The organism is Acinetobacter sp. D009, assembly GCF_038562025.1.
Lineage (GTDB): Bacteria > Pseudomonadota > Gammaproteobacteria > Pseudomonadales > Moraxellaceae > Acinetobacter > Acinetobacter pittii.
Genome location: NZ_CP151886.1, coordinates 632,985 through 690,655, shown reverse-complemented (window position 1 = coordinate 690,655; position 57,671 = coordinate 632,985). Strand labels below are relative to the sequence as shown.

Here is a 57,671-nt window from a genome sequence, read left to right as displayed (position 1 = left end):
CATTCTTGGTGTGAAAATGAAATACCTTTTATGATTTGAGCAAAACCATAAGAACTGATGACTGATAAACAGCAAATTGAAAGGATTTTTTTCATTTTTTCATGTCTCTGCTGGTCTGTTTTATTATGAAGTTAACAATAGCGTTAAATTTTGAGTTACCGTCTAGTTTAAAAGAATATGTTAGATTTATATAAGATTTAAATTGATTACTTTCTAAAAATGAAAAAACTGAATTTTTTATTATTTACTGCATTTACCTGTCTAACCTCATCTGCTTATGCAGAAGTAAAAAGCTTTACTCCCCATTTCCCCAAATTTTATAGCTCTGCTGCAACCCGCAAAGCAGACAATCAGTTCTACACTCTAGGAGAGGCAAAATTTTTAAACGGCGTTACAGTTCCGTTTTATGGTGTTACTGCACAGAACCCAATGGAGAATGGTTTACTTAAAGATTTTGAAAAATGCACGCCTAAAAGCTGCCGTTTTAATTTTCAACTCGATGCTCAACATGCCAAGCAACTCAAGCTTCTTGCATTACCTGAAACAGGTTTAGTGCTCGTTCCAAGAAACTGGCAAGATGTGCAAGCAAATGCGGGTGCTAACGGGACTGGTTTTGCTCTAATAATGAGTACAGATCAAAAACAAGCAATAGAACTTTATGATTCTTCATTTTGTGTTGGCTGTGGACTACCAAATGCAACTCTTTATTTTCCTGAGCTGTTAAAAGAAAGTCTTGAAAATGAATTCGGTGGTTATAAAGACCCTAAAAAACTAATTAACATTGTTCATCCTTCTAAGAAAGTGGCTTTTTTTAGTTATCAAATTCCACAAGTGAACAATAAAACGCATGGTATAGCTAAATATGATGATGAAGACACTTTTAACTATAAAGAGATTCAAGTCACCTTAGATAAATCTCAACAGTCTTTAGTAGGACCTATCCTTAATTTTTATAATACAACCCATTAATCCAATACTTATAAAAAACCCGCTTTCGCGGGTTTTCTTAATCACCAAATAGTTACCCGCTTCTCTGGTGGTAAATACATCTGATCATCTTCGTTTATTTTAAAAGCCTCATAAAATGGTTTTTGATTCATTAAAGCTCCATTGCCACGTACTTTATCAGGAGAGTGAGGATCTGTTTTTAAATAGATAACCGCTTGAGCTTCGCGGGTTTTCGCACGCCAAACTTGAGCCCATCCCATATAAAAACGTTGCTCCCCAGTCTGTCCATCAATTACAGGAGCTGGCTTACCGCCTAGTGCAATTTGGTAAGCCTTATAGGCAATTGCTAACCCAGAGTTATCTGCAATGTTTTCACCTAATGTTAATTCACCATTAACATGATAACCAGCAATCGGTTCGTAACGGTTATATTGTTCAATCAATGCTTGTGTTTTAGCTTTAAAACGCTGGTGATCTTCAGCATTCCACCAGTTTCTCATATTGCCCAATTCATCAAACTGACTCCCCTGATCATCAAAGCCATGACTAATTTCATGGCCAATCACAGCACCTATACCACCATAGTTCACTGCATCATCTGCGTTTATATTAAAAAAAGGTGGTTGTAATATCGCTGCTGGAAATACAATTTCATTCAATGATGGATTGTAATAAGCATTCACCGTTTGTGGTTTCATATACCATTCATCACGATCAACCGGCTTACCCAATTTATTAAGTTCATATTGGTATCTAAACTCACTTGCGCGAATTATATTTCCAACTAAATCATTTTTAGCGATGTGCAGACCAGAATAATCACGCCACTTTTTTGGATACCCGATCTTTATTGACATGTGAGAAAGCTTTTTACGAGCTTGTATTTTCGTCGCAGGACTCATCCAGTCCAATTCTGTAATGCTTTGGTCATAAGCACGAATCAGATTTTGCACCAATAATTCTATCTGTTGTTTTTTCTCAGCAGGAAAGTATTTTTCAACATAAAGTTTGCCAATACCATCTCCCAGAACCTTATCAACAAGCTGTACACCACGCTTCCAACGCGCTTCTTGTTCAGTAATATCTCGAAGTGTCTTGTTATAAAAATCAAATTTATTATTTACAAAAGCGCTATTTAGTAATGGAGAAAAATTATTTATCAAATGCAATTTAAAATAAGCTTTCCATATATCTAAGGGTGTATCTTGAATAATTGTATTTAAGCCCTGAAAGTAGTCTGGCTGATTTACCTGAATAGTATCAATTTTTCCTTTTAATTCAGTTGCTGTTAGATAACCTTGCCAATCAAATACAGGTGTTAGTTTATATAAATCTTTGATTTTGTATTTATTGTAGCGTTTTGCAAGATTACGATTTTGTACATTACTCCATTGTATTTTTGCCAACTGAGTTTCAAGTTTTAAAATTTCCTGAGCATGTTGTGCTGCTTGCGAGTCTCCAGCAAGTGTTAAAGTTTTTTCAATATACTTTAAATACTGTGCACGAGTTTCAATAAATTTTTTATCATCTTTCAAATAATAATCACGGTCAGGTAGACCCAAACCACTTTGCTCCAAACCAGCCACCATTTCAGTAGATTGTTTCATATCCTGTTCAATGCTTAGACGGATTGGGCTATTGACATCAATACGAGCAAAATGTGCCATTAAAATTGCAATTTGATTCTTATTTTTCAATTTATCAATTTGATTTATCTTATTTTTTAGAGGACTAACACCTTGCTTCTCAATACTTTTTTCATCCATAAAGCTAGCATATAGAGTAGCTACTTTTTGCTCTAAACTACCATCCACCCACTTTTGACTAGAGAGCTCTTCTACAATTCCATGTACTTGGCTGATTGATAACTCACGGAGCTGATTAAAAGCTCCCCAACTTGCTTTATCAGCTGGGATTTCAGTATTTTTTAACCAAATACCATTTACATGTGAATAAAAATCGTTCTTTTCATTAATAGAGGAATCAATATATTGTTGATCTATACCTGATATTTTTTTGATTTGAGAATTTGTTACTAATTCCGCACGTACCAAATTAGCAGAAGTCATAAGTGCAATCGTAAGAGCACTTTTAAGTAAAATAGATTTCAAAGACTTAACCTCATATTTAAATATTTAATGATCTAAAACAATAGCTTAAAGTGATTATTTTTTATTAATTAAGCGAATGGCAAAATTAAAACCAATATAGAAGCAAGTTTTATACCGCGAAAATATAATATTTTCAAAAATATATTTTTATATAAATCAAAATTATAAACGAAGAAACTTACCAAATCTTTTATTCTACTAAATACTTAATATTCTAAAGATGCCATGGCTTGAACCAAGGCATCTTTCAGAGATATGATTACTTTTTAATCTAAAATTTTCTCAAATATTCTTAAACGCTTATAAATTGAAAGCAGTTCAATAATCGTTTTCCATGAACTAATTAAATATTGGAATGATTCACGGACTTTATCAAAAACATTACCTATTTGCGTAATTAAACCCAATGTCATTTTACCTGCGGCAATAGAAGGGAATAAAACAACTAGACTATATAAAATATCTAATTGGATATACCAAATACTAACTAAATTAAAATAAGAGTAATGCAGATATAAACGGAAATAATTCAGCCTAACACTTGAGAACAATTCTCTTAATGTTTTTGGCTGTGCACGCTCCTCATGATCCTCACCATAGACAAGTTCTTTACGATAGGCAGCTTCTACTTTTTGATTATTAAACTGTAAACCAGGTAATTTAATACCAACCACCATTAATAGAACAGTACCAAAAACAGCCCATACAATTGCAGCCCAGACCAATGAATGATCAATTTCACCTACAATAGGCAGTACTCTAACTTGTTTAGAAAGTTCAAAAAGAATAGGTAAAAAGGCAATTAAAACCATTATAGCCTTAACAAAATTTACTCCGAGGTCTTCTAAAACAGAGGCGAAACGCATGGTATCTTCTTGAACACGCTGTGAAGCCCCCTCGATATGACGAAGCTTTTCCCAATGCTCTGTGTAATATTCATTCATTGCTGTACGCCAGCGGAATACATAATGACTAGCAAAAAAAGCATTAATAACAGCTAAAGTCACACCGACCATCGCAATTAAAAGAAATGTAACTGTTCCCATATAAAGTTTATTAATATCACCACCACCGTGATCTAACATACTTTGAATGAGATTATAAAAAGGCCCATACCATGCATTAACAGCTACACTAACCTGAACGCTAAACCAGATATTAAATAAAATAAACGCCGAGCCCCACACAGACCAACGTTGCCAAGGATTATTCGATATAGTCCTCCAGAAACCAGCAAAAAGCGCAGTAGAGACTAAAAACCAAACATAAAACCATAAGAAAGTGGGAGACCAAAAACGGCTCACACCTAATGGTAGTTGAGCATCATGGTAGCCCTTAGCAAAGCCGATAAAAGTTCCCCATGTGTTTCCACCTGAGTACCAGAGCACCATATTGAGCGCGATCCAAATGACCGCAGATATAAAGAAATACCTTGGTGATGGAAAAAATGATTTGAACATTGAGCGTGGATATCCCTATATTTCTTCAAATTTACAATGAAAGGAATACTAAAACCTAAACCTTAAAATTGTGAAGGGTAAAGTTTAGAGAATTGTCAGTTTTTCCTGTTCCATTGAAGGATTTGATCGTTTTTTTGTAAATTAATCCCTTTTTTGGCAATTTAATCCATTTAAATTACCTTGTATATGACTCTTGATAGAGCCATATACAGCTTTTATAACACAGTGATATCAGAGATTAAATCTCTTCTTTACGAACAATATAGCCTTCTAATTGCATTGCTTGAATGAGCAAATCTAGGTCTGAGGCACTCTTTAACTCTACATCAACGCTTACAGCGCTTTCTTTGGCACGGCTTGTTGCCGCAAAGCGTTCATGACGTAGTTCATAAATATTACCACCTTGCTCAGCAATAATGGCCGTCAAACGAGCTAAAGCACCTGGATTGTCCGGTAATTCAACACGAATACGAACCATACGGCCTGTACGGGTTAAATGGCGTTGTAATACAGAGACCATAACACGTGTATCAATATTGCCACCTGATAGCACTACGCCCAATTTATGACCTAAAAACAGATCGGGACGCGACATAATTGCAGCAATACCTGTTGCCCCTGCTCCTTCACATACTGTTTTTTCAATATTAAGTAATAGTGCAATCGCTTCTTCAATCATGTCTTCAGTGACAACGACAATGTCATCAACATATTCTTTAGCAACTTGGGTCGTAAGCTCACCTGGAGTTTTTACCGCAATACCCTCAGCAACAGTAGAGCCCATTGAAACCGCATGTTGATAATTGCAAAGTAGTTTTGCCATACTTGGGTATACAACTGACTGCACCCCAATAATTTTGATTTTTGGATTGATCGCTTTAGCAGCAATTGCAATACCAGAAATTAAACCACCACCACCAATTGGCACAACCAAAATATCCAGATCAGGCACAGCCGCAAGCATTTCAAGTGCAATGGTGCCTTGACCCGCAATAATTTCAGCATCATCAAATGGGTGGATAATCGTTAAAGATTCTTCTTGTGCAACACGATGCATTTCAGCAGCAGCTTCTGAAAAGTCCTGCCCATGCAAAATAACGCGCGCACCGTACTCACGTACTCGTTGCACCTTAACATTTGGCGTAGATTTCGGCATTACAATAGTTGCAGTCACACCTGTCCGCTGAGCATGGTAGGCTACACCTTGTGCGTGATTGCCTGCCGAAGCTGCAATAACACCATGTTGCTTTTCTTGCTCAGATAAACACAACAGTTTATTCAGAGCACCCCGCTCTTTAAATGAAGCTGTAAATTGTAAGTTTTCAAATTTCAACCACATCTCAGCCCCTAAGGTTTTAGAAATGGTCTCTGAGAAAACAAAGGGAGTTTTTACAACTAAACCTTCCAAACGCTCTGCGGCAGCATGAACATCATCTAATGTTGGAAAGCCATTTTTAACCTGTTGCTGTATCATTTATCCAGTCAGCCTCAATACACTACAAATCAATTATTTTTAAAAAACGGCAACAATATTTCATATTAACCATTAGAGTTTTCAGCATATCCAACATGTCTCTAATATACAAAAAATTTTATTCCAAAAATTGAAGATTTAGACTTCCATAAAAAAAGCCCTATGTGGGCTTTTTTTATAATTTTCAGAATATTAACGTTTATTTATTGGCTTTGAGCACTCAAGCCTTCCGTAGACATATTTTGTTCAGCTATTTTTTCATCAATAGCAAACTGAATATCAGAAAGCTTGGCATTAGCTGCATCTATACCAGATTTCATAGTAGCTTCACGGCCTTTGACATCAAAAATATGTGCTTTTTCTCTTAAATCTGGCTGAATAACAACATCTGCATATTGTAATTCTTCTGCTGCCAAACGCCCTTGCATGATATTAATATTCTGGTTAAACAGTCCCCAGACATTCGATGTTTCTGTGTAAATAGGCTGAGCTAAAATATCAACTGCAATAATGACATCAGCCCCTAAATCACGAGCTACTTCAACCGGTACAGGACTCACCAACCCACCGTCTACATATTCAGATTTACCAATTTTAGTTGGCACAAACATACTCGGAATCGAAGCAGAGGCTCTTACGGCTTGACCGGTATTGCCGTAGTTAAATACGGTCTTAGTGCCATGCTTTAGTTCAGTTGCCACCACATACATTGGGATCTTCATTTTTTCGAGTGGCATGTTATTTACTTGCTGGTTAACGTAGTTCTCTACTTTTTTACCATCAAAAAAACCTTTTAAACCGATACTAATGTCACGGACATCGCCAGCTTTCATTTTTAAAGCAGTATCACGCAGTTCAGCAGGTGTTTTACCACTCGCATAAATTGCCCCAACAATACTACCCGCACTCGTACCTACAATAAAATCCGGGCGAATACCATGTTGTTCTAAAACTTCAATCACCCCTATATGAGCATAGCCTCGTGCCCCACCGCTACCCAATACAAGCGCAACAACAGGACGTTTTTGCATTTTTTTAATTCTTGCAAAAGGTTGATCGACAGGACGAGCATAAGCTTCTGTCGTTTGCGGTTTTAGAGCAGCAGACAAGTGCGTGGTGGTCTGGCATCCCGCCAACACCATAGAGAGTCCGAGAACCCACAATTTAAGCTGTTTCATGGCCCATCTTCGTACTATGAGGTTTAAGTTCGGATTGCAATTTTAGTTGCTACTTTCGTGAAAAGCTGTAGTGAATTTATTTAATTTGTCATGTTTAAAATTTAGACTCAAGTATTTTATTTATCGCCTATATGAAAAAGGCCCCTTATGTATAAGAGGCCTTTTGAAACTTACCAGATATCTGAATCAACTTTTTTCTTCAATTCCGGATACTTGTCAATTTTAAACTCAGGCTCTTTAATGCCTCGTTTTAATTGCTCGCGGTAATCTTTTAACAAAGTACGTGCCATTGGCGTTAATAGTAAAATTGCAATCAAGTTAATGGTTGCCATGATACCCATAAACAAGTCAGCCATCGACCAAACGAGTGGAACACTACCGATTGCACCGAAATACACCATCACCAATACGAAAATACGGAAGATGAACATGACTTTCGGGTTGTTATTAATAAACTGTACATTACCTTCTGCATAAGCATAGTTACCTAGTACAGCTGAATAACAGAATAAGAATAATAGAACCGCTAGGAAATCAGATCCCCAATGTCCAACTTGAGTTTCTAAGGCACGTTGTGTTAATTCAACACCAACAAAACCTGCATCTTGGTAAACGCCAGAAACTAAGATGATGATTGCAGTACTCGTACATACAATAAACGTATCTACGAATACACCAAGCATTTGTACTAAACCTTGGTTTACAGGATGTTTTACATCAGATGCAGCAGCCGCGTTTGGCGCAGAACCCATACCTGCTTCGTTTGAGAACAAACCACGCTTAATACCTTGCATCATTGCCATTGATACAGCCGCACCAAAGAAACCACCTGCCGCAGCATTGAAGTGGAAAGCTTCGGTTACAATCAACTTTAAAATATCAGGTAAAATTGCATAGTTGCTTAATGCGATATATAGAGCAACGGCTAGATAAAGACCTGCTTTTAAAGGTACAAACATCTCTGCAAATTTAGCGATACGTTTAATACCACCAAAAATTGCCAATGCAACCATAACAACAAGCGCAAGGCCAACCCATGAAATTTCTAGATCAACACCACCTAAATGAGCAATAAGATTAGCTTTGTCCCACCCCCAAGCATGTGAAGAAGCATTCGCAATCGCATTAATTTGGACTGAGTTGAATACGAAACCGTAGGTAAAGATGAGTGCTAGAGCGAAAACCACACCAAAGGTTTTACTGCGTAAGCCTTGGGTAATATAGTAAGCTGGTCCACCGCGGAACTGTTTAGTCTTGTTATCTCTAACTTTAAAGAGCTGAGCAAGTGTAGACTCAATAAAAGCAGAGCTCATACCAAGTACAGCAGTTACCCACATCCAGAACACAGCACCAGGGCCACCAATTGCGATCGCAATTGCCACACCTGCAATGTTACCCACCCCAACACGGCTTGCCAGGCCAGTTACAAACGCCTGAAAAGGTGTAAGGCCATGCTCATCTGTGCCTTCTGTACGGCTACTTTTCATGACACGGATACTTTGCAAGAACATGCGGATCTGCACTGCCCCTGTTAAGACCGTATAAAAAATACCGACAGCCAGCAAGAAAATAACCAGAAAATCCCATAAAGGATCATTAAAAAATTGTACCCACGACATCAGTGTGGCATTGAGTTGTTCATTCATACTCGGTCCGCTTACGTTCTTGCTAATGTGCTAATAGCACAAGCCAAAATACTGCAATAAACAAAAAAGCCCCTCAAAATAGGGACTTCTTCAGTACATTTAAGGAAAAACTTTTAATGTCACTTGAATATCAATTAACGTCACAAGTTTAAGCAACATAATGCCCAGCACTAAGCCTTTGAAGGTCGCATGAGAGAAAGCACCCTTCAGATAAAATGAATTCATCGCACCACTGAACATATTCCCATTTGGGTGAACAGAATGCATCGACTCGGCTACAAACTTGGAAACTAACAAATGACCACCGCTAAATCAGCTCGTTTAATGATTCCCATCAATTAATCGAGTTATAAAAATCTGGATTTAAGCCAATAAGCATATTTACACATACTTGAGAGCGAATGTCTAAAATGGATATGAATTTCAAAGACTGTAACGAGCCATCGCCATAACGCGGCTATCTGCGCCCTTTTCCCTCTGATTGGAGAAGAGTGCATTTAGATCTGTACCAAGCTGTTGTATTTCTTGTGGCCCAGTAGTTGCGTGAGTTACGTTCATTTTCATGGTTGCAATGGTAATCGCCAATCCTTGTTTCATGAACTGCTTGTTGATGAGCGGTAAACTCATGTAAAGCTCCTTATTCCTCGTGTATTTCTCCATTTCTACATTCAAATCCTTTTTGTAAAGGGATTTTGTATGCAGCCATTTCTTTCCTAACATGAGTATGGAGAAATCATACCTGCGTAAAAAAGTCGGTATTATGCAGAAATTTAAAATTTTGTGTATGTTTTTCATTAAAAATTTATGTTATTTCCGATTATTTTTCATCCAAAATCATCTGTTTTGTACTGTTTTTAAACATATTATACCTTTTTTTCAATTGAGTGATTTTTAATCCAACTGATGCTATAAATTTATTTTTATAGTCAAAACATCATACTTTTTTGTCTATTTAGATCTAAAGTGGCATATTCACATTAGAGTTAATTAGACATTATATCCAAACTAAACACATCATCATATCTTTAAGGATATCCCTTTTCTAATATTTTTTGCTTATAAATGAAGTACTTTCAAAACATGAAATTAAACTTCAAAAAAGTATTAAGTATTTAAGAAAAGATATAGGAGTACGCATGAATCTGGAACAAGTTCGTCTCGTTGATGAAGCTATCACTTCTCGACATTCTGTCCGCGCTTTTTTAAATACTCCAATTGAGCCAGAAGTCATTAAAGATATATTACGAGTCGCAAGTCGAGCACCTTCCGGAACGAACACTCAACCATGGAAAGTCTATGTGGTCACAGGTAAAAAGCGTGATGAAATGGTTGAACGTGTCTGTGCTGCACAAATTGAAGTTTCAAAAAATCCTGAGCTTGCAGAACGATATAAAGAAACTTTTGCCTATTATCCTGAAAAATGGATATCTCCTTTTATTGACCGCCGCCGCGAAAATGGTTGGGGACTCTACGGTTTACTCGAAATCAAAAAGGGCGAAAAAGAAAAAATGGCTGAACAGCAGCTACGTAATTTTAAATTATTTGATGCACCAGTCGGCCTTTTCTTTACCGTAAATAAAATGATGGGAATCGGTTCTAAAATGGATATCGCAATGATGATCCAAAACGTGATGGTCGCTGCCAAGGCACGTGGTTTAGATACATGCCCACAAGCAGCTTGGAATCATTTTCACCCTATTGTTTTAGATATAGTGGATGCATCAGATGACGAAGAACTGGTATGTGCAATTGCATTAGGTCATGCCGATCCTAACCACATTGTAAATACCTTTATTACGCCTAGAGAACCTGTTGAAAATTTCACAGTTTTTCTAGACGAATAAGCTATAAGTGGCCATTCTCTAAAAGCTATGAGAATGGCTTGGTTTTGACCTGTTGTGTCGCTTTCAATACGACAATAAAACCACTTAATGTAAATAACACCATCATTACGCCCATATTGAGCGATGCTGACCAAATCAGGAAGTTAAGAAGCACGCCACCTAAAAGGCCACAAGCGAATTGCATACTTCCCATAATTGCACTTGCTGTTCCAGCGCGAGCACCTTGTTTGGACATTGCTAACGCCATAGCATTTGGGCCTGTTAAACCAATGCCTGAAATAGCTAAAAATAACCCTACCATAACCAGCCATAAAGGCGCTGCAGGGATTAAACCAGCAATAAATACAATGATGGCTCCAGTCACTTGCACAAGTGAACCCGATTTTAAGCGTTTAGTAATTTCAACACGTGTTGTTAAATGCTTGTTTAAAGAAGACATCAACATAATGCCAAAAGCATTTAGTCCAAATACGTAAGCAAACTCTTGCTGATTAAGTCCGTACTGATCCATAAACACTGCAGGTGCTGAACTGATATAGCAAAATAATGCAGCCCCCGTTAAACAGCCTGCAAACATAGGTAAGCGGAAACTCGCATCTTTGAAAATAGCTCCATATAAAGTCACCACTTGATAGAGCGATAGCTTAAGCCTTTTATCATTTGCCAAAGTTTCTTTAAAAAAGAAATGTACGCACAGCCAACACAGCGCACCCACAATTGAAAGCGCAATAAAAATAGCCTGCCACGGAAACCAAATTAAAATCCATGCTCCGATCATAGGAGCCAAAATTGGTGCAAGTCCCATGACAATCATCATGCTTGAGAAAGCTTGTGCCGAGCCTTGAACGTCCAATTTATCGCGTATTGCCGCACGAGCCATGACTACGCCAACACAACCACCTAAAGCTTGTAAAATACGGGCCGCAATCAAGCTCCATTCATTAGTAGCCATTACACAAAATAAGCTTGCGACTGCATAAAGCGCGAGGCCAAAGTAAAGTGGTTTCTTTCTACCGATACGATCGCTTAAAGGACCATAAACCAACTGCCCAATGGCTAAACCAAAAAAATAAGCTGGTAGTGTATTTGCCACCATTTGCGTACTTACCCCAAAATCATGGGCCATTTGTGGTAACGCAGGTAAGTACATATCAATGGATAACGGCCCTAAAGCCGTAAGTAAAGCGAGCAACATAATCCAGCCAATAGAGTATTGACGCTGGGCTGTTTGTTCAGACATAACGATATTTCATTTTTCACTCATTTGCATACAGACAAGCTTACACTGTCTATCGTATGATTTGTGCAACATTGGTGTAGAAATACACAAATCCTTTATCACTCAGGTTGATCAGCAAGGACTTCATTTGAAATCTTGGTTTAAACGCCTAAAAAGAGCGACTTATAACACAACATTTATGTATAACGTGCGAATGCTGATAGCCTTTTCAGGAACTGCTTTCGTGCCTTATTTTTTAGGCTATCAATTAGCAACTATTCCACTCACTTTAGGTGTAGTCGCAGCAGGTTTGAGTGATATTGATGATCGCTTTTCCGTGCGAATCATGAACCTAATTTATACTTATATTGGGTTCTTCGTTACCGCAGCTTCGGTACAACTACTTTTCCCCTACCCAATGGCTTTTGCTTTAGGGTTGATTGCCTCATGTATTGGCTGGATTTTATTAGGTTCGCTGGGACGTCGTTACGCCACCATTTCTTATGGCTGTTTGGTTGTTTCGGTCTATACCATGTTGGGTGTTCACCTTTTCGATCATTGGTATATTCAACCTGCTCTTTTAGTTGCAGGTGCTGCTTGGTATGGCCTCATTGCTACTATTAGCTTTTTACTATTTCCGGTTCGCCAACTTCAAGATAAACTCGCAGCGTCTTATGCATCTCTAGGTGATTTTCTATTTGCAAAATCAAATTTATTTGATGTAGATATGACTCCTGCCAGCTATCAGCAAAGTATGATTGAGCTGTCATTAGAAAATGGTAAGTTAATTACGATTTTTAATGATTTAAAAACAGCTTTATTGACTCGTTTAAAAGGTGACCGTGGGCAAAAAGATACACGCCGAAGCTTACATTATTATTTTGTCGCTCAAGACATTCATGAGCGTGCTGACTCAGCCCATATCGACTATCAAAAGTTAGCCAAAATTTTTCAGCACAGTGATATTTTATTTAGATTTCAACGAATTTTGGCGGTTCAAGGCAAAGCTTGCCAAGAGTTAAACGAATGTATTTTACAACGCAAACCTTATAACCATAACAAACGCTTCAAGCAGAGTTTTGAGAACTTAAGACTATCTTTAGAGAAACTAAGACGTGATCAGCATTATGATCTGTTATGGGTAAATGCTCTCTTCGCTTTATACCAAAATTTAAAATCTATCGACTCTCAGTTACTCAACTTAGAAACGGAACAACACATTCAGTCTGATAAAGTTAAACAAGCAGAGAACCAGCTTAAAGATGATGATTTACAAGGATGGAACGATATTGTCATCCGAATAAAGCAAAATCTAACTCCTGAATCTGTACTTTTCCGCCATGCAATTCGCGTCTCAATTGTTCTTTTTATTGGGTATGTGCTGATTCAAATGACCAATATCGAGTACGGCTATTGGATTATGCTTACAGCCCTATTTGTAAGCCAACCTAACTTCAACGCAACCAAACGGCGCTTACGCTTACGAATTGTCGGAACATTAGTCGGAATTATTGTTGGTCTTACCATTGTATTTCTCGTGCCTTCCGTCGAAGGACAACTATTAATGTTGATCTTGAGCGGGGTGCTGTTTTTTGAGTTACGCAGTAAGCAATATGCTCAAGCAACCGCATTTATTACAATTTTGGCATTAATTAACTTTAATCTAGATGGCTCGGCAATGGCTGCTGCTATTCCGCGATTTGTAGATACTTTAATTGGATGTGCTCTAGCTTGGTTTGGAGTGACATTTATTTGGCCTGACTGGAAATTCCGACGCTTACCTCGCAACATCAGACGTTCATTACAAGCTCAATGCAATTATTTAGCTGAAGTTGTTAAACAATATCATGAAGGTCGCAATCATGCGCTGAACTACCGTATTGTAAGACGTGCTGCTCATAATACAGATGCCGAGGTTGCTTCACTTATTTCAACTTTAGCAACAGAGCCAGACTTTGACCCTACCCGTAAGTCGGATATCTTTGAATTTTTATGTTTAAACCATACATTTTTAAGTTATATCGCAGCACTTGGAGCACATCGGGAAAGCATTCAAGATCAAGCTGTTCTTAAACTCTTAGACCAAGCGCTGGATGATATTCAAGGTGCTCTATTAAGAGATGAGATGCCTGATCTTACAGCACAAAATATGCTTCAGACGATACGTCAACGTTTGAGTCAAAATAATGAAGAGGATCAAAAATCACTCATCATTTTACAGCAGCTATCACTCATGCTTGGTGTATTGAACCGTTTTAGTATGCTAAAACAACGCCTAAGTCATGATCTTGATAATGATGCCAGCGAGCTTGCATCGTTATAAATTTGAGTCGGAAATTAGTATGAAATTGGCATAATATCCTTTCCTGACTTATGCCAATTAATGCTAAACTTAAAACAGTTTACAATTTGTTATTTGCACTATGACCGCGAAAACTTTATACGCTTATACGCTTCAGCCTGTTCCCTATGACGTGTCAGAAGCTGAACAACGTAATGCACAGCTTCTTATCTGGCGCAGCACTAATAAAATCAGCACAAAAATTTGGGCAATTATGGGTGTCGTTTTAGCCCTAGCTATATTAGGTCTTATTTTTATTAAGAACTACTCTACTGTTTTTTGCTGGGTTGCTATTGTTGCTGTAGTACTTTACTACCTAGGTCGTAAATACGGATTAGAGTGGTACGTTAAACGCAAAATGAATGAATTTCCGGTACAGGAAATCAAAGGTATTCGTTTAGGTGTGCAGCCTCATGGTATTGTGATGCGTCAACAAATGGGCTTACAAGAAGGCGTAGGTACTATTGGATGGAAAAATATCTACGAATGGTACAATACACCTGATTTTATTTTGGTCAATTTCAAAGTAAAAGATCCAAAAGGCCAAGAACAACAAGGTGCTTATATCCTACCTAAGCGCATGGATTCTAAAAACTTCTCGTTCAACACAATTCGCACACACTTAAAAGAATCTGTAGGCGAACCAAAAACCTTGTAATTCTAGATTTTATAAAAAGCCTCCTCATGGAGGTTTTTTATTAAGCTAAAAATAAATGATAATGAAAATTAATATTATCTCCAAAATCCATATTATCTCCCCAATCTTCGGCTATACTTCGTTACAAGATCTCCATCATATTTACATTTTCGACCATGTTTAAAAAAATTTTATTTCAAATTCATTGGTTTCTGGGTATTACTGCTGGCCTAATCTTATCCATTATGGGTGTTACAGGTGCAATTTATTCTTATGACCAACAAATTTTAAAATGGGTGAATTCTGATAGTTATGTTGTACAAGCTGAAAACACTCCAAAATTAACTCCTGCTCAGCTTTACCAGCATTTCAAGACAACCCAACCTGAAATCAAAATTAATAGCATTACGATTGCCAAGGACCCCACCTCTTCTTCTATTGTAAACATTGAAAAAGAAGGTGAACGCCGTGGCTACAATATGATGGTGAACCCTTATAACGCTGAGGTTCTTCCAGATGTTAAAGGTCGAAAGTTATTGTTACTCATACAACAAATTCATCGTAATTTAACAGCAGGTGAAGTTGGTAAACAAATTACTGGTGCCTGCGCACTCATGCTAATTTACTTCGTACTCAGTGGGTTATATTTACGTTGGCCTAAAAAGCACTCTGCTCGTCAATGGCTTGCTGTTAAACCGAAACTCAAAGGCCGGAATTTTATTTGGGATCTACATGCTGTTGTCGGCACATGGGTCATTGTTTTTTATCTTCTTTTCGCATGTACAGGACTATATTGGTCTTATGATTGGTGGCGTAGTGGCATGTTCAAAGTGATGGGAGTTGAACAGCCTAAACGACAAGATCATGGCGCTACTCCTCAAAATCAAAATCGTGGAATACAGCAAGGTAAACAATCTGACCGTAATAATGATAAAAAATCAGAGCCTCAATTAGATAATACTCAACTCATTACAGTACTTAATCAAACATGGAGTGGCTTCAATAGTCAGGTTGGACGTGATTATTCGACTCTAACATTAAGCTTACCGAAAAAAGATGATGGAAAAATTGAGTTAAGCTTTGTCGATGCTACCCCACAACACGAACGGGCACGTAACCAAGCCATCTATAATTATCAAACTGGCAACATCGAAAAGATGGAGCTTTACGAAGACAAAAAGCTTAATCAAAAGATTATGAGCAGCATGTTACCCGTACACCGCGGTAGCTTCTTTGGACCAATTTATCAATTCGTTGCGATGCTTGCTTCTCTAGCAATGCCTTTGTTCTTAGTTACTGGGTGGATGCTTTACCTTAAACGCCGTAAACAGAAAAAATTAACACAGGCGGCTCGTCAGTCTTTAGCAGGACAATACATTGATCCAAATGCAAAACCTTGGCTTATTACTTATGCAACTCAAACCGGCGTAGCTGAACAACTCGCTTGGAGTACGGCAACAAGTTTACAAGAGGCTCATCAACCCGTTCAGGTAAAACCTGTACAGCAGCTAACACAAACTGATTTAGAGCAACATCAGCAGGTTTTATTTGTGATCAGTACTTATGGTACTGGTGATGCTCCTGATCTTGCTACAAGCTTTGCTAAAAAACTTTTAAAATTGAATGTGGATCTTAATCACATCAACTATGCTGTTCTAGCGCTGGGCTCTAAAGAATATCCAGACACTTATTGTAGTTTTGGCCATGCAGTAGATGCTTGGCTTAAAGCAAATGGTGCCCATGCTCTCTTCAATACAATTGAAGTTGATAATGCAAACCCATCGGATATTCAAAATTGGAATCAATCTCTCGCTAAAGCAACCAAATTAGATTTACATGCTGTAAATCTGGAAAAAGTATTTGATAGTTGGACATTACAACAACGTGATTTACTCAACCCAAATAGCTTAGGTCAGCCTGCTTATAATATTGAACTTAAAGCAAATCATGAGGCGATATGGCAAGCGGGTGATATTGCTGAAATCCAGCCTGGTAATAGTCCTGAACTTATTCATGCTTTTTTGCAAAAGCATCATATTCTTAAAAATTCAAAAGTTGATTCATTGCAGATTTCAATCGAAAAAGCGCTTTGGAATAAAGATTTAACTGGTGAAATTGAACCATTTGCCAATCTGGATCATTTATTAGAGCAGCTCCCTACTCTACCAACGCGAGAGTATTCGATTGCGAGCATTCCGTCTCAGCAAGTCCTTCGTTTGGTTGTTCGTCAACAATATGATGCGTCTGGTAATTTAGGTTTAGGTTCGGGTTGGCTGACTCAACATACGCAAGTTAATAATGAAATTGCTTTGCGTATTCGTACCAATGAATCATTCCATCTTATTGATGACAACCGCCCTATTATTTGTATTGGTAACGGAACTGGTATTGCTGGCTTAATGAGCCTATTACACACCCGTACGCGTCATGATTACACTGAAAACTGGTTAATCTTTGGTGAACGTCAAAGAGCATGTGATTTCTTCTATGCATCAACTATTGAAGCATGGAAAACCACAGGAATGTTAAAACGCCTCGATTTAGCATTTTCCAGAGATCAAGAACAACGCATGTATGTTCAAGATGTAATCCGTCAGAATGCAGCAGAATTAGTAAGCTGGGTAGAACGCGGTGCTGTTCTGTATGTATGCGGTAGTATTGATGGTATGGCAAGTGGAGTCGATCAAGCACTTATCGAAATTCTAGGTGAAGAACAGGTAGATGATTTAAGACAACAAGGCCGTTACCGCCGTGATGTTTATTAAAGATCAATAAAAACTAAAACCGAGTAATAGCTTAAATGCTTTACTCGGTTTTTTATTGCATTCAGAATGATTTTGCATACACTGTCTGCAATTTAAATTGCAACTCTAAGCACAATGCAAGTCAGTAAGTGGATCCGTATTTTCCTAGCAATCATTGGTTCGATTTTATTTCTAGATGGATTAGTTCTAATTTGTCTCAATAAAATTAATGTAGGAACCGTTATTCCTTTAATTTTAGGTGCTTTCTTCTGCCTATATTCCTTATTTTATTATCATTTAGAACGCTTTTTCTTCTATCACTATCGCTTACACACACTTTGGCGTTTTGGATGGTTATGCTTCTGGATATGGTTAATTGGCTTAGGCTATTTTTTTAGCTTTATTAAAGAAAATAAAGATACTTCAAATAATATTCCTCCAGTAAAAGCAATTATTGTCTTAGGAAGCGGTGTTGAGAATGGTCAGCCATCCACAATTCTTGCAAAACGTTTAGATACGGCCACCCTTTTAGCACTTAAACAGCAGCAAGCACAGATTGTCTTAACAGGTGGTCTTGATTTTTCAGAAAAAGAAAGCGAAGCATTGGTTATGTCTCGTTATCTTGAACAAAAGTATCATATCGCAAGAGATCAAATGATCCTTGAAGATAAAAGCACCAGCACAGAGCTTAACTTAAAAAATAGTAAACCCTTATTAGAACAGCACCACATTACCTTAGACCAGCCAATCGCTATTGTGACAAGTGATTTTCATATTCCTCGAGCAATAGCAATTGCAAAAAAACAGGGCTATACCCAAGTTTATGGGGTAGCGGCCGAGACACCATTAGCTACTCGCTACAATGCATGGTTACGTGAATATTTCGCATATGCAAGTGGATGGATTTTAAACGAATATTAAAAAATAATTTAATCGGAAAACTGCTATTTAAAAAAATAGCAGTTTTTTTTGTGAAAATATTAGTGATCGGTACAAATACAAAGTTGATATTAGCTAGAACTAGTAATTACAGGCTAGATACTTATCTTTAAGCACTAGTAACGCAATTTAATGAGGTTAAGGAATCCCATCAAAAGCATGAAGAAACACCAATGCTAAAAAATTAAAAAACTAGCGATCAATAAAAAGAATAACTTAAAGATATAAGGACTTTAATTTTAGAATAGAAAAGTTGTATCTAAACTGAGTCACATAGTAAATAAATTTACATGTAAGTATAAGATATTTATAGATGAGTATAAATTTAGGGAATTTTAAATTTCTGATAGAAATTATGGTGGGCGCTGACGGGATCGAACCGCCGACATTCTGCTTGTAAGGCAGACGCTCTACCAACTGAGCTAAGCGCCCTTAATGAGAAAAGATAACGAATGTATCTTCATACTCTACATTCTCTAGACAAGGGAATCAAGAGAATGGCGCAGCGGACGGGGCTCGAACCCGCGACCCCCGGCGTGACAGGCCGGTATTCTAACCAACTGAACTACCGCTGCACTACAATACTTTAAAATAAAGTATGGTCACATATATGGTGGGCGCTGACGGGATCGAACCGCCGACATTCTGCTTGTAAGGCAGACGCTCTACCAACTGAGCTAAGCGCCCCAAGAAGAAAAAACTAATAAATTATTAATTTTTCGATTTAAAATTTTTACATCTTAAATCATCTTCCAAACACAACCCGAACTGAAAAGTGGCGCAGCGGACGGGGCTCGAACCCGCGACCCCCGGCGTGACAGGCCGGTATTCTAACCAACTGAACTACCGCTGCACTTTCACAATATCGCAATTGTGGGGTAAACGATGTTAAGTCTTAAGTGGCGCAGCGGACGGGGCTCGAACCCGCGACCCCCGGCGTGACAGGCCGGTATTCTAACCAACTGAACTACCGCTGCACTTGAGAGCTTAACGTAAAGGCTTGGTGGGCGCTGACGGGATCGAACCGCCGACATTCTGCTTGTAAGGCAGACGCTCTACCAACTGAGCTAAGCGCCCTTAACGTCTTCATCGTTTGTGAGGTGCATTATAGAGAATCTTTAACAGGTGTCAAACGCTTTTCGACAACTTTTCAAAAAAATGCGAATGAATGATTAAAAATAAGTCATTATTAAGTAAAAAACAATTTTTTGTATTTTATTTAAGCACTTATTTTAATATTTTGATCATTCAGCTAATTAAATAAGAATTTTTAAAATCTTATTTTAGGTTAAAGATTGCTCAGACAAATAAACCAATGCATCTTCAGCGACTAAATCAAACAGTTCAATGATTTCTTCATTACGCATTCGAATACAGCCATGTGACATGGGAACGCCCATCGGTTCTTTATCAGGAGTGCCATGAATATAGATATAACGCTGCATGGTGTCGTGGCCATCGCCTTTATTGAAGCCTTCTTCTAAGCCATCTAACCAAAGAATGCGTGACAATATCCAATCTCGCTCAGGGAATTGTGCTGCAAGTTCACTACTATAGACCTCCCCTGTTGGCTTACGTGCAATAAAAACCGCATTTTGAGGAGATTGGGCACCAATTTTTTTTGCAACCCTATGCCATCCACGTGGAGTCCTACCAGTATTCTCTTGCTCACCGATTCCGTTCTTTCCGGTAGAAATGACATAAAACTTATTATGTTTAGGCAAAGTTAATGTTTGATTTGCTAAATCGATGAGGACATCTGCATCTTCGAGCTTAAATTGAGACATTGAACTTATTCTCTTATATCAACTCAAATACTTTGAGTTTAAGTAAAAATTTATATGAAGAACTTGTCTTGCGCCAAAATTAAAAGATTATCAATCTTCTCTTATCTACGCGCAGTTTCACTGCTTGTCTTGCACCAAAATTAAAAGATTATCAATCCTCTCTTATCTACGCGCAGTTTCACTGCTTGTCTTGCGCCAAAATTAAAAGATTATCAATCTTTTAATTTTGGCTCAGGGCGTAGCCATAACCAAACTGCAACGATCAACATGGTAGTATCAGTAAAAATCTTGACCCAAAGCGGTGCTGAAGTAAATAGCATTATAAGGCCACTGATTGCCATCATTATGCTTGCAATCCATTTGGCTTTACGTGGTACTGTACCATTGGTTCGCCAATCACGTAATGTTGGGCCGTATTTGGGATGGTTTAATAACCAATCATCCATTTGTGGCCATCCCTTTGAAGCTGCCCATGCAGCCAGAATCAAAAACACTGTTGTGGGCATACCTGGTAAAATTGCTCCAATAATACCTAGCGTGATAAAAATCACGACCAAAGAGCGCCAGAACAATGTTCGCATATATAAACCTTAACCTGCTGTTAGCGTTAGTATAAAGTGTTTTTCTAATATTGTTTGTTGATCCCTTATGAAATTAGGATGAATTACTTCGAGTATTAAATATATGAATATTGCCTCAGTGAAAACTTCCTATTTCGAACCATGGCTTCAATTTCAACATCCTATCGTGCGACAGCTAGCTTTTTGTATTGCTAGTCCAAATTTACTTTGCGAATTACCAAAAAGTTTTTCTATACAACACGACTTTAAGCTGCACCCAACCGAAGTATGGGAAGAGCATTTCCAAAATTATTTACCACGGTTACAAGAGCTAGATCAGTCACCAGAGCCTTTAATCCAGTTTTTATCTCAACTTAAAAGTACACGTTTAGGTTTACGCTTTGAGAATTTACTTTGGTTCTGGCTACAAGAGGATAATTATCATCCTTACCAACTGTTAGGTCATAGCATTCAAAAGATTGATGGAGCAAAAACTTTAGGTGAGCTAGATTTTTTAATTTTAAATAAAGAAACTCAACAAATTGAACATTGGGAAGTCGCGTTAAAATACTATTTGGGCGAGGCACAATTACATTTAGAGCAATGGATTGGATTAAACCGTCAGGATACTTTGAGCAAGAAACTTTATCATTTTACGAATAAGCAATTTCAATTTTCTGAAGCATTAAATTTTAAGATTCAACAACGTTTTGCGGTTTTAAAAGGACAACTCTACCTGCCATTTCAGTTAAATTCTCAAAAGTCGCTACCAGACTGGATAAATTTAAAGCGTCGTTTGGGATATTGGGGGACTACCATTCCCCATTCTTCTTTTTATCGATTAGAAAGACACGAATGGTTGTGTCCAAATAAAGAGCAGACTTCAAATCCAGCACATTGGTGGACAGACGGTCTATATTGTAAAAATAGTGAAGAGGTTTTGTTTTATATGTTTAGACATCCTTGGTACTTAAACATTAAGCCTCACCTGCAAAAATTAAGCTAATTAACAATAAGTTTTAAGCTTCTAGAAACATTTTATAACGTTTTTACTATTAAACAGTCATGTTTCTTTTTCCGTTTGTTTTTTAATCTAAATTTACTTCATTATTAAATTTAAACGGAGAAAATGATGAAAAAAGTTTTAGCTGCGTCTGTAATGGTTGCTGTTATTTTAACAGGGTGTAATACGTTTAAAGGTTTTGGGCAAGATGTTTCTAAAGCAGGTGATGCTGTAACAAATACTGCTGAAAAAACACAAGATAAAATGTAAGTTAGAGTTGTTACTTCAAAAACCTTATCATTCCGATAAGGTTTTTTTATTTTTACGTACCTATCCCCTAGAGATTCGCCTATTATATCGGACTATATTTCACCTGATCAGCACGCAATTTTCGGTATGAACCATTCAGACACTCTCTCGCTTAGCTTAGAACTGTTACAACAACCTTCTGTTACTCCTATTGATCATACATGCCAAACCATCATGGCAGACCGTTTAGCCAAAATTGGTTTTCATATTGAACCGATGCGTTTTGGTGAAGTTGACAATCTTTGGGCGCGTCGCGGAACTGAAGAACCTGTATTTTGTTTTGCCGGTCATACTGACGTAGTTCCGACAGGCAAGTTAGAAGCATGGAATTCAGATCCGTTTGCACCTGAAATTCGCGATGGAAAATTATATGGTCGTGGTTCGGCCGATATGAAAACAGCACTTGCAGCTATGGTCGTTGCATCTGAACGTTTTGTCGCAAAACATCCTGATCACAAGGGTTCGATTGCTTTTCTAATTACTTCTGATGAAGAAGGACCTGCTATTAACGGTACGGTTAAAGTGATTGAGACTCTTGAAAAACGTAACGAAAAGATGACATGGTGTTTGGTAGGCGAACCTTCTAGTACTCATAAATTGGGTGATATTGTTAAAAATGGTCGTCGTGGTTCACTTAATGCCGTATTAAAAGTTCAAGGTAAGCAAGGTCATGTGGCTTACCCACATTTGGCGCGTAATCCGATTCATGAAGCATCACCAGCTTTAGCAGAACTGTGCCAAACTGTTTGGGATAATGGAAATGAATATTTCCCAGCAACATCATTTCAGATTTCAAATATTCATGCTGGCACTGGCGCAACAAATGTCATTCCTGGCGCACTAGAAGTTACTTTTAACTTCCGTTATTCAACAGAAGTAACAGCAGAACAACTTAAACAACGTGTGCATGAGATTTTAGATAAACACGGTTTACAGTACGAAATCGTTTGGAATCTTTCTGGTTTACCATTCCTAACACCTGTGGGTGAACTCGTTAATGCAGCGCAAACTGCTATTTTGAACGTAACGGGTACTGAAACTGAGCTTTCAACGAGTGGCGGTACTTCTGATGGCCGTTTTATTGCTCCAACAGGCGCACAGGTATTGGAATTAGGTGTTCTTAACGCAACAATTCATCAGATTAACGAACATGTTGATGTACAAGACCTTGATCCACTAACTGATATTTATGAACAAATTTTGGAAAATTTGTTAGCTAAGTAAAAATTAAAATCTAATGAATTGAAAAAGCGCCCTTTTTGGGGCGTTTTTTATATTTAAAGTATCAGTACATTCTTTAAAAATTTTAAATATTATTTATATTCAAAAACTAGAAAATTAGTTTTAATATAAAGAGCTTAAAAAGCTGCTTTTGAATTCTTATCTATCCATTGCAATATAGTTGGCCAGACTTCTTTAGCAGCATTTTGGCTAAGTACAATTCGACTATGAGAATAATTTTCTAAGTTACTATTGGAATAGCCAAATTCTCGAAATATATTATTTTCATTTTCAAAAGCTTGCAAATACTTATAACATCCTTTAGCAGGGGCAATAAATTTATCGCCAGTCCCGCAAATAGAATATATTGGAACTCTAATAGAGCTCATAAATTTTTTATAATCTATATCTTTAAATTCACTTATAAAATTTTCCTTTAAGTTCCAATTAAACCATGGACGCATCGTGTAATAGGTTTCATTTATTCGCCCCAACTTAAATTTATTAGCAGGAATCTGACCTAGACCTTTTACAACTAATTTTGCAGAAAACAATTTAATAAAATCAAAGGAATTATTTACTGCTCCAAATGCTTGGCAAGCAATAAAAGTAATACTTTGAATATTTTTTAAATATTCAGGATAATTAATTAAGAACATGGTTAAGCATAGCCCTCCACCACTGTGTGTTACACAGTGCAAGGAAGTTATATTAAAATTATGGTAAATATAATGAAATGCAGTTTTATATTCATATAATGCAACAGTTTCAAAATTAAATGGTATATCTGTTTTTGGGCTAGTACCATGCCCTCGCCACTCTAAAATAAAACAAATATAACCATGATTTGCCAAATAATCTGCAATGCCTATACAAACAGTTTTATCCGAAAATGCACCATGAGATAAGAAAATTGCTTCTTTTTTTATTAGAGAATTATTTCTTTTAGAAATTTCCCATAAAGCAAATTCACCCTGATCATCTGTTTCTAAAATATGTAGCTCTTTATGAATTGACATTTATTTTCTGCTATAGAAGATTTTATTCTAGGTTATTTTGCTATGATTAATATGACAAAGTAAGTTCCTCCTTTAACTATATTTTTAATTTATCTCCTTTTAAAATTCAGTATGAGGCTTTATTAAAAGTAAATATTAGTAATTTCTTATATTTTAGCATTTGGAATACATATAAAATATAAATTTGCGATATAAATAAAGCAAGCGCTTCAATGATTTTTAAAATAAATTTATATTCTCTAAAAGAATTTTACCTATTTTTTATAAAAAAAGAACTCAAAATGAGTTCCTTTTTTATAGATTCTATAGGTGAAGAGAATCTTGAATATATTGCAAATTAGGAACATGGTAGCGTTGATTGTCCATACGAATATATTTAAATACAGTTGGGTGCTGTAAAGACTCTTGTATATCGTCATTTTCATCTACGACTTCAGAAATACGCAGACGAACTGAAACTGGCATCGATTTACAGATGAGTGCAAAACGTTGGCTGATATCTTCGCTTTCAATGACTAAAGCTACTGCTCGAGAATCTATTTCGTTGTGAACCGAATAAACAGGGAGTTTTACATCATGCCATTCAATATGCTTGATACTGTTTTTAACATCCATAGCAGATAACACTATATTTTGCGGCAATAGCATCGGCACTTGCTGATGACACTCGATAATATATGCATCAATAAAACCAGTTGAGACAGTAATTAAATGCTGAAGCTCTTGCTGGTCCATTTCATTAATTAAGGATGTACTTATATTACTTTTCATTAGGCAAGTCTCCCTTCAAATGTCATGAATAACGCATCAATATTGTGAAGTAAGTCTTCTTCTTGGAAAGGTTTACCCATGTATTGGTTCACACCTAAAGTAAATGCTCGTTCACGGTGTTTTTCACCAGTTCGTGATGTAATCATAATCACTGGTATATCTTGATGTAGATCATGATGTCGAACGAGATTAAGTACCTCAAAGCCATCCATTCGTGGCATTTCAATATCAAGTAACATGAGATCTGGTTTAATATTTTCCAATTGCTCAATCGCATCAACCCCATCTTTAGCTGTGACTACATCATAGCCCTGACGTTCAAGTAATCGAGACGTCACCTTACGTACAGTTACCGAGTCATCTACAATCATGATAAGACGTCGTTCGTCAGACTCGCGTTGTCTATAGATAGTTTCATTAAGCGATTTATGTCGGCGAGTAGATTGAATTTGGCGAGCAATATTTTGTCCATCTAAAATTAGACAAACTTGACCATCACCTAAAATAGTTGCTCCTGCAATCGCACCAATGCTAGAGAATTGTTGTCCTATTGGCTTAACTACAATCTGTGCACGTGAGCCAATCAGTTGGTCAATTAATAATGCAACGGTTTGTCCATTACTTGCCTTAATCATTAATACTGGTAATGAATACATCATTCCACTTAAGCGCGGAATTGGTTGGTTACCAACAAACTCAGATAAATAACGTAATGGATAACGCTTATTTTCAAATTCAAAGAACTCTTGTGCACTTCCGAAATATTGTTCTAATGATGCTGGTGAAACTCGTACAATTCGATCAATCTGAGCCAGTGGGATTGCAAATTGCTGATCAGCAACTTTAACCATTAAAGCATCACTAACAGCTACTGTCGTTGGAACACGTATAGTAAAGACAGTTCCCTGCCCATATACAGAGTCGACACTCACATGGCCACCTAAGGCCTTAATATCACTTTGCACGACATCCAGCCCTACGCCACGACCTGAGATCTGAGTCACTTGATCGGCTGTACTTAAACCAGGATGGAAAATTAGCTGTAAAATATCTTGATGTTCTAATACTTGCTCTGGATTAATCAAACCAGACATTAACGCCTTTTGACGAACCTTCTCGATATCAATACCTTGCCCATCATCCTTAAATGTAACTACAACATCTGTACCTTGACGATGAATATTGAGTTCAATACGTCCCGTTTCTGGTTTTTTAGCTTGTTCACGTTGCGCACGGTCTTCTAGTCCATGGTCAATTGCGTTTCTAAGCATGTGCTCAAGTGGCGTAACCAAACGTTCTAACATTGTCCGGTCCAGCTCGCCTTCTGTATTATTAACAAAAAGCTCTGCTGGTCGATTTAACGCGGTAGAAGTCTGCCTCACAATTCTTTGCAGACGAGGCAACAATCGAGAAAATGGTACTAAGCGTGTTCGCATAAGACCTTCTTGAATTTCAGCCTGAATACGCGATTGCTGTACCAATAAACCTTCGGTGTCTCTGATCTTTTCAGATAGTGTATTTTTAAAATCTACTAAATCCGATGCAGACTCGGCAAGAGACTTTGATAACTGATTTAATGAAGAATATTGGTCCATCTCTAAAGGATCAAATTCCGTATAACGTGAGTTCTCAATACCGTGTTTTGCAATAATTTGGGTTTCTAATTCGCCTTCCATTCGACGCAACTGATCTGCAAGTCGCTGAATAGCCAATTCCATTTCCGCTAAGGTATGACCAAATTGGCTTAAATCCATTTCAATTCGCGAACGGTTAATCGAATTTTCACCAGACAGATCAATCATTTTTTCAATTAAATCTGCCGAGACTCGAATCATCTCATTATTTTGATCAAGGCGTTGTGCTTGTTCCCATTCACCCATCATTGGCGGTGGTTCTGTACCGTCACCTTGCACAAAACTCATTACAGGTTCCGTGCTGAATAGATCAGTTCTAGTTAACTTACTAGGAATTTGAATTGCTGTTTCAATGAACTGGATATTTTCCAGACTTTGTTGTAAACCATCGAAGTGTTGATAATTTTGTTTAAAAATTGCCTCTTTTAACCAGACAATTGCACTCTCTAATAAGTTGTCATAAATATTTGAGCTGAAATGATGAAGCGCAAATTGTTCAAAAGCATTCTCAAGTTGATAAGCAATCGCTTGCACGGTTTCAAGTCCCAACATACGGGAACCGCCTTTCAGGCTGTGCACTGCCCTTTGTAGTTGAAGCAAGATACTACGGTTAGTACGTTGCTCGAACCATTGTTTTAATAAGTGATCGGCCAACTCTAATAGTTCGGCCGCCTCCTCCATGAATGTCTGCTCGACAACAGTATTAATATCTTGATCTAGGATACTTTCTGTATGATCGTGATCAACATAAAGAACTTGTAATTCGGTTTGCTCAACAAGTTGATTATTAGATTCAGTAATCTGCTCAGAACCAGAAGTTAACTCACTGAAGCTTAATGCTGTATTATTTATCGCTTCTTGTTGTAATACTTCAAAATTTAATTCAGGTATAACATACGTTTCAGGTTCTGTTTTGCTCTCTTTAATATGAGAATCAAATACCTGACCTGCATTTTTAAGTGCTTGAATAGTATGAGAAGCAGCATAATCTAGGTGCTGTTCACGTACTATTTGCAGACGGTCAGCCAAGTCATCTTGAACTAGTCGAATAAAATCAATGAGAGCAGACGAAGCTACCAACTGTTTTTGAATTAAACGCTCATAAATACTTTCTAACTCATGTGCAATTAAACCAATATAAGTTGCCTGAATCATATTTGCCCCACCTTTTAAGGTATGCAAATAACGCATCAGATTATTGAGAGCGGCAAAGTTTTCTTGATCATTAACCCAAAGATTAAGATCTGTATCCATTCCCTCAAGCAACTCATCGGCTTCTTCAAGAAAAATATCTAAAAGATCTGGATCAAAATGACGGTTTACATGCTCAGATGAAATGAATTGTCGATCTAGTTGTACACTCTGCCCTATGGTGACCTGATCAGTGAATACATTTTCTATCAGAGGATCATTCGCTGTTTGTTCAACTTCAGCATTAAACAATGGTTCAAAAACGTCTTGATGAGTTTCTAATGATTCGGAATTAAGATTTGGAATATATTGAGTATATAGTTTTAGCTCGTCCAAGACATTTTGGTGTTGCTCAATAATACTTACTCTTTGTCCTGCGGCTAATGCATCAAATAACTGAATTAATTGTTGGTGCGCTTTTTGATAAATTTCAAAAACATAATCTGATTGCAATAAGTCAGGTCGATCAAGCAATATGTCGTAGCTTTCTTTCAACTGGTTAGTATATTCATATAAACCAATCATTGCCTGCGATTGAGTATGTTGCAGCAAAACATCTGCTTGTTCACTTAAACGTTCAAGATAATGAGGAAACTCTGTACGTATACCCTTCTCAAAATCTAACTCCGCATCAAGTAATTCAGCAACATCTAGCTGTAACAGCTGAGACACTAAACCATGTGGAGGCATGAGTGGGCTCGAATGCTCACCATGCTGCTCCATGTAAGCATCCCAAACCTGATTAAATTTTTGTAGATCAGATTCCAATTGCTCAGTAGAGCAATGTGAAGCCAATAGATCTAAACTATTTCGAATAAACTGACGATAATCACGGAGTAATGAAATTTCTTCAGAATGAGAAGAAAGCTCTTCTTGTAATAGTATTTTAAATAAATGCTCAACTTTGGTACTGGCTTCAAAGATTGGTTCTACATGAGCCATGGCAGAGCTGCCACGTAATGTATGTAACGCACGTATTAAAGCATTATAACTTTCATGCTGATGTATTTCTTTTTCCAAAAACTGATCAATTGTCGCTAAGTGCTCTTCTGCTTCTTCCATAAATAAAATTAAGGTTTCAGCAAGAGTCTGTTCAGTTTCTATAGCAACTTCTGGAGTCGAAATAGTTAAAACTTCTGTTGATTCTGGTTCTAAGTCATTTGTTTCTAAACCAGTTTGAGTTTCAGCAGTAAGAATATCTGATAATAATAAAAGTTTGTCTAACGCGGGTTCTATACTTTGCTGTTGTTGTAATTGTTGTCCCAATAAAATGAGGGGCCTAAAGTCTAAGGTATGATCTTTTTTAGATTTGAAGTCATCTACTAACTTAAAGAAATAGAACTTAAATACCAACTGAACATATTGTTGGATGTCAGGAGTTAATCCGAGACTCTGATTGATTACCCGATTAAGCGTATCTTCTACAGTCCAAGCAAGCTCAGCAGAAGATTTGGCACCAATCATTCGCCCAGAACCTTTCAATGTATGAAAATGACGGCGGATTTCAGTAAGCGTAGCAATATTTTTAGATTGCATCCATTCGTGAATCAAAGATTGTAATTCAACAAAAATTTCTTCAATTTCTTCGACAAATATTTCAAGAAATTCATCGTCTTGTTGAGGGTAGCTATCTTCCGGTAGCATCATTGCTTCAGTTAAAGTTTTTAATATTTCTTTCATAGCAAAGGCTTCTTTTGCTTGTCTCCAAAATGGAGAAAAACGACAGAGTCAACACCAGAAAAATAGCTGTTTCCCCAATATTTATCTGGTGTTGTTAATACTTTTTAGAAGAATAGCGGTACAGAAACAGCTATTCTCATCCCCAATTTAATCAGGTAATTTAAAGTCCGTTACCGATTCACGTAATGACTCTGCCATGTTTGCTAGTTCAGAAACAGACCGTGCTGTATCAAAGGTTGCAGTTGTCGTTTGTGAAGTAATTTCTTGTACGACTGTCATGGTAGTAGCAATGTGGCTGGCAGATGCGGATTGAAGTTTTGCTGCATCAGAAATGCTGGCAATTAAGTTTGCTAAGTCACCCGATACTTTTTGAATTTCATCCAAGGCAATACCCGCGTCTTTTGCCAAGTTTGCACCCCGCACAACTTCTGTGGTGGTTTGTTCCATCGAAATAACAGCTTCATTTGTATCGGTCTGAATTGTTTTAACCAGAGTTTCGATCTGTTTAGTTGCCGATGCAGAACGCTCTGCAAGACGCTGTACTTCGTCAGCAACTACGGCGAAACCACGACCTGCTTCACCAGCCATAGATGCTTGAATTGCTGCGTTTAATGCAAGAATGTTAGTTTGGTCGGCAATATCGTTAATGAGCGATACGATGTTACCAATTTCTTGTGAAGACTCACCCAGTCGCTTAATACGTTTAGACGTTTCTTGAATCTGTTCACGGATTGTGTCCATACCTTCAATTGAACGGTTTACCACTTGCGCACCATTAGAGGCAATTTGTACCGAACGCTCTGCTACCTCAGCAGACTCAGATGCATTTGAAGATACTTGGTCAATCGATTGCGCCATTTCATTCATTGCTGTTGATGCACCAGCAATTTCTTGAGCCTGATGCTCAGACGCCTCTGCTAATTGGTTCGTAATACTCTGCGTATCTTGCGTATAGCGAGCAACTTCTTGAGAGGTTTCATGAATACGGGATACAAGGTCACGTAGTTGGTCAATCGCAAAGTTAATCGAGTCGGCAATCGCTCCCGTAAAATCCTCAGATACGGTTGCATATGAACGTAAGTCACCATCTGCAAGATCGGCGATTTCATCAAGTAAACGTAAAATCGCGTTTTGGTTACGGTCATATTCGTCTTGTAATCGAGTAACACGTTGCTTATCCATCACACTACGTAATGTGATCAATTTAAATACTGAGAAGATTAAGCCTGCTAAAGAACTGATTAGCACCGCGCCTAACAATAAAGTAAGCCAGTTCTTTCTTGCTACATCAGATAAATGCCCCAAGTTATCTAACATCACATCTGATTTAGAGAAGATCTGAGAAGATGCCTGACGAACATTGACGATCTGGTTACCATTTTTTAATACCGTGGCAGCAGCAGATTTTAAGACTTTGTCATATTCAGATTTAATACTTTCTAATGATTCACGTAATGCTGGATCTGCAATACGATCAACACCCAATTCAGCATTACCATTAAGTTCAGCATTTAAATACGTACCAAACGTATCAATGTCTACACCAAAATCGCTAGTCGATACATTACCATCGGTACCACTTAATACCGAGTTAATAGAACGTAAAATACGTTCGGCAATAAACACCTGGTTTTTAGCAATAATTACCTGACTACTTGGCAAACCTTGACGCGCCATTTGGTCAACCATCAAGTTATATTCTGCCTGAATCTCAGGAACGGTTTCGCTAATAGAGATGTTAGTGTCATATAGCTGGTTAAGGACTTTTTGATGTGCTGAAATCAAATCGATGTTTTTTGAAAGTTCAGTCCACATAACTTGAACTTTTTGATATTCATCAGTCGATTTACCGTGAATATTTTCAATCTCAAGTAAGTTTTCATTAAAGTCTTTTTGAGACTGCTGTAGCTTGGTGATTGCCTCTTGAGAGCCAGACTCAGTTGCTTCAGTTGCTTGTTTAGAAATCGTTTGAGATAACAAACGTAACTCACCGAGACTTCGAATTAACTGGTTATGACGTGGTACGTTATAGAACAGATAGGCTAGAGAAACTAATGCAAGCACAAAACATAAAAGTGCTGCATATAGGATTGGCTTGGACTTTTCACTTTCCCCAAATAAACTGGCAAACTGCTCAATTTTTGACTGGATTGTTGCAATAAAATTGACACCCGATTTTTCGGACGTAACCCGACTACTGCCTTTCTTTTTAAGCTTAAAGCCCATAGCTTTTCCCCAGAAAAATACTCTGTTTTCACAGCGTAAAAATTAGTTTATAAATTTTGTCGATGCATTCATGTAATGTGGGTTTTGCAATAAACGACTAAATAAAAAGACATGCCAATGCTGGTTATGTTGATGAAAATAACCTTGGCAATATTCTTTTAGATTTTCCTCTAAGTCTAAGCTTTGAGAAAAAAAGCTTTTTTTATTAAAGTGCTGAATCCCCAAAACCTGATCCACGACCAACCCCACATACTGGTCGCGATGGCTAATACACAATACTTTTTGAGTTGACGAAAATGAACTTCGTTGCCCTAAAATAAAATGCGCCAAATCAGACACTGAAAGTAGTCTTCCTCGAATATTTGCCAATCCCTTTACCCAACTTTGGGTATTTGGAACTGGTGTATATTTTGGTGGATAGATTACTTCTGACACTTCCCCAAGTGGTGCGACGAAGTATTGCCCTCTCATTTCAAAAGCAATTCCTGACCATCGCTGTGCTTCATTTTGAACTGAAGCGTAATTCTTATTACCCCGTTTAGACAAACGAAGTAACTCGATAAATCCATTCGCTGCCATACTCGATCCTATAAAACGGGTACAAAATGCCCGTTATTTATGTTTTTATGGATGGATGAGTTAATTTAGAAATTGTTTAATTACATCAATCAATTGATTTTCTTCGATTGGCTTAATCAAATAATCGATTGCGCCTTGACGCTTGCCCCATACACGGTCAGTTGCCTGATCTTTAGTACTCACAATCACAACAGGGATATGCTTAGTGTCTTCATCACGAGTAATCTGACGTGTTGCCTGAAAACCATTTACACCCGGCATTACAACATCCATCAATACAAGATCTGGTTGCTCTGCTTTTGCAAGAGTTACACCATCTGCACCATTTGATGCTTCAAGCACGTCATAACCATGTTTGGTTAGGATTTCTTTAAAACGAAAAGTTTCTGTTGGTGAATCATCTACAATGAGAATACGTGCCATTTGTTTGCCCTCAAATTATTGTTTATGAACTTACATGATTACGAATCGCGTTTAACAATTCATCTTTGCTAAAAGGTTTCGTCAAGTATTCATCTGAACCTACCACACGCCCTTTTGCCTGATCAAATAAACCATCTTTACTAGAGAGCATGATAACGGGAATGTTCTGATAATTTTGAGAGTTTTTTATCAAAGCACAAGTTTGATAACCATCTAAACGAGGCATCATGATATCGACAAAAACAATATCCGGATTTGCTTCTGCAATTTTGGACAAAGCTTCAAATCCATCCACAGCAGTAATCACTTCACAGCCTTCACGCTGTAATAAGGTTTCTGCTGTACGGCGAATGGTTTTTGAGTCATCAATCACCATTACTTTCAGATTTTGGAATGCATCTTCCATTTAATCTTCCATCCCCATAAAAATAAAATATAAATGCAATTTAACTTAAATTTGTTTTTACACATTTATACGCATTTTTAACATATCTCACCTTCTATTTTCAATGAGGCATTTTTGTCTACTTTCTCATTTATAAACAATAACTTTTAACCTCATCACACTTTAATTAAAATTATCATTTTTTTTATAATGACTATATTTTTATTCAGCTAAATAATAATTAATATAATGAAGATTAAATATTTAAAAATAAGTGACTTAGCTATCTTTTTTGGGGATTTTCAATGAATGACAGGATGAAATATGCCTTTTACAGGAACTGTTTGTCTGTATCTATAGGCATTATTTCCTTCGGATCACTCTTTTTCTTACCCTCTGGTGTTGCTCTTGCCGATACGCCTAAAGCGGTTTGGTACCGTTATTATGATCAACATGGTATTGCCAATATTAGTACATCGGTTACACCTGCTCATATTCGTTATGGTTATGAAGCTCTAGATCGTAATATGCAAGTGATAAAAAGAAACCATTCTTATAATGCTGAAGCTGATTTAAATCAATCAAGTCAACGAGCATTACTAGCGCGACATAAAGAACAAGATATCAAATTAAAAAAAGCTTATAGCAATAGTAAGACAGCTTCGATTAAAAGAGATCAGGCATTAGTGTCTATAAAAAAGCAAATTAATTATCAACAGGAACAACTTAATCAATTACAACAAGACAAAATTTTATTTAAGCGTCAGGAAATGGAGTATTTCAGAAAAGGAGAACCGATTCCTGAGCGTCATAAGGCGTTGATTGAAAACAATCTAAATAATATTAATCGGGTTAAACAAACACTTGAAACACTTTCCAAGACCTATAACCGAACCAACAATGAGTATGAAAATATTATCGATCGTTTAAAAAAGCTTGAATAACTGCAAAGGTTTATCAAGAATAGGGGCAAAATAAAATTTGAATTATAGGATGATGCTGTATGCACACAATGCATCTCACCCCTTCTACTTTTTTTAAACTGAGTATTATTAGTTTATGTTTAATTTTAGCTGCATGTAATCAGCAAGAAACAACTCAAACCTCAGCCTCAGCTCCTGTAAAAATTGAGCTTATTCCTCAAGATCTTATTGCAGTTAAAGAAGGAGCTCTTGATTCTCAAACTGCATTTACAGGAACTATTCGTGCGGTTCAGCAAAGTTCCATTCAGGCGCAAGTAAGCGCAACAGCGACGAATGTCACTGCAAATGTGGGACAACAGGTACAAAAAGGCCAAGTTCTGGTGAGATTGAATAATCAGGACAATGTTGCACGATTAGCGCAAGCACGCGCCAACCTTGCATCAGCTCAGTCACAAGCTGAACTTGCTCGTAATTTGATGAACCGAAAACAAAGATTATTTAATCAAGGTTTTATTGCTCGTGTCGAGTTTGAACAAAGTCAGGTTGACTATAAAGGCCAGCTTGAAAGTGTAAAAGCACAACAAGCGAATGTTGATATTGCTAAAAAAGCGGATCAAGACGGAATTATTACTAGTCCAATTTCAGGTGTGATTACTAAACGCCAAGTTGAACCTGGCCAAACTGTTTCAGTTGGACAAACACTATTTGAAATCGTAAATCCTGATCAACTTGAAATACAGGCCAAGTTGCCAATTGAACAGCAATCTGCGCTTAAGATCGGTAGTAACATTCAATATCAAATTCAGGGCAATTCTAAACAACTAAATGCAACGCTTACTCGCATTTCACCTGTTGCCGATCAAGACAGTCGACAAATTGAGTTCTTTGCTGCCCCTAAAGAAAAAATTGACTCGTTAAGTATTGGAGCTTTCATTAATGGAAACATTTTGCGCAATGACACTCATCAAGGCCAAACTATTCCTTTAGACAGCATTCAAAATATACAACATGACCCGTTTGTATGGGTAATACGCAATCACACCATTCAAAAAGTTAAAATTCGGGTGGTTGAACAGCGTTATAACGACAATATTGCTTTAGTCGAAGGTTTACAAAGCACAGATCTGGTCAGCCGTATTCAATTTGAAGATTCCGACATTAATAAAAAAGTGACGGTTACAACCGACAAAAATAAATAAGGTAGCAAATAGCGTATGTGGTTTACTCGAATCAGTGTGAAATACCCCGTTTTTACCATTATGATGATGCTTAGCTTAATGGTACTCGGGTTGGCATCTTGGAAACGTATGACTGTCGAAGAGTTTCCGAATATAGATTTCCCATTCGTAGTAGTCACTACACAATATGCGGGTGCATCACCAGAAGCGGTTGAGTCAGATATAACAAAAAAACTTGAAGATCAAATTAATACTATTTCAGGAATTAAACAGATTACCTCACGCTCAAGTGAAGGCCTTTCAATGGTGATTGCCGAGTTTAATCTTGATACTTCTTCGGCGATTGCTGCTCAGGATGTTCGTGACAAAATTGCACCCGTCACAGCGCAGTTCCGTGATGAAATTGATACACCGATTGTGCAACGCTATGACCCCTCTTCTAGTCCAATCATGTCAGTCGTATTTGAATCAAACAGCATGAGTTTGGCGCAATTAAGTTCCTATGTAGATAAAAAAATCGTACCTCAGCTTAAAACGGTTTCGGGTGTCGGTAATGTGAATTTATTGGGCGACGCTAAACGGCAAATACGAATAAAGGTTATTCCTGCACAATTGCAAAGCTACGGCATTGGTATTGATCAAGTCATTAACACTTTAAAAAATGAAAATATTGAAGTCCCTGCAGGGACCTTACAACAAAAAAACTCTGAACTAGTTGTACAGATTCAATCGAAAGTTATTCATCCCCTTGCATTTGGTGATTTGGTCATTGCCAATAAAAATGGCTCACCCATTTTTTTAAAGCAAGTAGCAAGTGTTGAGGACACACAAGCCGAACTACAATCGAGTGCCTTTTATAATGGAAGAACTGCGGTCTCAGTAGATATCTTAAAAAGTTCCGATGCCAATGTCATTAAAGTCGTCGATCAGACTTATCAAACGTTAGAGAAATTAAAAGATCAAATGCCTGCGGGTTTAGATTACAAAGTCGTAGCTGATAGCTCTAAAGGTATTCGCGCTTCAATCAAAGATGTTGTTCGAACCATTATTGAAGGTGCTGCTTTAGCAGTTCTCATTGTTTTACTCTTTTTAGGCTCTTTCCGCTCTACAGTTATTACTGGTCTAACCTTACCGATTACCTTGCTCGGAACCTTAACTTTTATCTGGGCATTTGGGTTTAGCATTAACATGATGACGCTGTTAGCTTTATCACTCAGTATTGGTTTACTCATTGATGATGCAATTGTAGTTCGGGAAAATATCGTCCGACATACTGAACTGGGCAAAGACCATGTGACCGCTGCTCTTGAAGGGACAAAAGAAATTGGTTTAGCAGTACTCGCAACCACGCTTACTATTGTGGCAGTCTTTCTACCCGTAGCCTTCATGGGGGGACTGATTGGACGTTTCTTTTATCAATTTGGTGTAACGGTCAGTACAGCTGTTTTAATTTCAATGTTTATTAGCTTTACGCTCGATCCAATGCTTTCAGCTCATTGGAAAGATCCTGTAAAGAAAAAAGATAATTGGCTACAACGTTTTTTTAACCATATTTCTAATTTGCTAGATCGGCTTACTCATGTTTATGAAAAGCTATTAAAGCTTGCTCTACGCTTCCGTTTAATCACGGTTATTGTTGCAATCGCTTCATTATTTGCTGCATTAGGGCTATCGAAACTGATTGGAACCGAATTTGTACCTACACCAGATAAAGGTGAAGTCCGTATCCAGTTCGAGACTCCTGTAGATTCTTCTTTAGAATATACCCAAGCCAAATTACATCAGGTCGATCAAATTATTAGACAATTCCCCGATGTCGTTTCTACTTATGGTGTGGTTAACAGTGAAGTAGACTCTGGTAAAAACCATGCTGGTTTAGGGGTGACCTTAAAGCCAAAACAAGAACGTAGCTCAGATCTGAATACACTCAATAATGAGTTCCGTGATCGTTTGCAAACTGTAGCGGGTATTCGAGTAACTTCTGTTGCCGCAGCACAAGACTCTGTCTCTGGCGGACAAAAGCCAATCATGATTTCTATTAAAGGATCTGACCTAAATGAACTACAAAAAATTTCAGATCGCTTTATTGCTGAAATGGAAAAAATTAAAGGCGTAGTTGATTTAGAAAGTTCATTGAAAGAACCCAAACCTACTTTGGGTGTTCATATTAATCGCGTGCTAGCAAGTGATTTGGGCTTATCTGTTTCCCAAATTGCGAATGCCATTCGACCATTAATTGCGGGCGATAATGTCACCACTTGGGAAGATCGTGACGGCGAAACTTATGATGTAAATTTACGTTTAAATGAAAATAAACGTATGCTTCCGCAAGATGTACAAAATTTATATATCAACTCTAATAAAACCAATGCAGCTGGACAAAATATATTAGTTCCATTGAGTGCCGTCGCAACGATCAAAGAAAAGCTCGGTGCTTCGCAAATTAACAGACGTGATCTTGAACGTGAGGTTCTTATTGAGGCAAATACCTCAGGTCGCCCGAGTGGAGATATTGGTCAAGACATCGACAAAATGCAAAAGGCGTTTAAGCTACCTGCGGGCTATACATTTGATACTCAAGGGGCAAATGCAGACATGGCTGAATCTGCTGGATACGCATTAACTGCCATTACCCTATCGATTGTATTTATTTATATCGTGTTAGGTTCTCAGTTCAATAGCTTTATTCATCCCGCAGCAATTATGGCCTCTTTACCTTTGTCATTGATTGGTGTTTTTCTTGCCCTATTCTTGTTCCAAAGCACCCTAAATCTGTTTTCGATTATTGGTATTATCATGCTGATGGGGCTTGTCACTAAAAATGCGATTTTGCTGATCGATTTTATTAAGAAAGCGATGGATCAGGGTGTGAGCCGTTATGACGCTATTTTACAAGCTGGTAAGACCCGTTTACGTCCAATTTTGATGACCACAAGTGCCATGGTGATGGGAATGGTTCCCTTAGCTTTAGGTCTCGGCGAAGGCGGTGAGCAAAGCGCACCAATGGCTCATGCGGTTATTGGTGGTGTGATAACCTCTACTCTGTTGACTCTTGTGGTTGTACCCGTCATTTTCACTTATCTGGATGACTTGAAAAACTTTATGCTGCGTCAAACACGACGATTCATGTCATAATGCAGCGATTATCGTATAATCTGCGTTTTTATAACGCTTAACTTTTAGGACTTTTTCCATGCGCGCAAGCCGCTTTTTATTTGCAACGTTGAGAGAAACCCCAAATGATGCTGAAGTGATTTCACACCAGCTCATGTTACGTGCGGGGATGATTCGTAAATTGGCATCTGGTTTATATACATGGCTGCCGATGGGAACACGTGTGCTTAAAAAAGTAGATGCGATTGTTCGTGAAGAAATGAACCGTTCAGGCGCAATGGAAGTATTCATGCCCGTGACTCAACCCGCAAGTCTTTGGGAAGAATCAGGTCGATATGAACAATATGGTCCTGAGTTATTACGTTTTAAAGATCGTCATACGAACCCATTTGTACTTGGGCCAACGCATGAAGAAGTTATTACGGATATGGCGCGTAACGAATTAAAAAGTTATAAGCAGCTTCCTGTAAATTTCTATCAAATTCAAACTAAATTCCGTGATGAAATCCGTCCACGTTTTGGTGTAATGCGTTCACGTGAGTTCATCATGAAAGATGCTTATTCTTTCCATGCAACTCAAGAATCATTACAAGAAACTTATGATGTGATGTATGACACATATAGCCGTATTTTCACTCGTTTAGGTTTAGATTTCCGCCCAGTACAAGCAGATACAGGCTCTATTGGTGGTTCAGCTTCACACGAATTCCACGTATTGGCTGCTAGTGGTGAAGATGACATCGCATTTTCAACTGAATCTGATTATGCAGCAAACGTTGAAATGGCTGAGGCTGTTTTAGTGGGTGAACGCGCAGCACCGACACAAGAATTTAAATTGGTTGAAACGCCAAACCAAAAAACGATTGATGATGTTTGCCAATTCTTAAATGCTGATCCAAAGCAATCTGTTAAAGCATTATTGGTTCAAGGCATTGCTGATGAAAAAGGTAATGTTCCTGTCGTTGCTCTATTTGTACGTGGTGACCACGAACTTAATGAGATTAAAGCTGAGAAGCATCCTTTAGTTGCTGCGCCTCTTACTTTTGCAACTGAAGAACAACTTCAAGCATTTGGTTTAACTGCTGGCTTTACAGGTCCACAAGGTTTAGTCGAAAAAGGCTTAACCGTAATTGTTGACCGTGCTGCATCGGTTCTTTCTGACTTCGTTGCTGGTGCAAATGAAGCGGACAAACATGCGGTTGGCGTAAACTGGGAACGTGATGCGCAAATTAGCGAAATTTTTGACTTACGTAATGTGGTTGAAGGCGATCCATCTCCAGATGGCAAAGGTACACTACAAATTAAACGTGGTATCGAAGTAGGTCATATTTTCCAGCTAGGTACTAAATACTCTGAAGCTTTAGGCTGTAAAGTTCTAGGTGAAGATGGCAAACCATTTACAGTAACTATGGGATGCTACGGTATTGGTGTAACGCGTGTTGTTGCAGCTGCAATTGAACAAAACTACGACGACAAAGGTATTATCTGGCCTCAAGCCATTGCACCTTTTGAAATTGCAATTGTTCCAATGAATGCGCACAAATCACCACGTACTCTTGAAGCAGCAGAGTCTCTGTATGCAGAACTTCAAGCTCAAGGTTTTGATGTATTACTTGATGATCGTAACGAACGCCCAGGCGTTAAATTCTCTGACCTTGAATTAATGGGTATTCCGCACCGTATTGTGATTGGTGAAAAAGGTCTTGATGCGGGTACTTTTGAATATAAAGGCCGCCGCGATGCTGAAGCGAGCAATTTAACTAAAGAAGAGCTTTTAGCTAAGTTAGCGCGTTAATGAATACATAAATAAAAAGCAGCTTTTCGAAGCTGCTTTTTTTAACTCAATTTTTATGCCTGAACCGTTAAGTCCTTAACAGTCGTTGATGAACCATTGTTTTTAACCGACTCAATTCCTTTATCTCGTGAAGCTTCACTCGCATAAAACTGACTCGTACCAATAATCTGATGATTTGCAGCTTTCAAATTGAAATAAGGTTTCCCATTCTTTGCAGTTAAACGCTCATATCGGGCGTCATCACCACTGTTTTTCTGAATTGACTCAATACCATTTACAGCAGAGGCTTTTGCCTTATATAGCTCGCTATTTAAAATAGGCTCACCATTTCCTGCCTTTAAGATAAAGCGATATTGTCCATCACTCGCTTGTGAAATTTCGTACCATCCTGCCATAAAAACCTCATTTTTTTGTTGGTGTGGGTATGACTTTCGTTATTATTCTGGACGAAAGTTATTTGTTATTAATGACAATATAAAGGCGTAAATATTCCTTGAACAGTCCATTTTTTATACTTTTTCGTAATAAAATTATAATGATGTTAGGAATTTAAAAAGCAGAGATATAGACATATATCTCTGCTGAAATGTAATAATAATTAACAGTTTAAGCTTTTTTTACAAATTCAGATTTTAACTTCATCTGACCAATACCATCAATTTTACAGTCAATATTGTGACCATCACTTGCATCTGGCACTAGACGAATCGTTTTTACCTTCGTACCTACTTTAACGACTGAAGAAGAACCTTTAATTTTTAAGTCTTTGATTACAGTGACGCTATCACCATCTGCCAAGACATTTCCATTTGCATCTTTAATAATTTCTTGTTCTTCAGTTGCTGATGCTTCTCCTTCTTTCCACTCATGTGAACATTCAGGACAAATCAATAAGTCGCCATCTTGGTAAGTATATTCTGATTGGCATTTTGGGCAGTTTGGCAAAGACATGAAAAAAATCTCAAAAAGTATATTATGCGAGAAATGACTCATTTTTTAAAGTTTTAAATAATAGACTTTTACCAAAAAAAAATTTATATATTAGTTTAAGTTTTTACTTAATAAATATTCCTTCAAAATAATTGCGTGATTGTTTTCAACATCCTTGGCTGAATATAAAAGTGTGACTGTATTCCTTGATGCGATTTGTTGTAGCTCCTGAACTGCGGAATTAGTCTCAAGCTCTTTTAAATATCGCTGTTTAAACTCGTGCCAATGATTTGGTGTTGCAACATGAAACCATTTTCTAAGCTCGGTCGATGGTGCTATTTCTTTTAGCCACAAATCCAAATGAGCATTTTCCTTACTAATTCCCCTACTCCATAAACGGTCAACCAATATTCGCTTTCCATCACTAGGCTCAGCATTTTCATAAATTCTTTTAATTTGGATATTCATCGTTTTTCTCTGCATATAATTTATATTTTAGAATTATTCTATATTTTATTTATTTTGAATAAAGCTCAAAAAGAAAAAGTGAGCAGAAATAAATCTACTCACTTTTCTATAGGACTCTAAAAAATAACTTTTTATTGATCTGGAATTTCAGCTTCAATCAATAAAGTAAGCAAAGATAGAGATTCTTGCCACCCTAAGTAGCATGCCTCTACAGGAATCACTTCTGGTATGCCTTCTTGCGTAATATGCACTTCTGTACCTACCAATACGCTTTTTAATGTAATAGTAACCTGCATAGTCCCGGGTAAATTTGGGTCATCAAATTGATCGTTGTAGCGAATTAGTTCATTTAGAACTAACTCTACATATGTTCCGCCAAAAGCATGTGTTGAACCTGTTGAAAAATTGGTAAAACTCATTTTGTATGAGCCACCAACATTTGCATCAAAACTATGAACTTTCGCAGTAAAACCGTGGGGCGGTAACCACTTGACTAAAGCATCTGGATCTAAAAATGCACGGTAAACTCGCTCGGCTGGAGCCTTAAACACGCGATGAAATTTCACTGTTCCTGTTGCCATCATATTCTCCTTATTTTAATTTCCTTAAAATTATTGAAATTATGGCTATTAGCTTAAACCTTCCGATTTATCTGAACGTATATTTTTGGTGTTTTTTTAAACAAAAAAAGCCAGCTTCAGGACAAACTCAAATTACAAAAACTATGGCTGATTTTTTAGTAAAAATGGAGCAAAATAGTCAGCAATCATAAAGAAACATATTGAATTTGAGATTAATCATGAGTCTGCTCGCTTTCTCCTCATATGCTTTAAACGGTGTAGATGCACAAAAGTTTTTACAAGGTCAAGTTACTGTAGATACTGAACGTTTAGCTGAAAATGAAACTCGCTATACAGCGATTTGTGATCTTAAAGGCCGTATTCACTTTGGCTTATGGCTAAAGAAGATTAATCCTGAAAGTTTTGAAATTGTAGTTACTCAAGATCAAGCTGAAGAGTTTGCCAAGCATATTAAAAAGTATGGTGCCTTTTCAAAAATGACTTTAAGTGAACAAGGCACTGTGTTCCCAAAAGTTGTGAATCATCAAACTGAATTCACTACTGCTGAAACTGATATTTCAGAATGGCAAAAACAAGCCATTATGACTGGTCAAGCTTGGATTACACAGGTTACTGAACATGAATTCCAACCACAGGAATTACGTTTACATCAACGTGAAGGCGTCAATTACGACAAAGGGTGTTACCTAGGTCAGGAAATTGTGGCGCGTCTTTGGTTTAAAGCAAAACCAAAACACTGGTTACATCTCGTACAAGGTACAGGTGAAGCACCTACTTCAGCAACTCAATTAAATAACGATATTGAAGTCGTTAATAGTATTGCAAATGATCAAGGTTATCTTGCTTTAGTTGTTGCGAAACCTGCTGCTCTACAAGAGTTAGGACTTCAAGTTCTTGAGTTACCAGAAGCTTTAAGTGGCGACGTTGCAAGACCACAATAATAACTTTTATTAGTTCAAACTGCCCACTGCTAAGTTAGTGGGCTTTTTTATAGATACAAAACACTAATGATTTCATTAGATTAGAACATCAATTTTTTAAGCTTTATATGCCATCATTAGCCCTGTTGAAATTAAAGAGAAAAAAGATGAAAACTAAGCTTGCTACACTCATGTTGAGTCTGGCTATTTTCGGTTCTGCTCACGCTGATGTTAAAACACTTGAACAAAATCTTAAGACGAATTATCCCGATTTACCTGTAAAGGGTGTTTATCAATCTCCTGTGCAAGGTATTTATGAAGTCTATACAAGCGGCCGCATTGTCTATACCAATCAAGATGCAAAGTACTTTTTTGTTGGTAATTTAGTCGACATCAAACAACAAAAAAATATGACTGAAGAACGTATTGCCGAATTGGGTAAGATTGACGTTAAAAGTTTGCCATTAAATCAGGCGATTAAATATGTAAAAGGTAAAGGCGAACGTACAATCTATGTCTTTAGTGACCCAGATTGCCCATATTGCCAACGCCTAGAACAAAATATGGTTGGGGTTGATAACGTAACCGTATATGTGTTCCTTTATCCTCTTACTAGTTTGCATCCAAATGCTGAAAAAGTTTCAAATCAAATCTGGTGTTCAAAAAATCTGGCAGAAGCTTGGACAAACTATATGCTTAATCGCAAATTGCCGACTAATAGCAAAAGTTGCTCAAGCCCAATTCAGAAAAATATTGCTTTAGGTCAAAAATTAAATATCGATGGAACACCTACCCTGTTCTTGCAAGATGGCCAAAGACTCTCTGGCGTACCAACTGATGCCAAGCAAATTGAAGCATTACTTCAGTCAGCAAAATAACAATATTACCCACTCTGTTTTATAAATATGAGTGGGTATTTTTTCTCCACAATTTGCCCAAAGTGCAGTGCATTATATACAAATCGGCTGTTTACTTTCAGCAATCAATATTTATGATGAGAAATTGAAACTCTTTCATGCATCAATGGAATGATGTAGCTACGAAGTAAAAGGTTAAAAAGAAATGAAGAAATTACTAATCGCAAGCCTAATCACCCTTTCAAGTGCATCAATTTTTGCAGCTGATAACACAGCGACTGCTGCTAAAACCGATGTTTTTAAACAAGCTGAGCAACTCTACGCAGCAAAAAATTACTCCGCTGCATTTCAAGAAATGCAACGCTTAGCCCAAACAGGTAATGCCCAAGCTATCTATAACTTAGGCTATATGACTCAAATGGGCCAAGGTACAGCAAAAGACTCTTCTAAAGCTATTAAATATTATGAGGATGCTTCAAATAAGGGTTATGCCCAAGCGAGTTACACACTTGCACAAATTTATGAGTCTGGTGAATTAGGGGTTGCCAAAGACAGCAACAAATTCAGTCAATATATTCAAAAGGCATCGGCTCAAGGTTCTGATGATGCAACTGTGAAAATTGCGACAATTTTATTTGCTCAGAAAAAACCGCAGTCACATCAAATTGCCCTTCAAAAATTAGCGCCTTTAATTCGAAAAGGAAACTACCCTGCTATTCAGGTCAAAGCACTCTATGACATTAGCCAAGGCGTTGAAAATAAAAATCCTTTAATGAAACGCCAAGGTATCGAAGCTTTACAATCAATTGCTCAAAAAGGCTATGCACCTGCTTCTATGGCTTTAGCAACCATGATGGCGAATGGCAATATCATTCCGCAAAATCTACCGCAGGCTAAAAAGATCTTTACTGAACTTGCCAATCAAAATGTGCCTAACGCTAAAGAGTCTTTAGTGTCGGTTGATAAGATTATTGCAGAAAAGAGCAAACAGGCTGCAAATGCTCCTGCACAGCCAGCGCCCAAAAAATAATGGATGATGAGCCCCTTATGGGGCTTTTCTTTTACCACCACAGAGCAATCAGCCAGCTCACCCCAATAAAACCGACAATTGTACTAATCATAAGCGGTGTTAACGCCTTTTCATTTAAGCCATAGGCTTGTCCAAAAATTCCGAAAGCAATCGGCATCGGTAAAGCAGCGATTAATGTTCCTGCGTAAAGCATTTCACGGCTTACATTTGGAGTTATTAAAAAAAGTGCAAAAATAACAGATGGCATTAGCACAACTTTAAAGGTCGCCAACAAAATACTTTCTATATTTACTGTTGTTATTCCAATACCTACTAAACTTCCGCCAATTGCAAACAAGGCTAAAGGCGAAGCTGTACGTCCAAGTAACTCTAAAGACTGATCAAGTGTCGCAGGAAGATTAACATCTAAAAGAATGCATCCCATCCCAACCAAAATAGCGATAATGACAGGATTCTTGAGTAAGTTTAAAAATGTCTGTTTTAAAAGCGGTAAAAGATTTTGCTGTTGATGTAAACCAGCTTCGGCCAAAATGAGCATCAATGCCACAATCAATAAATTTTCAATGATGAGTGTTAAAGAAATATAGATTGCAGCGTGATTACCTATCAACATGGTTAGAATAGCTGTTCCCATAAATCCAGTATTGGACATAGATGCCCCCATCGATATGACGGCGCTATGGGTTAAGCTATTTTTAAAATATTTTCGATAGAGAATAAAAGCAAAGAAAAATAAAATTAAAGATCCACCGCCATAAGCAATAAAATAAGCGGGGTGCCAAATGTCTTGTAAGCTTTTATTTGCCAAAGAATGAATTAAAAAAGCCGGTAAGGAAATTTTAATTACAAATGCGCTAAGAGCCCTGATCTGTTCAGGTGTTACCAATTTGATGAGGACACAAACATAGCCCATCAATAGCAATATCAAGATAGGTAAAATAACCTGAAAAACCACTGACCGTCCTCACTTAGCGAAAGAAAAATGGGCAAAGATGACTTTGCCCAATACAATTAAAAAGAGTTAAAAAGCTGCTTTAATCCATGTGGTTGGGAACGTAAATACTGAGGTGCAATTTTAACTTCTGCACCTAAAGTAGCGGCAGCATGCCAAGGCCATCTTGGGTCGTACAACATTGCACGAGCAAGACCAATAGCATCAGCTTGCTGGTTTTCCAGAATTTGTTCGGCATGTTCTGGCTCAGTAATTAGCCCTACAGCAATGACTGGAATAGACACATGCTTTTTGACTTGCTCAGCAAATGGAACTTGGTAACCTGCCCCAATCGTAATAGATTGATGCTCGTGCAAACCACCACTAGACACATGCACATAGGCTGCGCCCAATTGCTCTAAAGCTTTTGATAAACCCACTGTAGATTCAACATCCCAGTGCTCGATGCTCTCTAACCAATCAGTCGCAGAGAGTCTAACACCAACAGGATAACCTTCAGGTACAGCGAGTTTAATTGCCTGAAGAACCTCAAGAGTCATACGCATACGGTTTTCTAATGAACCGCCATATTCATCAGTACGCTGATTGGCAATTGGCGATAAGAATTGATGAAGTAAATAACCATGTGCAGCATGAACTTCAATCAACTCAAACCCAGCTTCTACAGCACGTTTTGCAGCCGCTGCAAAGTCTTGTTGAACCTGTTTAATCTCAGCAATGGTCAAAGCATGGGGTGCTGCATCATGAACAGAAAAAGTACTTTCACTTGGTGCAACCGTTTGCCAACCATGAGGTTGATCTTTTGCAATCTGACCTTTACCTAACCACGGTTTTTCAGTAGATGCTTTACGCCCTGCATGTGCTAACTGAATTCCAAATGGCATTGGTGAAAGTGTATGAACCTTAGCTAACAACGCTTTGATTTGGTCACGTTGCTGATCATTCCAGAGCCCAAGGTCAGCATAGCTAATCCGACCTTCAGGTTGTACAGCAGTCGCCTCAACAATACAAAGTCCTGCGCCAGACAATGCATAATTCGCCCATTGCTGTTCATGCCAATAGGTAATTTCACCGTCATCTGTTGCCGAATATTGGCACATCGGAGCAATTACAATTCTATTGACCAGTTGTAGTGAACCAAAGCTAACCGTTTCAAATAATTTTGCCATTTTTAATTCCTAGAATTGCTTAATTACACGTAAACCTGCACTCCAGTTACGTCCATCCGCTGGTTCAAAGTAGCGTCCATTACCATCATTTACGATCACTGAACCTGCATAGTTTTTATCAAATAGGTTATCAACACGGGCAAAGCTGTTCACTTTCCAGTCACCCATTACCCATGCATAACCCACATTAGCAGAGGTTACACTGTAGCTTGGTGCTGCGTCACTGTTGGTATCATTCACGTATACTTTATCCATATACTGTACATCTACACCGCCATATAGACCGTGTGATGGCTGCCAAGCCAAAGAGGCATAAGCTTGGTTTTTAGCAATTCCTGGAATGGCATTGCCCGATGGAATTTGAGCAATACTTCCCAAAGCTGGAATATCAGCATCAAAAGTTGCATCTAAATATGTATAGCTAGCAGTCGCTGTTAAATCTCGCCACAACTTTTTATTCCATGCAAACTCTACCCCTTCACGTAGGGTTTTATCGGCATTACGGAATGTTGATCGACCATTTGAGTTGCCGGCAGAAACGATATCATCTTTGGTTTTAGTTTGAAAAACTGCCAAAGTAAAATCACCTAATTGGTTTTGTGATTTTAAGCCTGTTTCATAGGTATCGCTTGTGGATGCGGTTAAATCAAAATTAAAACCACTTTCTCCATCTGGACGATATGCCATTTCAGTAAAAGTTGGCGTTTCAAATCCTTTGGCATAACTCACATAGGCCATGAGTTCAGGTAAAATTTGCCAGCTTAAAGCAGCAGAAGGCAAAACTTTATTGTAATCAGTCTTACCACTATCGTCGCCATTACTTAAATAGTTATCTTTAGATTTGTAATGGACATTGCTATAGCGTACACCCGTGTCTAAACGCCACGTTGGTAAGAACTGCCATGAAGCTTGTAAATAGGGGTCAATATTCCACAAAGTATTATCTTCATCACGGCGTAAATTACCTTTGACACCATAAGAAGGTTGACCATTTACCAAATTATAGTTTTCAAAACCTTTACGATCTTCATCCATTGCATCTAATGCAACACCAACACTTACAGTGGTGTTTGCAAGTAATTGTTTGCCCGTCCAACGGAAGTCAGCACCATAATAATCACGTTCAAAATCAATTACCCCGCCTGCATGATTGATGCTGGCATCTTGTGTTGATTTAGGAATAGATTGATATTGAGTGACTTGGCGATTACCTAAATATGCCATGGCATAGAGTTCATTTTTATCATTAATAGGCTTAGACCACGTCACACCCGTTTGAGTTTGTTCAATATCTTTACGGACATTAAATTGCTTTAAAAATGGAACTTGTTGCTTTGGATTTGCATTCCACTGGTCACGGGTTAAACCCTGCGGATCGTCTGCATGGATTTTGACATAGTTGGTTACCCAATTGATTTTACTTCCATCATCAAGACTCCAACTGAGCTTTGCATTATTTAGTACTTTTTCTGCACCGCTATGTTCTCGGTAACCATCAGTATCGAAATACGATGAACTAATAACATAGCTTGGTTCATTCGCACCCTTTGCTCCACCTTGTAGCACGAGCCCTGCTCGGCTTTTATCGTGACTGCCTCCCGAATAGCTCAGCTCAATTGAATCTTTGCCTTGCCCTTCTTTAGTAGAAGTTAAAATTGTCCCACCCGATGAGTTTCCATAAAGTGAAGAAAAAGGTCCTGTTAGAACTTCAACATGGTCCAGACTACTTAAATCGATATTAGACGTTTGGCCTTGTCCATCCGGCATTGTTGCAGGAATCCCGTCTACATAAAGGCGAATACCACGGACACCAAAAGTAGAACGTGCACCAAAACCACGCATAGAGAGCTGTAAATCTTGTGCATAATTTTCACGATTGCGAAGCTGTAAACTCGGTATACCCTTTACAACTTCGGTTAAATTTACTTGTGAAGAAGTATCAACTTGAGGTGCATCTATTCTAAAAACCGAGGCCGGTGTCTGCAAATAGGTTGTATCGGTACGGGTTGCTTCCACATGTAATGTTGGCAATACAGTTACGTCTTGTGTTAAATCTTCTGCCCAAACAAGTGGGCTAGAAATACAGCCCATACTCATCAAAATACAGTAATGAAGTCGGTCTAAGCGTAATAAGGACATGCTTATTTCCTTTATTTATATTGTAGTTATGATAACAAAAAGCGGTGTCTTGTCTGGATATTGAATTCGATCTGCATTGTTGTAAATCTGGAACACTCTTCCTCGATATCTAAAAACTGATTTCCAGATTAAAATTATCGACTCAAAGATGGATGATCTTTCCAGCAATATCGTTCAGGCCAATGTTTTGCTTCTTCGGCATAATCAATTCCAATCCGTGGCGTTAGAACTACTTCTGGTTGCGTTGATGCCGCTTCAACCCATAGTCCAGATTCCTCTCCCAAGGTTTGTCCTTTTAAAGTCCGATCAATCCCTAAATAGCGTGTCAATTTGCCGGGTCCAGCTAAAAGCTTATAGTCTTTTTTAGTTGAAGCACCATTTAAAAATGCAGAACGAATCATTACCCCTTCAGGCACACCTTCTGTCTGAGTAATAAGATTGAGCATTTCATACATGCCATAAATTAAATAGACGTAAATTGTGCCACCAGGGCAATACATTACCTCTGTTCGAGCGGTGCGTTTGTTATTGTAACTATGGCAAGCTTTATCACGAACGCCCAAATAAGCTTCAGTTTCACTAATTGTACAGCGGATCACTTGGCCATCAGGTTGTCGCTTACACAATACGCAGCCGATTAAATCATAAGCTACTTCTGAGGTTTCTCGTTGAAACCAGCTTAATGGTAAAATATCTGACATAGTAATCTCTGAAATATTACATACCACACGTTATACTTGATTAATCCAGTATATCTGTTAATTCTGCGAGTTGGCATGCCTGAGTTACCCGAAGTCGAAACCACCAAAACCAGTTTATTTCCCTTATTGAATCAAAAAGTTCTAAGTGTTGAAGTACGCAATCCTAGCTTACGCTGGCCTATACCAGATGATGTTCAGAAACTTGTTGGGCAACGTCTCATTGGGTTAAATCGACGTTCAAAATATATTTTGGCAGAGTTTGAACAGGATCAAATGCTTTGGCATTTAGGCATGTCAGGAAGCTTTCGTCTAACCGAGCCAAATGACGAACTGAGAAAGCATGACCATCTAATTATTCAATTTGAAGATCAGCAATTACGTTACCATGACCCTCGCCGTTTTGGTTGTATTCTTTGGCTTAATCCCGAGACTCAAGGCAAACTCATAGATACTTTAGGGCCTGAACCTTTAAGTACTGATTTTCATGCAGAATATTTAGCTTCTAAGCTCAAGAATAAGTCTGTCGGCATAAAAATTGCACTCATGGATAATCATGTAGTGGTTGGTGTAGGCAATATCTATGCAACTGAAAGCTTATTTAACGTAGGCATTCACCCAGCTCAGCCTGCTGGCGATTTGACTATGCAACAAATTGAAAAACTCGTTGTCGAGATTAAACGCATTTTAAAGTCGGCAATTGATTTAGGTGGCTCGACATTACGAGACTACAGCAATGCCATGGGAGAAAATGGTTATTTTCAGCAAACATTGCTCGCGTATGGTCGTGCTGGAGAAATGTGTGTTAACTGTGAAACCACATTAGAAAACTTAAAACTTGGTCAGCGTGCCAGCGTATTTTGCCCACAGTGCCAACCGCTTAAAAAGCTGAGAAAGCCTTAATTTTTTGGAGGAAGACAACATGCAAACAGCAATTGTCCGACATATTTTAGTCAAAGATAAAGACTTAGCTGAGCAGCTAAAAAAGAAGCTTCAAAGTGGCGCTGACTTTGCCAAACTTGCCAAGCAATACTCTACCTGTAATTCGGCAAAACGTGGTGGTGAACTTGGTGAAGTCAAAAAAGGGCAATTGGTGCCCGTCATCGACAAAGTTGTTTTTACAGCTGCTGAACGTGTGTTACAAGGTCCGATCAAAAGTCAGTTTGGCTATCATCTTTTAGAAGTTAAATTCAGAATGGGGAGCTTAAGATAAGCCCCCTCACAAGTTAATTTAAATTCATAAACAATAGCGCAGTTACTCAATAAAAGAGGTCATTACCGACCTCTTTTATTTTTTAAATTTACCACCAATATTCTAGTTGCATACCAAAATTTGACCCATGTCCTGTGTTATAAAAATCACTATCAGGATATAAATTGTCTCTCAAATTCTGTTCATCCTTGTTCCAAAAGGCATAGGTGTAATACAAGCGAAGTTCAGGTCTGTCGTAATATCCCATTCCTTTTAGTGACCAAGTTGGTGCAATAGTCAATTTTGTTAGGCTTCGATTTTGATCATTGCTATCTATCCGGTCATAGCCAATTTCAGTCGATATTTTAAAATGGTCTTGTACAACATAAACCATTCTGGAGCCTATCGAAAACCATTCGCTATCATTCTGATTCTTAAATTTATCTTTTTGATATATAAATTGAGCCTGTCCATTGAAAACTTTATTTTCAGATTCCCAATCTAAAACTTCAATGAATCTTAAAGAAGAATTATCTCGGTCCAACTCAGGGTTGCCAGTATAACTTAGCCCCATACCTGCTCCTTCGCCATATTGCAAAGCAACTGTATTCTTACCATTTAAGACATCGGAAGTTATATTCTGCAATGTTAAGGCCCAACCTGTATGATCTGCATCAATAATAGATAAGCCTGTATTGAGTTTATTTGTATCGTTTAGCTGAATGTCTTTTATGGTAAGGTCATGTCTATTAATATATTTTTTCTGAAATACATTATCTTTTCTAGAAAAAACATAACTTAATGACAGGTCATTAATTTTATAATTATCGATCCCGAACCCTGTTCCGCTTTGGTTCCAATAGAATAAATCAGACATATGAATATCATTTCGATTATAAAATCTTCTTCCAAACCAAAGATTTGCTCCATTTAAATAAGAAATATTTTTCCAGTCTAGATAGATCTGGTTTAAGCGCGTATAGCCATCGTCACCACTAAAACTTAAACTTTGACCATACTGGTTATAAAATTGAAGCATTCCATTAATACTAATCTCAGAATTATCATTCAGTTTTAGAAGACTTTGTTTAGCAAATAGCTCTGCATATTGTTCACATTCATTTCCAAGACGGTATTTTGAAGGTGCGCCAATGAGCTGAAAACATTCTTGTAATTCCCCGCTATCTGTAACTCCTATGCCTGTACGTACATATCCTCCAATTTCAGTAGCGAAAGTAATTTGCGATATGGCATAAAACGTAGTTCCAATAATCCAAGGAGACTTCTTCATTTAAAATTCCTTTTTAAGTGTGAGCTTTCCACACTCACTTATATTCCAAGTAAGGTTGGATAAAAGGACTAATGGTTATTAGAAAGAAAACGAAGACTATTTGATTGATTTGAAAAGGCTCAAACAAGAGCCTCTATATATTATTTTTAAAACTAGATCTAAAAGAGAAAAATTGAGTTCGTGAAGTCAGCTTTTGTATTTAAATATTTTTAGCATGAGCATTCATTTGATATGTCCAAGCTTTAACAGTTTCCCCTGATTCAAGCATTACATCTACTATAACTCGTTCATATTGAAAGCCTTCAAAATCATCAAGCATCTGCCAGTTTTCAGCAAGTTTTTCTGTGCTAAATAGATAGCCTTCTACCCACTCCGCCTGAGGATCTAACACAATTGCTTTTAAGCCTTGATCTGGTCCCCAATCTAAAATATGTATAATTCCTCTTACCGAAGCTTTGGTCCACGTTCCCCCAATCTGTTCGAGAATATGTGCATTTGCTTTATTTGGACATAATGTTCCATACACAAAAAGCTGATTCATTCATCTATCCCTTTTTCAATATTCATAGTTGGTCTGATCTGCGATCTTGCAATTTTATCAATATCTTGAGTCCAATATAAAATATGAAGTAATAAAAAACGGCACTCAAGGTACCGTTTTTATTTCAAATCTTATTAGGCTTGTTTTTTTAACTCATCACGAATTTCACGTAATAATTGAATATCTTCAGGAGTTGCAGCTGGAGCTTCTGGTTCATTTTTATCACGGCGAAGTCTATTTAATAATTTCACCATTAAGAACACCACCCAAGCCAAAATAATGAAGTTAATTAAAATGGTCAGGAAATTACCATAAGTTAAAACATTCACACCTGCTTTTTGCAAAGCATCCAAAGATTGTAAATTGTTAGGATTTGCACCTAATACAATGAATTTTTGTGAAAAATCAACACCACCACCAGTAATCACAGTGATCAGTGGCATGATAATATCTTTTACTAAAGAGTCCACGATTTTGCCAAAAGCACCACCAATAATCACACCAATGGCTAAATCCATCATATTGCCTTTAACGGCAAATTCTTTAAATTCTTGAATAATACTCATCTAAACATCTCCAGATGTCGGGGGCTGAAACACATCATATTTTTCTTTTTCATTGGCATCTTATCGGATTAGATAGTACTCGCCATGATATTGATAATTTAATATTTTTATCAAAAAAAGAAAGTTATTTCACACTTTAACAACATATTCTCTTACAAGAAAAATATGAAATTAAGCTTAGCTTAACTTTAAATATTACGATTAAAAAAAACCGCTAAATTAATTTAGCGGTTTTTTCTTTTTCATTTAAGAAAATTATTTATCACGATTACGTTTACGTTCGTTTTCAGTCAAGTAACGCTTACGGATACGGATTGATTTAGGTGTTACTTCTACTAACTCGTCATCTTCAATGAATTCAAGCGCTTGTTCAAGCGTATATTCAATTGCAGGTACTAAAGTTAAAGCATCATCTGTACCAGACGCACGAACGTTAGTTAATTGCTTCGCTTTAGTTGGGTTTACAACCATATCGTCTGAACGAGAGTTAATACCCACGATCATACCTTCGTAAACTTCTAACTGTGGTTTAGCAAACAAACGACCACGGTCTTGTAAACTGAACAATGCATAGCCCAAGCAAGTACCTTGAACCATAGAAATCAATACACCGTTTTGACGTTTCGCAACAGTACCTTGTTTAACAGGACCATAATGCGAGAAGCTTGAAGTCATGATCCCTGTACCAGAAGTCATGGTCAAGAATTCAGAACGGAAACCGATCAAACCACGTGAAGGTACAGTTGCTTCAATACGGATACGACCTTTACCGTCAACTTCCATATTGGTCATTTCGCCTTTACGGTGACCCATTTGTTCCATTACAGCACCTTGATGCTGTTCTTCAACGTCAAAAGTTACATTTTCGTAAGGCTCTTGTCTTTCACCATCAATTTCTTTGATGATTACTTGTGGACGTGATACGCCCATTTCAAAACCTTCACGACGCATGTTTTCAATTAAAACTGAAAGGTGAAGTTCACCACGGCCAGATACTTTGAAACGGTCTGGACTGTCAGTATCTTCAACTCGTAAAGCTACGTTATGAATTAATTCGCGATCAAGACGTTCACGGATATTACGTGAAGTTACGAACTTACCTTCTTTACCAGCAAACGGAGAGTTGTTTACTTGGAAAGTCATAGATACTGTAGGTTCATCTACAGATAAAGCTGGTAATGCTTCAACATTTTTCGGATCACAAATCGTGTCAGAAATATTAAGTGCGTCGATACCAGTAATACATACAATATCACCAGCAGATGCTGATTCAACATCAATACGCTCTAAACCATGGTAACCCATGATTTTTAAGATACGACCGTTACGTGTATTGCCTTCTTTGTCAATTACAGTAACAGGAGTATTTAATTTTACTGAACCACGTTGAATACGACCAACACCGATAACACCTACGAAGCTGTTATAGTCAAGTGATGAAATCTGCATTTGGAATGGACCATCAACGTCAACTGCTGGTGGTTCAACGATGTCTACAATCGTTTCGAACAACGGTGTCATATCATCCGCTAATTCTTCTGGAGCAGGACCCGCTACACCACGTAAACCTGATGCATAAACGATTGGGAAATCTAATTGCTCATCAGTTGCGCCAAGGTTATCAAATAAATCAAACACTTGATCGATTACCCAGTCTGGACGCGCACTTGGTTTGTCAACTTTGTTGATAATAACAATTGGTTTTAAACCACGAGCAAAGGCTTTTTGTGTCACAAAGCGAGTTTGTGGCATTGGGCCTTCTTGAGAGTCAACTAAAAGTAATACGCAGTCAACCATCGACATTACACGTTCTACTTCACCACCGAAGTCGGCGTGTCCCGGGGTATCCACGATATTGATACGGTAAGTTGTATCAGTACGTTTATCTAACCAAGTAATAGAAGTGTTCTTTGCAAGAATGGTAATACCACGTTCACTTTCAAGCGCATTTGAGTCCATGACACGCTCAATCTCGCCTGCTCGTTCACCGAGAGCACCAGATTGCTGAAGTAGTTTATCGACAAGTGTGGTTTTCCCGTGGTCGACGTGCGCAATAATTGCGATATTACGGAGATTTTTGATATCTGACATGAAAATTCGAAACGCCTGAAATTTGAGGGCAAATTATACAGAAAAACACTACTCTTGAGTAGTGACAGTTTATTGACATTGACAAAAAAATTTTCCAATAGCCTGTATTTCGTTTTGTAAAGATAGGTATCTCGATTAGAATAGCGCCAATTTGCGAAATTGCGGCGTACCTACACCCATGTCCAATCAACACTCTCAAGACCATCTTGACCTTGTTTATGGCTTAGATGATCGACCAAAACCTCTGATCGCTTTTTTAGCAGCTTTCCAGCATTTGCTTGCGATTATTGTACCAATTGTTACACCAGGGCTTTTAATTTGCTTAGCTTTAGGCGTATCACGCACTGAAACCAACATGATTTTATCGATGTCTTTGGTGATTTCAGGTATTGCTACATTTCTTCAATGTAAAAAAGTCGGCCCGTTTGGTGCAGGTCTTCTGATTGTACAAGGCACAAGCTTTAACTTTATTGGTCCAATTATTGGTATTGGTAGTGCAATGGTTGCCGCAGGAACTCCTGTAAACCAAGTTATGGCTGCAATTTTTGGTGTAGTAATTGCTGGTTCCTTTATTGAAATGGGTGTTTCGCAAATTCTTCCATGGGTAAAAAGATTAATTACTCCTTTGGTGACTGGTATTGTTGTTTTATTAATTGGCTTAACGCTTATTAAGGAAGGCTTGATTAGTATGGGTGGTGGCTACCAAGCCATGCAAGACCATACTTTTGCAAGTGCAGACAACCTTATTATGTCATGTACCGTACTTGCTATTATTATTGTGCTAAACCGCATTCGGGTGGTTTGGATTAAAAGTTCAGCCATTTTAATTGCTTTAGTGATTGGTTACATTCTTGCAGGATTTATGGGTTACCTAGATTTCTCAGGTATTAAAGATGCGCCTCTTGTACAGATTCCAACACCAATGCACTTTGGTTTAAGCTTTTCTTGGGGCTTATTCATTCCAATGGCTTTTATTTATTTAGTCACATCTTTAGAAGCGATTGGTGACGTGACTGCAACCAGTAAACTTTCAAACCAACCCGTTAATGGTCCGGAATGGATGAAACGTATTAAAGGTGGCGTTTTAGTGAATGGTGCAAACTCTTTACTTGCAGGCTTATTTAATACTTTCCCTAGTTCTGTTTTTGCTCAAAATAATGGTGTCATCCAACTCACTGGGGTTGCAAGTCGTTATGTGGGTATCTGGATTGCTGCTTTACTTATTTTATTAGGTTTATTTCCAGCAGTAGCTGGTGTAATACAAGCCGTACCACAGGCGGTATTAGGTGGTGCTGTGATGGTAATGTTCGGTGCCGTAGCTGCATCAGGTATTAACATTCTCTCATCTATTCACCTTGATCGCCGAGCACTTTTAATTATCGCAATTTCACTTGCACTAGGTTTGGGTGTTGCTCAAGTTCCTCAAATTTTGGAACACCTTCCAGAGTTATTTAAAAATATTTTTAGCTCTGGCGTAGCGACAGGCGGTATAGCAGCATTAATTTTAAATGTTGTTCTCCCTGAAACACACAAATAACTATTTTTTAATTTTGATTACTGCCCAGTTTCCACTGGGCATTCTTCTTCATGAGAGATGTACATGGATCCTAGAAGTGAAGTGGTATTGAGACAACAAGACTATTTAAAAGGTAGAGTCTTGTTAATTAATGCACCGAATGATGCCCTAGTCAGTCAATTACCAGCGGATATTGATGCTTCAGTCTGGACATGGAACCATGCTGACTATCAGAGCTTTATAAATAGTGGAACAAATGCGCATTTCTCAGTTGAGTTTCCATTACAAGAATTCGATCAAGCCGTCATTTTTGTTCCCAAATCTAAAGAACTATTAAATTACATACTGCATGTCGTAATGAGCAATCTTAAAATTGCTCAGTCTGTTTTTT

The 57,671-nt window shown here is 37.7% G+C and carries 50 protein-coding genes, 6 tRNA genes and 1 pseudogene (2 of these 57 cut by a window edge); 21 read left to right on the top strand and 36 right to left on the bottom strand.

The features are described from left to right. Nucleotides 1–95, bottom strand: partial view of a DUF1176 domain-containing protein gene (locus tag AAC388_RS03395; protein ID WP_342371195.1) — the 5' end (the start) only. 970 nt of this gene lie to the left of the window's left edge; the window shows 95 of its 1,065 coding nt (coding positions 1–95); it begins with the start codon at nt 93–95; its stop codon lies off the left edge, out of view. Nucleotides 96–219: 124 nt separating this feature from the next. Here AAC388_RS03395 and AAC388_RS03390 point away from each other — a divergent pair, with 124 nt between their 5' ends. After that, entirely contained in the window at nt 220–969 is a 750-nt protein-coding gene (locus tag AAC388_RS03390) for a DUF4850 domain-containing protein (protein ID WP_086393548.1), read from the top strand. Between the two features lie 41 nt (nt 970–1,010). Here the strand turns inward: AAC388_RS03390 and AAC388_RS03385 are convergent, their stop codons facing one another. The 7 genes from AAC388_RS03385 to AAC388_RS03355 all read right to left on the bottom strand — a co-directional run bounded on the left by AAC388_RS03385 (nt 1,011) and on the right by AAC388_RS03355 (nt 9,444). Continuing rightward, a complete protein-coding gene (locus tag AAC388_RS03385; protein ID WP_284091461.1) occupies nt 1,011–3,059 on the bottom strand; it encodes a M13 family metallopeptidase in 2,049 nt (682 codons plus the stop codon). A gap of 266 nt (nt 3,060–3,325) precedes the next feature. After that, nucleotides 3,326–4,519 carry a peptide antibiotic transporter SbmA gene (gene sbmA, locus AAC388_RS03380; RefSeq protein ID WP_017400233.1) on the bottom strand — a complete coding sequence of 398 codons (1,194 nt, stop codon included), beginning with the start codon at nt 4,517–4,519 and terminating at the stop codon, nt 3,326–3,328. A gap of 238 nt (nt 4,520–4,757) precedes the next feature. Further along, nucleotides 4,758–5,993, bottom strand: a complete 1,236-nt coding sequence (locus AAC388_RS03375; protein ID WP_005064397.1) for a threonine ammonia-lyase — start codon at nt 5,991–5,993, stop codon at nt 4,758–4,760. A gap of 203 nt (nt 5,994–6,196) precedes the next feature. Continuing rightward, nucleotides 6,197–7,171, bottom strand: coding sequence for a patatin-like phospholipase family protein (locus AAC388_RS03370; protein ID WP_005804673.1), 975 nt, complete (start codon nt 7,169–7,171; stop codon nt 6,197–6,199). Between the two features lie 170 nt (nt 7,172–7,341). After that, nucleotides 7,342–8,817, bottom strand: coding sequence for an alanine/glycine:cation symporter family protein (locus tag AAC388_RS03365; protein WP_329760222.1), 1,476 nt, complete (start codon nt 8,815–8,817; stop codon nt 7,342–7,344). A gap of 99 nt (nt 8,818–8,916) precedes the next feature. Continuing rightward, the gene (locus tag AAC388_RS03360; RefSeq protein ID WP_342371556.1) at nt 8,917–9,057 is read right to left on the bottom strand and encodes a hypothetical protein; all 141 of its coding nucleotides are present in this window, start codon (nt 9,055–9,057) and stop codon (nt 8,917–8,919) included. A 183-nt stretch (nt 9,058–9,240) separates the two neighbouring features. Then, complete coding sequence (locus tag AAC388_RS03355; RefSeq protein ID WP_329760221.1) at nt 9,241–9,444, bottom strand: hypothetical protein; 204 nt, start codon at nt 9,442–9,444, stop codon at nt 9,241–9,243. Nucleotides 9,445–9,953: 509 nt separating this feature from the next. Between AAC388_RS03355 and AAC388_RS03350 the strand changes: the two genes are divergently transcribed. Then, the gene (locus AAC388_RS03350; protein ID WP_342371194.1) at nt 9,954–10,661 is read left to right on the top strand and encodes a nitroreductase; all 708 of its coding nucleotides are present in this window, start codon (nt 9,954–9,956) and stop codon (nt 10,659–10,661) included. 25 nt (nt 10,662–10,686) lie between these two features. On the opposite strand, the gene AAC388_RS03345 is transcribed toward AAC388_RS03350, so the two are convergent. Continuing rightward, entirely contained in the window at nt 10,687–11,901 is a 1,215-nt protein-coding gene (locus tag AAC388_RS03345; RefSeq protein ID WP_014207547.1) for a multidrug effflux MFS transporter, read from the bottom strand. 127 nt (nt 11,902–12,028) lie between these two features. Between AAC388_RS03345 and yccS the strand changes: the two genes are divergently transcribed. The 4 genes from yccS (at nt 12,029) to AAC388_RS03325 (ending at nt 18,523) form a co-directional block, all read left to right on the top strand. Next, nucleotides 12,029–14,203 carry a YccS family putative transporter gene (gene yccS, locus AAC388_RS03340; RefSeq protein WP_017400237.1) on the top strand — a complete coding sequence of 725 codons (2,175 nt, stop codon included), beginning with the start codon at nt 12,029–12,031 and terminating at the stop codon, nt 14,201–14,203. Nucleotides 14,204–14,303: 100 nt separating this feature from the next. Beyond that, a complete protein-coding gene (locus AAC388_RS03335; protein ID WP_002116136.1) occupies nt 14,304–14,879 on the top strand; it encodes an SdpI family protein in 576 nt (191 codons plus the stop codon). A gap of 155 nt (nt 14,880–15,034) precedes the next feature. Further along, entirely contained in the window at nt 15,035–17,623 is a 2,589-nt protein-coding gene (locus AAC388_RS03330) for a sulfite reductase flavoprotein subunit alpha (RefSeq protein WP_342371193.1), read from the top strand. A 114-nt stretch (nt 17,624–17,737) separates the two neighbouring features. Beyond that, nucleotides 17,738–18,523, top strand: coding sequence for a YdcF family protein (locus AAC388_RS03325; RefSeq protein ID WP_342371192.1), 786 nt, complete (start codon nt 17,738–17,740; stop codon nt 18,521–18,523). A 374-nt stretch (nt 18,524–18,897) separates the two neighbouring features. Here AAC388_RS03325 and AAC388_RS03320 read toward each other — a convergent pair. The 8 genes from AAC388_RS03320 to AAC388_RS03285 form a co-directional block, all read right to left on the bottom strand. Beyond that, nucleotides 18,898–18,973, bottom strand: a tRNA-Val gene (locus AAC388_RS03320). Nucleotides 18,974–19,039: 66 nt separating this feature from the next. Beyond that, nucleotides 19,040–19,116, bottom strand: a tRNA-Asp gene (locus tag AAC388_RS03315). Between the two features lie 36 nt (nt 19,117–19,152). After that, nucleotides 19,153–19,228 (bottom strand) — tRNA-Val (locus tag AAC388_RS03310). 89 nt (nt 19,229–19,317) lie between these two features. After that, nucleotides 19,318–19,394: transfer RNA gene (locus AAC388_RS03305), tRNA-Asp, on the bottom strand. Nucleotides 19,395–19,441: 47 nt separating this feature from the next. Continuing rightward, a tRNA-Asp gene (locus AAC388_RS03300) sits at nt 19,442–19,518 on the bottom strand. Nucleotides 19,519–19,542: 24 nt separating this feature from the next. Continuing rightward, a tRNA-Val gene (locus AAC388_RS03295) sits at nt 19,543–19,618 on the bottom strand. A 206-nt stretch (nt 19,619–19,824) separates the two neighbouring features. Continuing rightward, on the bottom strand, nt 19,825–20,328 hold the full coding sequence (gene elsL / locus AAC388_RS03290; protein ID WP_002116462.1) for a cell wall-recycling L,D-carboxypeptidase ElsL: 504 nt from the start codon (nt 20,326–20,328) through the stop codon (nt 19,825–19,827). A 212-nt stretch (nt 20,329–20,540) separates the two neighbouring features. Next, complete coding sequence (locus tag AAC388_RS03285; RefSeq protein ID WP_014207553.1) at nt 20,541–20,909, bottom strand: YbaN family protein; 369 nt, start codon at nt 20,907–20,909, stop codon at nt 20,541–20,543. A gap of 103 nt (nt 20,910–21,012) precedes the next feature. Between AAC388_RS03285 and AAC388_RS03280 the strand changes: the two genes are divergently transcribed. The 3 genes from AAC388_RS03280 (at nt 21,013) to dapE (ending at nt 23,424) form a co-directional block, all read left to right on the top strand. Beyond that, nucleotides 21,013–21,894 (top strand): DUF1853 family protein, encoded by an 882-nt coding sequence (locus AAC388_RS03280; protein WP_342371191.1) that lies wholly within the window; start codon nt 21,013–21,015, stop codon nt 21,892–21,894. Nucleotides 21,895–22,017: 123 nt separating this feature from the next. Continuing rightward, the gene (locus tag AAC388_RS03275; RefSeq protein ID WP_014207555.1) at nt 22,018–22,161 is read left to right on the top strand and encodes an entericidin A/B family lipoprotein; all 144 of its coding nucleotides are present in this window, start codon (nt 22,018–22,020) and stop codon (nt 22,159–22,161) included. A gap of 126 nt (nt 22,162–22,287) precedes the next feature. Beyond that, on the top strand, nt 22,288–23,424 hold the full coding sequence (gene dapE / locus AAC388_RS03270; protein ID WP_005064372.1) for a succinyl-diaminopimelate desuccinylase: 1,137 nt from the start codon (nt 22,288–22,290) through the stop codon (nt 23,422–23,424). A gap of 134 nt (nt 23,425–23,558) precedes the next feature. Here the strand turns inward: dapE and AAC388_RS03265 are convergent, their stop codons facing one another. The 7 genes from AAC388_RS03265 to pilG all read right to left on the bottom strand — a co-directional run bounded on the left by AAC388_RS03265 (nt 23,559) and on the right by pilG (nt 33,350). Further along, on the bottom strand, nt 23,559–24,440 hold the full coding sequence (locus AAC388_RS03265) for an alpha/beta fold hydrolase (RefSeq protein ID WP_068565024.1): 882 nt from the start codon (nt 24,438–24,440) through the stop codon (nt 23,559–23,561). A gap of 303 nt (nt 24,441–24,743) precedes the next feature. Then, a complete protein-coding gene (locus AAC388_RS03260; protein WP_342371190.1) occupies nt 24,744–25,211 on the bottom strand; it encodes a hypothetical protein in 468 nt (155 codons plus the stop codon). Further along, nucleotides 25,211–29,716 carry an Hpt domain-containing protein gene (locus tag AAC388_RS03255; RefSeq protein WP_342371189.1) on the bottom strand — a complete coding sequence of 1,502 codons (4,506 nt, stop codon included), beginning with the start codon at nt 29,714–29,716 and terminating at the stop codon, nt 25,211–25,213. The genes AAC388_RS03260 and AAC388_RS03255 overlap by 1 nt, the downstream gene beginning before the upstream one ends. 147 nt (nt 29,717–29,863) lie before the next feature. Then, the gene (locus tag AAC388_RS03250) at nt 29,864–31,942 is read right to left on the bottom strand and encodes a methyl-accepting chemotaxis protein (protein WP_032036912.1); all 2,079 of its coding nucleotides are present in this window, start codon (nt 31,940–31,942) and stop codon (nt 29,864–29,866) included. A gap of 42 nt (nt 31,943–31,984) precedes the next feature. Further along, nucleotides 31,985–32,521 carry a chemotaxis protein CheW gene (locus tag AAC388_RS03245; RefSeq protein ID WP_002116439.1) on the bottom strand — a complete coding sequence of 179 codons (537 nt, stop codon included), beginning with the start codon at nt 32,519–32,521 and terminating at the stop codon, nt 31,985–31,987. A gap of 60 nt (nt 32,522–32,581) precedes the next feature. Continuing rightward, the gene (locus AAC388_RS03240) at nt 32,582–32,944 is read right to left on the bottom strand and encodes a response regulator (protein WP_002116220.1); all 363 of its coding nucleotides are present in this window, start codon (nt 32,942–32,944) and stop codon (nt 32,582–32,584) included. Nucleotides 32,945–32,966: 22 nt separating this feature from the next. Further along, nucleotides 32,967–33,350 (bottom strand): twitching motility response regulator PilG, encoded by a 384-nt coding sequence (pilG, locus tag AAC388_RS03235; RefSeq protein ID WP_000389061.1) that lies wholly within the window; start codon nt 33,348–33,350, stop codon nt 32,967–32,969. Between the two features lie 284 nt (nt 33,351–33,634). Here pilG and AAC388_RS03230 point away from each other — a divergent pair, with 284 nt between their 5' ends. From AAC388_RS03230 to AAC388_RS03215, 4 genes are all read left to right on the top strand, one after another. Then, the gene (locus tag AAC388_RS03230) at nt 33,635–34,273 is read left to right on the top strand and encodes a hypothetical protein (RefSeq protein ID WP_213071362.1); all 639 of its coding nucleotides are present in this window, start codon (nt 33,635–33,637) and stop codon (nt 34,271–34,273) included. A gap of 68 nt (nt 34,274–34,341) precedes the next feature. Continuing rightward, on the top strand, nt 34,342–35,451 hold the full coding sequence (locus tag AAC388_RS03225; protein WP_080749841.1) for an efflux RND transporter periplasmic adaptor subunit: 1,110 nt from the start codon (nt 34,342–34,344) through the stop codon (nt 35,449–35,451). Nucleotides 35,452–35,466: 15 nt separating this feature from the next. After that, nucleotides 35,467–38,565, top strand: coding sequence for an efflux RND transporter permease subunit (locus AAC388_RS03220; protein WP_342371188.1), 3,099 nt, complete (start codon nt 35,467–35,469; stop codon nt 38,563–38,565). A gap of 58 nt (nt 38,566–38,623) precedes the next feature. Next, on the top strand, nt 38,624–40,339 hold the full coding sequence (locus tag AAC388_RS03215; protein WP_017385897.1) for a proline--tRNA ligase: 1,716 nt from the start codon (nt 38,624–38,626) through the stop codon (nt 40,337–40,339). 53 nt (nt 40,340–40,392) lie between these two features. Here the strand turns inward: AAC388_RS03215 and AAC388_RS03210 are convergent, their stop codons facing one another. From AAC388_RS03210 to AAC388_RS03195, 4 genes are all read right to left on the bottom strand, one after another. Continuing rightward, nucleotides 40,393–40,734 (bottom strand): YegP family protein, encoded by a 342-nt coding sequence (locus AAC388_RS03210; RefSeq protein WP_005064346.1) that lies wholly within the window; start codon nt 40,732–40,734, stop codon nt 40,393–40,395. Nucleotides 40,735–40,945: 211 nt separating this feature from the next. Further along, nucleotides 40,946–41,290, bottom strand: coding sequence for a zinc ribbon domain-containing protein YjdM (locus AAC388_RS03205; RefSeq protein ID WP_002116259.1), 345 nt, complete (start codon nt 41,288–41,290; stop codon nt 40,946–40,948). A 90-nt stretch (nt 41,291–41,380) separates the two neighbouring features. Then, on the bottom strand, nt 41,381–41,737 hold the full coding sequence (locus AAC388_RS03200; RefSeq protein ID WP_342371187.1) for a DUF488 domain-containing protein: 357 nt from the start codon (nt 41,735–41,737) through the stop codon (nt 41,381–41,383). Between the two features lie 131 nt (nt 41,738–41,868). Next, nucleotides 41,869–42,321 carry an SRPBCC family protein gene (locus AAC388_RS03195; protein WP_342371186.1) on the bottom strand — a complete coding sequence of 151 codons (453 nt, stop codon included), beginning with the start codon at nt 42,319–42,321 and terminating at the stop codon, nt 41,869–41,871. 38 nt (nt 42,322–42,359) lie between these two features. Here AAC388_RS03195 and AAC388_RS03190 point away from each other — a divergent pair. The 4 genes and pseudogenes from AAC388_RS03190 to AAC388_RS03175 all read left to right on the top strand — a co-directional run bounded on the left by AAC388_RS03190 (nt 42,360) and on the right by AAC388_RS03175 (nt 45,125). After that, nucleotides 42,360–42,477: pseudogene (locus AAC388_RS03190) on the top strand (hypothetical protein). Nucleotides 42,478–42,536: 59 nt separating this feature from the next. Next, on the top strand, nt 42,537–43,259 hold the full coding sequence (locus tag AAC388_RS03185; protein WP_342371185.1) for a folate-binding Fe/S cluster repair protein: 723 nt from the start codon (nt 42,537–42,539) through the stop codon (nt 43,257–43,259). 146 nt (nt 43,260–43,405) lie between these two features. Then, entirely contained in the window at nt 43,406–44,116 is a 711-nt protein-coding gene (locus AAC388_RS03180) for a DsbC family protein (protein ID WP_342371184.1), read from the top strand. A gap of 184 nt (nt 44,117–44,300) precedes the next feature. After that, nucleotides 44,301–45,125: a tetratricopeptide repeat protein gene (locus tag AAC388_RS03175; RefSeq protein WP_342371183.1), complete on the top strand. Its 825-nt coding sequence runs from the start codon at nt 44,301–44,303 to the stop codon at nt 45,123–45,125. Between the two features lie 31 nt (nt 45,126–45,156). Here AAC388_RS03175 and AAC388_RS03170 read toward each other — a convergent pair whose 3' ends face one another. The 4 genes from AAC388_RS03170 to AAC388_RS03155 all read right to left on the bottom strand — a co-directional run bounded on the left by AAC388_RS03170 (nt 45,157) and on the right by AAC388_RS03155 (nt 50,086). Further along, nucleotides 45,157–46,080 (bottom strand): AEC family transporter, encoded by a 924-nt coding sequence (locus tag AAC388_RS03170; protein ID WP_204085469.1) that lies wholly within the window; start codon nt 46,078–46,080, stop codon nt 45,157–45,159. Between the two features lie 56 nt (nt 46,081–46,136). Further along, nucleotides 46,137–47,246 (bottom strand): NADH:flavin oxidoreductase/NADH oxidase, encoded by a 1,110-nt coding sequence (locus AAC388_RS03165; protein ID WP_342371182.1) that lies wholly within the window; start codon nt 47,244–47,246, stop codon nt 46,137–46,139. A gap of 9 nt (nt 47,247–47,255) precedes the next feature. Further along, the gene (locus AAC388_RS03160) at nt 47,256–49,385 is read right to left on the bottom strand and encodes a TonB-dependent receptor (RefSeq protein ID WP_342371181.1); all 2,130 of its coding nucleotides are present in this window, start codon (nt 49,383–49,385) and stop codon (nt 47,256–47,258) included. Nucleotides 49,386–49,519: 134 nt separating this feature from the next. Next, a complete protein-coding gene (locus tag AAC388_RS03155) occupies nt 49,520–50,086 on the bottom strand; it encodes a DNA-3-methyladenine glycosylase (protein WP_032005484.1) in 567 nt (188 codons plus the stop codon). Nucleotides 50,087–50,161: 75 nt separating this feature from the next. Between AAC388_RS03155 and mutM the strand changes: the two genes are divergently transcribed. Together mutM and AAC388_RS03145 are read left to right on the top strand one after the other, a co-directional pair. Next, nucleotides 50,162–50,986 carry a bifunctional DNA-formamidopyrimidine glycosylase/DNA-(apurinic or apyrimidinic site) lyase gene (gene mutM / locus AAC388_RS03150; RefSeq protein WP_032005485.1) on the top strand — a complete coding sequence of 275 codons (825 nt, stop codon included), beginning with the start codon at nt 50,162–50,164 and terminating at the stop codon, nt 50,984–50,986. 19 nt (nt 50,987–51,005) lie between these two features. Beyond that, complete coding sequence (locus AAC388_RS03145; RefSeq protein WP_002051379.1) at nt 51,006–51,296, top strand: peptidylprolyl isomerase; 291 nt, start codon at nt 51,006–51,008, stop codon at nt 51,294–51,296. Between the two features lie 88 nt (nt 51,297–51,384). On the opposite strand, the gene AAC388_RS03140 is transcribed toward AAC388_RS03145, so the two are convergent. The 4 genes from AAC388_RS03140 to typA form a co-directional block, all read right to left on the bottom strand. Further along, on the bottom strand, nt 51,385–52,566 hold the full coding sequence (locus AAC388_RS03140; RefSeq protein ID WP_342371180.1) for a carbohydrate porin: 1,182 nt from the start codon (nt 52,564–52,566) through the stop codon (nt 51,385–51,387). A 199-nt stretch (nt 52,567–52,765) separates the two neighbouring features. Further along, the gene (locus tag AAC388_RS03135) at nt 52,766–53,107 is read right to left on the bottom strand and encodes a gamma-glutamylcyclotransferase family protein (protein ID WP_032036936.1); all 342 of its coding nucleotides are present in this window, start codon (nt 53,105–53,107) and stop codon (nt 52,766–52,768) included. Between the two features lie 134 nt (nt 53,108–53,241). Continuing rightward, the gene (mscL, locus tag AAC388_RS03130; RefSeq protein ID WP_342371179.1) at nt 53,242–53,673 is read right to left on the bottom strand and encodes a large conductance mechanosensitive channel protein MscL; all 432 of its coding nucleotides are present in this window, start codon (nt 53,671–53,673) and stop codon (nt 53,242–53,244) included. 255 nt (nt 53,674–53,928) lie between these two features. Then, the gene (gene typA, locus AAC388_RS03125) at nt 53,929–55,764 is read right to left on the bottom strand and encodes a translational GTPase TypA (protein WP_017402639.1); all 1,836 of its coding nucleotides are present in this window, start codon (nt 55,762–55,764) and stop codon (nt 53,929–53,931) included. Between the two features lie 178 nt (nt 55,765–55,942). Between typA and AAC388_RS03120 the strand changes: the two genes are divergently transcribed. Then, nucleotides 55,943–57,301 carry a uracil-xanthine permease family protein gene (locus AAC388_RS03120; RefSeq protein WP_002116159.1) on the top strand — a complete coding sequence of 453 codons (1,359 nt, stop codon included), beginning with the start codon at nt 55,943–55,945 and terminating at the stop codon, nt 57,299–57,301. 63 nt (nt 57,302–57,364) lie between these two features. After that, nucleotides 57,365–57,671 carry the start of a methyltransferase gene (locus AAC388_RS03115; protein ID WP_342371178.1) on the top strand. Its footprint extends 707 nt past the window's final position, so only the first 307 of its 1,014 coding nucleotides appear in the window; its start codon is at nt 57,365–57,367; its stop codon lies beyond the right edge, outside the window.

Excerpts from the sequence above, each read along its gene's own strand:
- AAC388_RS03390 (WP_086393548.1), top strand. The coding sequence starts at position 220 with ATGAAAAAACTGAATTTTTTATTATTTACTGCATTTACCTGTCTAACC.
- sbmA (WP_017400233.1), bottom strand. The coding sequence starts at position 4,519 with ATGTTCAAATCATTTTTTCCATCACCAAGGTATTTCTTTATATCTGCG.
- AAC388_RS03375 (WP_005064397.1), bottom strand. The coding sequence starts at position 5,993 with ATGATACAGCAACAGGTTAAAAATGGCTTTCCAACATTAGATGATGTT.
- AAC388_RS03370 (WP_005804673.1), bottom strand. The coding sequence starts at position 7,171 with ATGAAACAGCTTAAATTGTGGGTTCTCGGACTCTCTATGGTGTTGGCG.
- AAC388_RS03365 (WP_329760222.1), bottom strand. The coding sequence starts at position 8,817 with ATGAATGAACAACTCAATGCCACACTGATGTCGTGGGTACAATTTTTT.
- AAC388_RS03360 (WP_342371556.1), bottom strand. The coding sequence starts at position 9,057 with ATGTTCAGTGGTGCGATGAATTCATTTTATCTGAAGGGTGCTTTCTCT.
- AAC388_RS03355 (WP_329760221.1), bottom strand. The coding sequence starts at position 9,444 with ATGAGTTTACCGCTCATCAACAAGCAGTTCATGAAACAAGGATTGGCG.
- AAC388_RS03350 (WP_342371194.1), top strand. The coding sequence starts at position 9,954 with ATGAATCTGGAACAAGTTCGTCTCGTTGATGAAGCTATCACTTCTCGA.
- AAC388_RS03345 (WP_014207547.1), bottom strand. The coding sequence starts at position 11,901 with ATGTCTGAACAAACAGCCCAGCGTCAATACTCTATTGGCTGGATTATG.
- AAC388_RS03335 (WP_002116136.1), top strand. The coding sequence starts at position 14,304 with ATGACCGCGAAAACTTTATACGCTTATACGCTTCAGCCTGTTCCCTAT.
- AAC388_RS03330 (WP_342371193.1), top strand. The coding sequence starts at position 15,035 with ATGTTTAAAAAAATTTTATTTCAAATTCATTGGTTTCTGGGTATTACT.
- AAC388_RS03325 (WP_342371192.1), top strand. The coding sequence starts at position 17,738 with ATGCAAGTCAGTAAGTGGATCCGTATTTTCCTAGCAATCATTGGTTCG.
- elsL (WP_002116462.1), bottom strand. The coding sequence starts at position 20,328 with ATGTCTCAATTTAAGCTCGAAGATGCAGATGTCCTCATCGATTTAGCA.
- AAC388_RS03285 (WP_014207553.1), bottom strand. The coding sequence starts at position 20,909 with ATGCGAACATTGTTCTGGCGCTCTTTGGTCGTGATTTTTATCACGCTA.
- AAC388_RS03280 (WP_342371191.1), top strand. The coding sequence starts at position 21,013 with ATGAATATTGCCTCAGTGAAAACTTCCTATTTCGAACCATGGCTTCAA.
- AAC388_RS03275 (WP_014207555.1), top strand. The coding sequence starts at position 22,018 with ATGATGAAAAAAGTTTTAGCTGCGTCTGTAATGGTTGCTGTTATTTTA.
- dapE (WP_005064372.1), top strand. The coding sequence starts at position 22,288 with ATGAACCATTCAGACACTCTCTCGCTTAGCTTAGAACTGTTACAACAA.
- AAC388_RS03265 (WP_068565024.1), bottom strand. The coding sequence starts at position 24,440 with ATGTCAATTCATAAAGAGCTACATATTTTAGAAACAGATGATCAGGGT.
- AAC388_RS03260 (WP_342371190.1), bottom strand. The coding sequence starts at position 25,211 with ATGAAAAGTAATATAAGTACATCCTTAATTAATGAAATGGACCAGCAA.
- AAC388_RS03255 (WP_342371189.1), bottom strand. The coding sequence starts at position 29,716 with ATGAAAGAAATATTAAAAACTTTAACTGAAGCAATGATGCTACCGGAA.
- AAC388_RS03250 (WP_032036912.1), bottom strand. The coding sequence starts at position 31,942 with ATGGGCTTTAAGCTTAAAAAGAAAGGCAGTAGTCGGGTTACGTCCGAA.
- AAC388_RS03245 (WP_002116439.1), bottom strand. The coding sequence starts at position 32,521 with ATGGCAGCGAATGGATTTATCGAGTTACTTCGTTTGTCTAAACGGGGT.
- AAC388_RS03240 (WP_002116220.1), bottom strand. The coding sequence starts at position 32,944 with ATGGCACGTATTCTCATTGTAGATGATTCACCAACAGAAACTTTTCGT.
- pilG (WP_000389061.1), bottom strand. The coding sequence starts at position 33,350 with ATGGAAGATGCATTCCAAAATCTGAAAGTAATGGTGATTGATGACTCA.
- AAC388_RS03230 (WP_213071362.1), top strand. The coding sequence starts at position 33,635 with ATGAATGACAGGATGAAATATGCCTTTTACAGGAACTGTTTGTCTGTA.
- AAC388_RS03225 (WP_080749841.1), top strand. The coding sequence starts at position 34,342 with ATGCATCTCACCCCTTCTACTTTTTTTAAACTGAGTATTATTAGTTTA.
- AAC388_RS03220 (WP_342371188.1), top strand. The coding sequence starts at position 35,467 with ATGTGGTTTACTCGAATCAGTGTGAAATACCCCGTTTTTACCATTATG.
- AAC388_RS03215 (WP_017385897.1), top strand. The coding sequence starts at position 38,624 with ATGCGCGCAAGCCGCTTTTTATTTGCAACGTTGAGAGAAACCCCAAAT.
- AAC388_RS03210 (WP_005064346.1), bottom strand. The coding sequence starts at position 40,734 with ATGGCAGGATGGTACGAAATTTCACAAGCGAGTGATGGACAATATCGC.
- AAC388_RS03205 (WP_002116259.1), bottom strand. The coding sequence starts at position 41,290 with ATGTCTTTGCCAAACTGCCCAAAATGCCAATCAGAATATACTTACCAA.
- AAC388_RS03200 (WP_342371187.1), bottom strand. The coding sequence starts at position 41,737 with ATGAATATCCAAATTAAAAGAATTTATGAAAATGCTGAGCCTAGTGAT.
- AAC388_RS03195 (WP_342371186.1), bottom strand. The coding sequence starts at position 42,321 with ATGATGGCAACAGGAACAGTGAAATTTCATCGCGTGTTTAAGGCTCCA.
- AAC388_RS03185 (WP_342371185.1), top strand. The coding sequence starts at position 42,537 with ATGAGTCTGCTCGCTTTCTCCTCATATGCTTTAAACGGTGTAGATGCA.
- AAC388_RS03180 (WP_342371184.1), top strand. The coding sequence starts at position 43,406 with ATGAAAACTAAGCTTGCTACACTCATGTTGAGTCTGGCTATTTTCGGT.
- AAC388_RS03175 (WP_342371183.1), top strand. The coding sequence starts at position 44,301 with ATGAAGAAATTACTAATCGCAAGCCTAATCACCCTTTCAAGTGCATCA.
- AAC388_RS03165 (WP_342371182.1), bottom strand. The coding sequence starts at position 47,246 with ATGGCAAAATTATTTGAAACGGTTAGCTTTGGTTCACTACAACTGGTC.
- AAC388_RS03160 (WP_342371181.1), bottom strand. The coding sequence starts at position 49,385 with ATGTCCTTATTACGCTTAGACCGACTTCATTACTGTATTTTGATGAGT.
- AAC388_RS03155 (WP_032005484.1), bottom strand. The coding sequence starts at position 50,086 with ATGTCAGATATTTTACCATTAAGCTGGTTTCAACGAGAAACCTCAGAA.
- mutM (WP_032005485.1), top strand. The coding sequence starts at position 50,162 with ATGCCTGAGTTACCCGAAGTCGAAACCACCAAAACCAGTTTATTTCCC.
- AAC388_RS03145 (WP_002051379.1), top strand. The coding sequence starts at position 51,006 with ATGCAAACAGCAATTGTCCGACATATTTTAGTCAAAGATAAAGACTTA.
- AAC388_RS03140 (WP_342371180.1), bottom strand. The coding sequence starts at position 52,566 with ATGAAGAAGTCTCCTTGGATTATTGGAACTACGTTTTATGCCATATCG.
- AAC388_RS03135 (WP_032036936.1), bottom strand. The coding sequence starts at position 53,107 with ATGAATCAGCTTTTTGTGTATGGAACATTATGTCCAAATAAAGCAAAT.
- mscL (WP_342371179.1), bottom strand. The coding sequence starts at position 53,673 with ATGAGTATTATTCAAGAATTTAAAGAATTTGCCGTTAAAGGCAATATG.
- typA (WP_017402639.1), bottom strand. The coding sequence starts at position 55,764 with ATGTCAGATATCAAAAATCTCCGTAATATCGCAATTATTGCGCACGTC.
- AAC388_RS03120 (WP_002116159.1), top strand. The coding sequence starts at position 55,943 with ATGTCCAATCAACACTCTCAAGACCATCTTGACCTTGTTTATGGCTTA.